The sequence below is a fragment of the Streptomyces rapamycinicus NRRL 5491 genome (assembly GCF_024298965.1).
Lineage (GTDB): Bacteria > Actinomycetota > Actinomycetes > Streptomycetales > Streptomycetaceae > Streptomyces > Streptomyces rapamycinicus.
The window spans coordinates 5,772,908-5,830,433 of sequence record NZ_CP085193.1; the positions used below are offsets into that span (position 1 = coordinate 5,772,908).

Below are 57,526 nucleotides of genomic sequence, written 5' to 3' on the forward strand. Positions count from 1 at the left end.
AAATGAAAAAGCATTGTTGGACACAACTGGACAGCTGACATCTTTGCACGTCAACGCAACGATGCAGCCCGAAAGGACCGATATCCGTGGCGCAGCGCGTAGTAGTCACGCTCTCCGACGACCTCGAAGGAGGCGAAGCGGAAGAGACGGTCACGTTCGGACTCGACGGCAGGTTGTACGAGATCGACCTCAACTCTGCCAATGCGTCGAAACTGCGCGACGCCCTCGCGCCGTACGTGGAGGCCGGCCGCAAGCGGGCCCGCTCGGGCAAGACGTACCGCCGCACCGCCGTCGCCCCGGACCCGGCCGCGGTGCGCGCCTGGGCCCGGTCCAACGGCATGGAGGTGCCTCCGCGCGGCCGGATCCCCAAGAAGGTCTACGAAGCCTTCGACGAGTCGGCCTGAGGCACCCGCGTTCGCCTGAGGCACCCCCGTTCAGCCGAGTTGCACACCACCCCGGGTGATCCGCTAAAGTCTGGAGCACGCCGAGGGGCGAGGCCGAAAGGCCGAAACCCCGAGGAAGACACCATGCGGGTGTAGCTCAGTAGTAGAGCGCCCCCTTTCCAAGGGGGAGGCGCAGTGTGCGATCCCTGTCACCCGCTCTCATCGCCTATCGGCCCCGTGTTGACGAGGATCAGGTAGAGTGATGCGCGCGCCGATCGGTGAAGGCCGGTCGGAGGCATGCGGACGTGGCTCAGTTGGTAGAGCATCACCTTGCCAAGGTGAGGGTCGCGAGTTCGAATCTCGTCGTCCGCTCCAGATCTGAGGCGCCGGTCGAATCGACCGGCGCCTCAGTCGTTTTGGTGCGCTTGCCGTCGCAACGGGCCCAGGCTGCTGGGATGTGACGGTGCGTCGGGTCGCCGCCGGACGAGGATCGTGGTGCCCCGGGGGATCTTCCCCTCCCCGCCCCTTCCCGTAACCAGGGGCTCCACCCCTGGACCCCGGGGGCCGAGGAGCCGACCGTCGCCACGATCAGCTCACCGGGCAGGACGCCCATCGCGTCACCGGCGACATGGTGGTCGAGCGGCCGACCGGCGAGCAGGGGTCAACGCGTCTGCTCCGGCGGGCGGCGAGGGCGTGAACACTCGCACCGGCGGGCCGAGCGCGGTCGGATGTCGGCGCGGCGGAAGCCGAGCGGAGGCCCGCGTGCGTTCGTGGCGGTCGGCCGCCCGCGTGCGTTCGTGGCGGCCGGTCGCCCGCGTGCGTTCGTGGCGGTCGGCCGGGGGCCGGGGTCCCGGGGCGGAGTACCGGTTGTGCGAAGGGGCAAGGAGGGGAACAGCCCGCCGTAGGCGGCACGCGGCTCGGGGTGGGGCACGGCTCGGGGTGGGGCGCGACCCCGGGCGGCACGCGGCTCCGGGTGAGGCGCGGCCCCGGGCGGCACGCGGCTCCCGGGGGCGCGGCCCCGGGTGGGGCACGGCTCGGGGTGGGGCACGGCTCCGGGTGGGGCACGGCTCCGGGTGAGGCGCGGCTCCGGGTGAGGCGCGCCCCCGGGCGGCACGCGGCCCCGGGCGGCACGCGGCTCCCGGGGGCGCGGCCCCGGGTGGGGCACGGCTCGGGGTGGGGCACGGCCCCGGGCGGCACGCGGCTCCGGGTGAGGCGCGGCTCGGGGGGGGCGCCGCCGTGCGGAGGGGTGTCGGGGCGGGCTCGACGCTCGGGTGGTAGTTCACCGGTCGAGGGTTTGGTTATAGTAGAGGCGCGTCGAACTGGAAAAGTCCGGCGCAGGCGGACGTAGCTCAGTTGGTAGAGCGCAACCTTGCCAAGGTTGAGGTCGCGAGTTCGAGCCTCGTCGTCCGCTCAGTGAACGCAAGGGCCCCGGCCGATCGGCCGGGGCCCTTGGTCGTTCTCCCATCCCTTCGCGGGCCCCGGGCTACTTCCAGCTGGTGCCGGTCAGCAGCTCGTAGGCCTCCGCGTACTTCCGTTGCGTCCGCTCGACGACCTCCGCCGGGAGCGGGGGCGGCGGCTGCTCGCTGTCACGGTCCCAGCCGGAGGCGGGGGAGGTCAGCCAGTCGCGGACGTACTGCTTGTCGAAGGACGGCTGCGCGTGGCCGGGCTCCCACTGGTCGGCGGGCCAGAAGCGGGAGGAGTCCGGGGTCAGTACCTCGTCGGCGAGCACCGGCTCGGCGCTCTCCACGCCCAGGGTCGCCTCCGCGTAGCCGAACTCGAACTTGGTGTCGGCGAGGATGATCCCCCGGGCGCGGGAGATCTCCCGGGCCCGGTTGTAGACGGCGAGGGTGGCCTGGCGCAGCTGGGCGGCGGGCTCGGCGCCGATGCGGTGGGCCACCTCCTCGTACGCCACGTTCTCGTCGTGCTCGCCGACCGCGGCCTTGGTGGCCGGGGTGAAGATCGGCGAGGGCAGCTCGGAGCCGTCGGTCAGCCCCTCGGGGAGGGCGATGCCGCACACCGTACGGGTCTCGCGGTACTCGGCCAGGCCGGAGCCGGTCAGATAGCCGCGCGCCACGCATTCGACCGGGACCATCCGCAGCGACCGGCACACCAGGGTCCGGCCCTCCCAGTCGGCGGGGGCGCCGGCAGGCAGCTCGGTGGACAGGACGTGGTTGGGGACGAGGTCGGCGAGCAGATCGAACCACCAGAGGGAGAGCTGGGTGAGGATCTTGCCCTTGTCGGGGATCTCGGTCGGCAGGACCCAGTCGTAGGCGGACATCCGGTCGCTGGCGACCATGACGAGCTCACCGCGCTCGTTCCGGTAGAGGTCGCGCACCTTGCCGGTGTGCAGGTGCTGAAGGCCCGGAACCTCGACCGGCTCGGGCTTCTCAACGAATCCGGACACGCTTCCTCCTGGTGTTTTTGTCCAAGCCCCCTCGATTCTGCCGCACTGAACGGCGGCGGCCTGCGGCGGGGCGCGGGGCCGCGGGGGTGCGGCGTTCCGGGTTCCGCTTCCGGCCGGTTCGAACACGTCATACGAGGAACTCGTGCGGCAGAACACAGATCAGGACGCAGACGGAGGCCGGCGGGGAGGTGCCGGATGGCCGACGCGGCGATCGTGGGCAGCGGGCCCAACGGGCTCGCGGCCGCCGTCACCCTGGCCCGCGCCGGGCTGCGGGTCACGGTGTACGAGGCCGCCGCCGACATCGGCGGCGGGCTGCGCACCCAGCCGCTCTTCGATCCGGAGATCGCCCACGACATCTGCTCGGCGGTCCATCCCATGGCGCCCGCCTCCCGCTTCTTCCGCGAGTTCGGCCTGGCCGCGCGCGGGGTGGAACTGCTGACGCCCGAGGTCTCCTACGCCCATCCGCTGGACGGCGGCCGCGCCGCGCTCGCCCACCACGATCTGGAGACCACCTGCGCCGGGCTCGGCCCCGACGGGGAGCGCTGGCGGCGGCTGATGGCGCCGCTGGTACGGCACAGCGAAGGCGTGGTCGACTTCATCCTCTCCGGGCAGCGCGCCCTCCCCCACGATCCGGTGGCACCGCTGCTGCTGGCCCCCCGGATCCTCGTCCACGGCACCCGGCTCGGTGCCGCCCGCTTCACCGGTGAGGCGGCGCCCGCCCTGCTCACCGGGGTCGCCGCGCATGCCGTGGGCGAACTGCCCAGCCTGGCCGGCGGCGCGGTGGCGGCCCTGCTCGGGCATCTGGCCCACGGCCCCGGCTGGCCGCTGCCGCGCGGCGGCAGCGCCCGGATCGCCGACGCCATGGTGGACGACATCACCGCACACGGCGGCACCTTCCACACCGGGCGCGCGATCACCGACCTCCGCGAGCTGGACGGGTATCGCGCGGTGCTGCTCGACACCGGTGTTCCGGGGCTGCTGGACATCGCCGGACGCGCCCTGCCCGACCGCTACGCCCGGGCGCTGCGGCGGTTCCGTTACGGCCCGGCCGCCGCCAAGGCCGACTTCCTGGTGAGCGAGCCGATCCCGTGGGCCGACCCCGCCGTGGGCCGCGCCGGGACCGTACACCTGGGCGGCACCCATGCCGAGCTGGCCCGGGAGGAGAACCGGACCGTACGCGGAATCCGCAGCCCGGCGCCCTTCGTGCTGCTCGTCGACCCGGCCGTCACCGACCCCGGCCGCGCCCGGCCCGGCAGGCGCCCGGTGTGGGCCTACGCCCATATGCCGAACGGCGACGACACCGACCCGGTGGAGCTCATCCGCTCCCGGATCGAGACGTACGCGCCCGGCTTCGGCGACACGGTGCTCGCGGCGCGCGGGATGTCGGGGCGGGACCTGGAGGCGTACGACCCCAACGACGTGGGCGGGGACATCGGCTCGGGCGCGATGACGATCCGGCAGAGCCTCGCCCGTCCGGTGCCCCGCCTCGACCCGTACCGCACCCCGCTGCCCGGCCTCTTCCTCTGCTCATCGGCGACCCCGCCGGGGCCGGGGGTCCATGGGATGTGCGGCTACCTGGCGGCCCTGTCGGCGCTACGGCATCGCTTCGGAATCCGGAAGCCCCCGCCCTTGGGCCCGGCGGCGTAGGGGTGCCCGACGGGCCTTGCCGCCTGCGGCGGGCTGTTCCCCTCCCCGCCCCTTCCCGAAGCATCGATATGCGGCTCCGCCGCGTGGTGAGGCTCCGCCCCAGACCCCGAGGTCTGGGGCGGAGAGCGCCTGGTAGCAGGGCGGAAAAAGGGCCCCGCACCGGCCACGGGCCAGGCGGCGCCCGACGGATCCTGACGCCCGCAACGGGCCAAGCACCGATATGCGGCTCCGCCGCGCGGTGGGGCTCCGCCCCGGACCCCGGCCAGGCGACCCGGATGCGTGCGGGCATCCGCCGCGTCGGTGTGCCGACCGCGATCAGCCCGCCAGCGCGGGCGCTCACACCCTCGCCGCCCGTCCCGCGGAGCCCCACCGGCTCGCAGCGCGACCACCGCGTCGCAAACGGCGCAGCCGGTGCCTGACCGGTGAGCTGATCGCGGCGACGGCCGACTCGTCGGCCCCCGGGGTCCAGGGGCGGAGTCCATGGTTCGGGAAGGGGCGGGGAGGGGAACAGCCCGCCGCAGGCGGCGAGATCCGTCACCCCCGCTTGCAGATCCGGTCCAGCAGATTCGCCGTCGCCCGCTGAACCCGCTCATCCGTATGCCCCGGGCGATCCAGCGCGGGCGACCACGCGAACGTCCCCGACGCGAAGACCAGCGCGCCGCTCGGGGCCCGGTACAGCGATGTTTCCTGGTGGCGGATCACCCCCTCCGTGTCCTCGTACGGGGAGTGGGCCAGGAGGATGCGCCGGAGGTGGTCGGGGAGGGCGGTGCGGGGGAAGTAGCGGTCGGCCTCGCCGGCGACCAGGCCGGGCAGTTCGTGGCCCTCCTCCGCGCCCGTGGCCTCCCACAGCCAGTGGCCGGCGTTGCGCACGATCAGGGAGCTCGGCTCGGGCACCCGGCCCGCGTACTGGATGCCGATGAGCTGCTGCTCGGGCGCGGTCTCCCGCCAGAGTGCCGAGCGGCCGGGGCCGCGGCGCTTGCGGCAGGTGAGCAGGCGGGCCGGGCCGGAGGGCGAGGGGGCGAGTTCGACCTGCCAGTACATGGTGTTCGCGGAGAGGAAGACCAGCGAGGTGCCGCTGTCGCGGGCCGCCTCCACGGCTTGGCGCATCGGCGCCGACCAGTATTCGTCATGGCCGGGGAAGACCAGGCCCCGGTAGCGGGTGGGGTCGACGCTGCCCGCGTGGAGGTCGCGCATCTCGGCGTAGGCCAGGTCGTAGCCGTAGCGCTCGGCCCAGCGGATGAAGTCGTAGGCGTGCCCCACGTGGAGGGGCAGCCCCGCGCCCGCGTACGGCCGGTCGAAGGAGACCGTGGTGGCCGCCTCCGACTCGCCCAGCAGCTTTCCCCGCTCGTCCCAGGCGTGGTAGAGGCTGGCGCCGGTCCGGCCGTCCTCCGGGTAGAGGTTGTACGCCTGCCAGGTGAGGTCGGGCAGGACGAGGAGGAGGTCGGCGGGGCGGCTGTCGCGGACGGTGAAGGGGATGTGGCTGCGGTAGCCGTCCACGGTGGTCAGCACCGCGACATAGGCGCCGAGCTTCCAGTACGAGGGGATCTGCATCCGCCAGGACAGCCACCAGTGGTGGCAGGAGACGGTGCGGTCGGCGGTGAGCGGGGGCGGCTGGACGATCCCGGACAGCCGGGGGCTGGTGGTGATCTTCAGCGCGCCGGTGCCGTCGTAGTAGCCGATGCGGTAGATGTCCACGCTGAACTGCTGGGGCGGGTCCACCGTGATCCGGAAGTCGATGGCCTCGCCGGGGGCCGCCGCGGAGGTGGAGGGGAAGCCCTTGATCTGCCGGTGGACATCGTCGGCGGTGCGGGGGCCGGGGATCCTGGCGGAACCCCTCTCGCCGATCCGCTCGGCCGCCGGGGCGTCGGTCCCGGAGAGATGGACGTCGTCGACGTACCACGGGACCACCCGGCCGGTGTCGTCGAAGTAGTTCTCACTGTCGCGCAGCCAGGGCAGCGGGCCCTGGCCGAAAGGATCCGTCACCGCGTGAGCGAGCGCTCCCGATTCCCAGCGCCGGATCTGGTCCGTCCCCACAACTGTTCCCCTCCCCTGCGTACCCGGCGGCGCCACGCCTCGCTGTCCTCGCACACCGCACCGCCGCGGGTCCGGCCTTGTGGGCCGGGCTGCGGGGCCGGGCTCGCGGTTCGGGCCGGTTGGGCCGGAACTCCTGGGCCGGGCGACAGCGACCGGTCCAAGCACATCACATTACGCACCTACTCCGTCACCGATAGTCGCTAAATTGCCGGAAGAGGCACCGAACGCGCGACAGGGGTGGACATAGGAGCGGTATTGGGCGGACCCCGCGCCGCTACACCAGCCGGACGGGCTTCTCCGGACGGACCCCCACCTCGCCGAGCCAGGCGCGCAGCGGCCCGTCGTCGCCGTCCTCCACCAGGCTCAGCACCGGACGGGCCAGATCGGCCCGCCGCCGCCCGCCGACGAGCAGCGCGGGTCCGTCCAGCCAGTCGAGGCCGGGGGCCGCGCCCGCGGTGTCCACGGCGGCGCAGCAGACCATGGCGGTGACATGGTCGGCGAGCAGCTCCCGGCCGGTGCGGGGCGGCTGGAGCGGGAACGCCGGGGCGAAGCCGTCGATCCACGGATCGCCGCCGGAACCGCCGGCGGGTCCCTCGGCCCCCGCCGCGGGGCCCTGGCCGTGCGCCCGGGAGGCGGCGGCCTCCTCCCGGGCCACCTCGACGCTGAGCCGGGCGGCGAGGCGGGGTGCGTCGCCGCCGGCCCCGCCGTCGGAGCCGTCGGAGCGGTTGGTGCCGTCGGCGGGGCCGGTCGGGGCGGCGGTGAGCCGGTCGATGACCCGGGCCAGGGTGGCCGGGGCGGGCCCGCTCGCGCCGGCCGGTGCGGGGGCGGCGCCGACGGGCTCGTGGGCGTCGTCCCGCTCGTCCAGGAGCCGGTTCAGCCGGGCGGCCTCCTGCCGCCACTTGCGGTCCACGACCTCATCCGGATACGCGCCCCAGTCGACCGGGGACCAGTCGGGGCCCGGCTCCGGCGGGCCGCCGTGGAAGAGGCGGGCGGCGAGCAGCGAGGTGGCCTCGTCCATCACCCCGGGCTCCTCCAGCAGGTCGCAGGCCGGGCGCTCGCTCAGCCGGGAGGTGAACCCCTCGGCGAGCCGGTCGCGGCGGGAGAGCTCGGTGAGCGCCGAGACGACGCCCGCGTCCAGCCGGGAGGGCCAGCGGCCCATCCGCCAGGCGGGCAGCGCGACCCGGGTCAGCAGCCGGTCCCAGCCCGCGTAGGCGAGGCCGACCTGCTCCTGGGCGACGATCCGCAGCCCGTAGTCGACCGTCTGGGCCCGCTCGGAGGCGGCCGCGGCGACCGCGCGCTCCATCTCGGCCGCGTGGTCACGGCAGCCGCGCAGCAGCAGCCGGGCCACCCAGCCGACGAAGCCGAAGGCTGGCCGGCGCACCGCCGCCACCAGGGCGGGCACGGGCCCGGACGACGGTTCGCCGCCGCGGGCCGCGACGGCCACGGCGGCGTCAAGACCGCGCACGAAGCGGCGGGCGGAGGCTATGTCGGGGTGGACGGACGGGCCGGTGCCCGCGACCACCGGGGCGAGCAGCGCGCGCAACTCGGCGACCCGCATCCACCACAGGAACGGCGAGCCGATCACCAGCACCGGCGCCCGCGGGGCGCGCCGCTCGGGGCGGTCCACGACCCGGTCGGCACCGGCCGCCGCGCCGGGCCCCCTGGTGCCGCGTACCGGGCGGGGCTCCTCGACCGCGAGGGCGCCGCGGTCCCGGCGCTCCCGGCGCTGGGCGTGCGCCGGATGCGTACGGTCCTCCAGCCAGCTGTCGCAGTCGGGGGTCAGCGCTATGGCGGAGGGCGCGGGGACCTCCAGGCGCTCGGCCAGATCGCGGACCAGCTGATAGAGGTCGGGCGCGGTCTCCTCGGCGATGGGCACCGTCGGGGTGACCGCGGGCCTGGCCCGGACGACCACGGCGGCCACGGCCGCCGCCAGCAGCAGCACCACCAGGGCGCCCCCGGTCACCACCCAGCGCAGGGCCGTCCAGCCCTCGTCCTGGGAGCCGCCGATGCTGCCGGTGGCGCTTCCGGCCAGCAGCACGACGGCGGCGGCGGCCGGGAGGAGTGCGACGGCGAGCGCGGTGCTCCGGATGCGCAGTACCGCGAGGGCGCGGGCACGCGCCGCCAGGGCACCTGCTTCGGGACCTGCCACGGTTCTCATCACCCCCTACTGTCCGGCCGGTGTTTGAACAGCGGACGACGGCGGCGTTGTTTTCTCCCCACCCACTGTCGCACCGGCCGCCGACTCCGCAATGCCGGTGGGCCAGTTGCCGCACCTCGCCTGAGCGGCACACTAGTTGGGGGCCGGGCGTGCGTCAGCAGGATGCGGAACCGCTCACCCGATGGAATGGCCTTGGGCAAAACCGGGAACTTCGCGATGGCGACGCCGGGCCCCGTGTGAACAGGCGGAAGCGGCCTTCCGGACCGTTCACCGGCCCGTTCGAGCCCCTGGTTGAGACACTTCTTACAGCCGTCCCCGGCTCTGCTTGCGAACCCGCTGCACGAACCCGCTCTACGAACCCGCTTCGGCCGCCGCCTTCGCCGCGATGTCGGAGCGGTGGTGGGAGCCCTCCAGGCCGATCCGGCCCACCGCGCGGTACGCCCGCTCGCGCGCCTTCGCCAGGTCGGAGCCGGTCGCGGTGACGGAGAGCACCCGGCCGCCCGCGCTCACCACCTCACCGGACGCGCCGTCCCGCTTGGTGCCCGCGTGCAGGACGTACGCCTTGGGGCCGTCCTTCTCGGCCACCTCGTCCAGCCCGGTGATCGGGTCGCCGGTGCGGGGGGTGCCCGGGTAGTTGTGCGAGGCGAGGACGACGGTCACGGCGGCGCCGTCGCTCCAGCGCAGCGGCGGCTCGTCCGCCAGCCGGCCGGTGGCGGCGGCGAGCAGCACCGCGGCCAGCGGGGTCTTCAGCCGGGCCAGCACCACCTGGGTCTCCGGGTCGCCGAAGCGCGCGTTGAACTCGATCACGCGCACGCCGCGCGAGGTGATCGCCAGGCCCGCGTACAGCAGCCCGGAGAAGGGCGTGCCGCGGCGGCGCAGCTCGTCGACCGTGGGCCGGCAGACCGTGGCCACGACCTCGTCCACCAGGGCGGGGTCCGCCCAGGGCAGCGGGGAGTACGCGCCCATGCCGCCGGTGTTCGGGCCCTCGTCGCCGTCGTGGGCGCGCTTGAAGTCCTGGGCGGGCTGGAGCGGGACCACGGTCTCGCCGTCGGTGATCGCGAAGAGGGAGACCTCCGGGCCGTCCAGGAACTCCTCGATCACCACCCGGCCGCAGGCCAGCGCGTGTGCGCGGGCGGCCTCGACGTCCTCGGTCACCACGACGCCCTTGCCCGCGGCGAGGCCGTCGTCCTTGACGACGTACGGGGGGCCGAAGGCGTCCAGCGCCTCGTCGACCTCGGCGGGGCTGGTGCACACATAGGCGCGTGCGGTGGGCACGCCAGCCGCCGCCATCACGTCCTTGGCGAACGCCTTGGAGCCCTCGAGCCGCGCGGCCTCCGCGGACGGCCCGAAGGCCGGGATCCCGCGCTCGCGCACGGCGTCGGCCACCCCCGCCACGAGGGGGGCCTCCGGCCCCACGACCACCAGGCCCGCCCCCAGGGAGGCGGCGAGGTCGGCGACGGCGGCACCGTCGAGCGCGTCGACCGCGTGCAGTTCGGCCACCTCGGCGATGCCGGCGTTGCCGGGGGCGCAGTGCAGTGCGGTGACGTCGGGGTCGAGGGAGAGAGCGCGGCACAGGGCATGTTCGCGGGCGCCGCCGCCGATGACGAGGACCTTCACGGTAGGCAGCCTATTGCCTGGGGCTGCGGGCGCTGTGCGGCGGGGGCCGCGGCGCGGTCCGAGGGCGGTCAGGTTGCGGTCAGGGGGCGGTTCGAACGCGCTCCGAGGGCGGTCGAGGGCGGCTCGGCGTCGCGGCTCGGCGTCGCGGCTCGGCGTCGCGGCTCGGCGTCGCGGCTGGGCACGGTTCGGCGCGGTTCGGCCGGGAGTCCCGTGCGGGCCCCTGCGCCGTGAGCGGGGCCACTCTTTTGGGTGAGGAGTGGGTGGTCCTATACCCGATGGGACAGCCCCTACGGGCTGAAATCCGGTGATCGAGTCCTCGTGGCCAGCCGTTCGGCGGTAGGAATGGTGGTCGCGCATCAGCCGCGCGCAGGAGAAACGCCGCCGCAGAGGGAGTCGCACGGTGAGTCAGCCGGAGATGCAGCCCGAGGGGCTCCCTCGGCAGGAGGGTGCGAGGATCCAGGGTGACCTGCTCGGCCGGCCCTTCCCGCACGGCGACTGGGGGGAGCCCGCGGAGCGGCTCGACGAGTTGTACCAGTGGGTGGAGGAGGGCGCGCTGGAGGTCGCCGGGTGGTACCTCGCCGACCGGGTGTGGAAGCGGCGGGCCGCCCGGGTGCTGCGGGTGGGGGCCGCGGTGGCGGGGGTCGTGGGGGCCGTACTGCCGTTGCTGGATCTGAACGGAACGCTGGACGGCGGCGCTGGATGGGGCGCGCTGGCGCTGCTGCTGGCGGTCGCGTGCGTCGGCGGCGACCGGTTCTTCGGGCTGACGTCCGGCTGGATGCGGGACATGGCCACGGCGCAGGCGGTGCAGCGGCGGCTGGAGGTGCTGCAGTTCGAGTGGGCGTCGGAGAGCGTGCGGGAGGTGCTGGGCCCGACCGAGGGCACCGCGAGCGAGGCCGTGGAGCGGTGTCTGTCGGTGCTGCGGCGGTTCTGCGAGGACGTGTCGGAGCTGGTGCGGGCCGAGACGGCGGGCTGGATGGTGGACTTCGGATCCGGTGCCGCGCCGCTGGTCACGCAGTCGCTGATGGCCCAGGGCTCCCGTCCGGACAGCGGGAGCCCCGCGAGCCGCTTTCCGCTGCCGCCGGGCCCGGCCCGGCCCAATATGCCGCGGCAGCGTCCTCCCGAGCCGCCCCGCTGATGACGGCCGCGGGGCGGTCGGAGACCTCGCTGATGACGGCCGCGGGGCCTCCCGGGGACGGCGGTCGGCCCGGCGGACGGCCCGGCGGTCAGCTGAAGACGATCATCGAGCCCTGGCCGAGGCTGCGCGTCGCCGCCGCGTGCAGGCCCAGCCACACATGGCGCTCCCGCGCGAAGGGGCTGTCCTCGTACGGGACCGATGCCGCCGGCTCCTCCAGGCTCGTGGGGCGGGCCGGGGGCGCGGGGGCGGCCGGGGGGTTGGACGGGTCGATGCCGAGCGCCGGGGCGACCGCCTCCAGTTCGCGCAGCAGTCCGTGGCTGGAGCCCAACGGGCCGCCGCCCTCGAGGAGTTCGTCGTTGGACAGCGGGCTCTGGAAGTCGACGGGGACGTACGCGCCCGCGTGGTCGTAGTGCCACACCAGATGCGACTGCTGGGCCGTGGGCTCGAACATCTCCAGCAACTGCTCGTAGTCCCCGCCGAGTTCGTCCACCGGCGTCACCGCGAGTCCGCACAGCTGGAGCAGATAGGCACGGCGGAGGAAGTGCAGCGCGTCGTAGTCGAATCCGGCCACCGGTGCGACATCCCCGGAGAGACCCGGCATATAGCTGAAGACGGGCACGGGCGGCAGTCCGGCGTCACTGAGCGCCTTGTCGTACGCGGCGATCTCTTCGGCGAAGGGGTTGTCGGGGCTGTGGCACAGCACATCGACGAGGGGGACCAGCCAGAGGTCACATGCCACGCGATCTCACTCTCGTATCCGTACGGTCGATGGTCGGCCCAGCGTAATGCCCCACGTACGCGGCGCGAAGAGTGCAGGACGCCGGCCCTGGGGGGCCGGGGCCCACGGACCAGGTGGAGTTCGCGAAGAGTTCAGGGGGAGATCAGGGAGAGTTGACTTCCGGCTCTGTCGCCGTCCGGTTCCGCGAGCGCGTCTCCTCCCCCGTCACCAACCGCTCGATCAGCGCACGGAAATGCGTGTTGTACGCCGCTATGAGCCGCTCCGAGTCATGCGGATCCCCACGGGTGACCGCCGCCGTGAGCTCGCAGTGCCCCGTCCACAGCAGACCCCGCAGATCGGGTACGCGGCGCAGGTACGGCACCGTGAACACCCAGGTCTGCACCCGCAGCCGCTGCAGGAAGTCCAACACGTACGGATTGCCGACCAGCCCGCAGATCTCCCGCCAGAAGCGCAGGTCGTAGCCGATGAGGATGTCCAGGTCACCGGAGCGGGCGGCCCGCTCGGCCTCCTCGGCCCGGCGCCGCACCGAGGCCATCACCTGCGGGGTCATGCTGTTCAGCGTCTGCTCGACGTAGTGCCGGAAGACGCCCTCCACCACCATCGTGCGGGCGTCCACCATGTGCCGGAAGTCCTCGATGGTGAACTCGTGGACCTTGAAGCCCCGGTGCTCCTCGACATCGAGCAGCCCCTGCGAGCACAGGTCCAGCAGGGCCTCCCGGACGGGGGTCGCGGAGACGCCGTACTGCTGGGCGATCTCCTTGACGGTGAACTGGCGCCCCGCAGGGAGCCTGCCCGCGAGCACCTCGTCACAGAGCGCGTCGGCGATCTGCTGCCGCAGGGTGTTCCGCTTGACCGGGCTGGTGCCGGGCACGGGCATCGAGGACCGTCTCCTTCCACGGCCGTCGGTGTAAGAAAGCGGACGGCCCTCGCATCACGATATGCGAGGGCCGTTGCGCGGAACACGCAGAGTGCGTCGGTGGTCTACACCGGGCAGCCGTCGGGCGGCGGTCGGGCCGTGTCCAGGGGCAAACGGGCAGCGCCCGGAAGCCGGTACCGGAGGCCGCTACGAGGTGTGCGCGTCGGCCGCGTTCAGCGCCTCGTCCAGGATCGCCAGACCCTCCTTGGCCTCGGCCTCGGTGACGGTGCACGGCGGCACGACATGGGTGCGGTTCATGTTCACGAAGGGCCACAGACCGCCGCGCTTGCAGGCCGCCGCGAAGTCGGCCATCGGCTGGTTGTCCGCTCCGCCCGCGTTGTACGGCACGAGCGGTTCGCGGGTCTCCTTGTCCTTGACCAGGTCCAGCGCCCAGAAGACGCCGAGGCCGCGCACCTCGCCGACCGAGGGGTGGCGCTCGGCGATCTCCCGCAGCGCGGGGCCGATCACGTTCTCGCCGATCGCGGCGGCGTTCTCCACGATCCCCTCCTCCGCCATCGCGTTGATCGTGGCGACGGCCGAGGCGCAGGCCAGCGGGTGGCCGGAGTAGGTGAGCCCGCCCGGGTAGGGGCGCTGGTCGAAGGTCGCGGCGATCTCGGCGGAGATCGCGACACCGCCGAGCGGCACATAGCCGGAGTTGACGCCCTTGGCGAAGGTCAGCAGGTCCGGGGTGACGCCGAAGTGGTCGGCCGCGAACCAGTGGCCGGTGCGGCCGAAGCCCGCCATGACCTCGTCCAGGATGAACACGATGCCGTAGCGGTCGCAGATCTCCCGGACCCCGGCCAGATAACCGGGCGGCGGAACCATGATCCCGGCGGTGCCGGGGATGGTCTCCAGGATGATCGCGGCGATGGTCTGCGGGCCCTCGAAGGCGATGGTGTCCTCGAGGTGGCGCAGCGCGCGCTCGCACTCCTGCTGCTCGCTGTCGGCGTGGAACGGCGAGCGGTAGCGGAACGGCGCCCAGAAGTGCACCACACCCGCCGAGGCGGTGTCGGAGGGCCAGCGGCGGGGGTCGCCTGTGAGGTTGATCGCGGCGGCGGTGGCGCCGTGGTACGAGCGGTAGGCGGAGAGCACCTTGGCGCGGCCGGTGTGCAGCCGGGCCATGCGGACCGCGTTCTCCACCGCCTCGGCGCCGCCGTTGGTGAAGAAGATCTTGTCGAGGTCGCCGGGGGTGCGCTCGGCCACCAGCCGCGCCGCCTCGGACCGCACGTCCACGGCGAACCCCGGCGCGATGGTGCACAGCTTCGCGGCCTGCTCCTGGATCGCGGCGACGACCTTGGGGTGCTGGTGGCCGATGTTGGTGTTCACCAGCTGGCAGGAGAAGTCGAGGTAGCGGTTGCCGTCGTAGTCCCAGAAGTAGGAGCCTTCGGCGCCCGCGATGGCGAGGGGGTCGATCAGGCCCTGCGCGGACCAGGAGTGGAAGACATGCGCACGGTCGGCGGCCTTGACGGCGGCGCCGGCCGCGTGGTCGGGGCTGGGCTGCACGGACACGTTCGTACCTCGGATCGCTCGCGGGTCGGGGCGGCACCAGCGTACGGACCCCGGCCCCGCGCCCGGCACCGACAGCCTGTCCGGGTTTCGGGTCGTACGCCGACATCCTGCCGGGCGGCGGGGGACCTGTGGCCGTCGCCGGTGGCCGGGGCGGGGCTGTCCGGATTTCGCTCCCGGCGGTCCGCTCCGGAGCTCCGGGATCCGGTTCTCCGGCTCGGGAGTGACACAGGACGGATACGGAACCGATAACGGATCGTCCGCGTCGTCCACTTCGCTCTCAGCCGCCCTTATTCTCTCCGGGGGGCTGATCAGGGGGATTCACGGGGAAGGGACGATCGACGCATGGAAGACCTGGGGGCCGAGGACCCTCGCTGGATCGGTGAGTACCGGCTGCTCCGGCGTCTTGGCGCGGGTGGCATGGGCCGGGTGTTCCTGGCTCATTCAGCACGCGGACGCACGGTGGCGGTGAAGCTCGTCCAGACCGAGCTCGCCCAACAGGCCGAATTCCGGCGGCGGTTCAAACAGGAGGTGCGGGCCGCACAGCGGGTCGGGGGCGCGTGGACCGCGCCGGTGCTGGACGCCGACACCGAGGCCGCCACCCCATGGGTCGCCACCGGCTACATCGCCGGTCCCTCCCTGCACGCGATCGTCGCCGAGTCGGGCCGGCTGCCCGAGCGGACCGTCCGCATCATGGCCCACGGCCTGACGCAGGCGCTCCGCGACATCCACGACGCCGGTCTGGTCCACCGTGACCTCAAACCGTCCAACGTCCTGGTCACCATCGACGGCCCGCGCGTCATCGACTTCGGCATCGCACGGGCGCTGGAGACCGTCACCGACGGCATCCTCACGCGCAGCGGCGCCGTCGTCGGCTCGCCCGGCTTCATGTCGCCCGAGCAGGTGCGCGGCGAACGGGTCACCCCCGCCAGCGACGTCTTCTGCCTCGGCTCGGTGCTCGCCTACGCGGCGACCGGCCGTCAGCCCTTCGGCACGGCCGACAGCGGGGTGCACGCGGTGATGTACCGCATCGCCCAGGAGGAGCCGGACCTGGAGGGGCTGCCGGAGGGCCTGCGGGACCTCGTCACCGACTGCCTGAAGAAGGCCCCGGACGACCGGCCCTCGCTGGATGCGCTGCTGGAGCGCACGGCCGGGGCGGACGACGACGGCGAGCCGTGGCTGCCGGGCACGCTCGTCGCCCAGCTCGGGCGGCACGCGGTGCAGTTGCTGGAGGTGGAGACGCCCGCCGGGCCGGGGGTGCCCGCGCGCCCGGCCGTACCGCCCATGGCAGGGGCGGCGGGCCCCGCCGTCCCGCCGCCGCCCGCCGCACCGCCGTCGGCCACCTCGTACCCCCTGGCCCCGGCGGAACCCCCCACACCCCCGCCACCGACCACCCCACCCCGCCCCTCGGCGGCCCCACTCCCCCCGGCTCCGTCCACCCCGCCCTCGACGGGCACGGCGCAGGGCGGCCCGGCCCGGCCCGGCGGGCACCCGGCCGCGCCGCAGGCGGGCGAGGACCAGGGCAGCCCCGACCCGGCCGCCGGACCACCGGCAGGCGGCCCGCCGTCGGCCGACCCGCGCCGGCCCGCCGACCCGTCCGGCGCCCCGCAGGCCGCCGCGCCAGACCCCGGTGGGGCGGCCGCGGGCCCGCAGAACGCCACGCCATCGGCGGGTACGCCGCAGACCGGAGCGGGCCACGGCGCACCCGGAAGCGCCACCCCGCCACAGGCCGGGGGAGCCGCCGCCCCGCCCAACGCGCCCGGTGGCGACGCACCCGGCCAGGGCACCCCGCCCGCGGCACCCGGCGAGCCTGCCGCCGCACCTCAGGCAGGCGCCGGGCAGGCGCCCGGGGGCGCCGCGCCGAGCCACGGCACCCCGCACGCGGCCCCACCCGCGACACCCGGCGGACCGCCGGCCGCGTCCCAGGCAGGCCCGGGACAGGGCACGCCGGGCCACGCCACCCCGCACGCCGCCACACCCGCGACACCCGGCGGGCCCTCCGCCGCACCGCACGCGGGCGCCGGGCAGGCCGGGCCGCCGGATCACGGCACCCCACACGCGGGCGCACCGGGCCATGGCGCGCCCGGGAACGCCACCCCGCCGCAGGCCGGAGGAGCCGCCGCCGCTCCCCACGCACCCGGTGGCGCCGGAACGAGCCACGGCGCTCCGCACACCGCCGCGCCCGGAACGCCCGGCGGACCCTCCGCCGGGCCGCACACGGGCACCCCGCACGCGGGCACGCCCGGCCACGGCGCGCCCGGAAACGCCACCCCGCCACAGGCGGCAGCCCCGGGTGCCGCCGCCCCCAACTCGCCCGGTTCCGGCGGGCCCTACGCCCCCGGGGCGTACGGCTACCCGTCGCACGCCACGCCGCCGCAGGCGCCGCAGGCGGGCGCGGAGGGTGAGCCGCCGACGCCATCGCATGGCTTTGGGCCGCCCGCGGTCACCTCGTTCGGGGCGGCCGCCGGGTCGCCTTCCGCCGGATTCGGCGGACCGGGTGGACCAAGCGGACCGGGTGGACCCGGTGGACCAAGCGGACCGAGCGGACCGAGCGGACCGAGCGGACCGAGCGGACCCGGTGGACAGAGCGGGCCCGGGGGCAGCTCGTCGCAGCCGCCCCCGAAGCCGAACCGGCGGCGCCGTAAGACACTCATCGTCATCTCCGCCGCCGTCGCCACCGCCCTCATAGCCGGGGTCGCCGCGCTCGTCATCGTCAAGGGGAACGACGACAAGGGCGACCGGGCCAAGACCGACTACGACAAGGCGACGCACACCGCGCCCAACCCGGGCGGATCGGGCGGATCAGGCGGCGGCAACTCAAAGGGCCCCTCCGGGGGTTCGGACGGCCCCGATCCGTCCGCGACCAAGCTGGAGACGTCGGGCGACGTGCCCACCGAGTATCTGGGCGCCTGGGAGGGCGAGATCAAGGAGAGCGGCGACTCGACCGGCAAGATCCGCCGGGTCGTGCTCTCGCAGGGGCCGGTCGGCGGGGTCGTCGCCGAGACCCTGACCTCCGACTCGGACTCGTTCTGCCAGGACTCCGCCAAGCTCAAGTCGGTGGACAGCCTGCTCCTCATCGAGGACGAGGAGGTGTCCACCAGCATCCCCGAGGACAGTTGCAGCGCGGTCGGCGAGCAGACGCTGCGGCTGGGCAACGACGGCACCCTCGCCTGGAGCACCACGGACGGCTCCTCCGAGGCGACGCTGCGCCCCTCCAAGAGCGGCGGCAAGCCCATCCCCTCCGGTTATGTGGGCACTTGGCTGGCCAAGGACGCGTTCGGGAAGCCCGACGCCACGTTGAAGATCACCATCAAGCAGGGCGCGATCGGCTCCGTGGTGGGCCAGGAGGTCGCGGACAGCAAGAAGTACCACTGCGAGGGTGACCGGATGCTGGCCTCGGTGGAGAAGGGACTGGTCCTCAGCCCTTCGAAGTTCACCGGGGGCACTCCCAAGAATCTCTGCGGACCCGGCACGTCACTCACGTTCACATCTTCCGGACATGACAAGCTGCGTGTCGAATATGACGACCCGGACGATTACAGCGATGAGACGATGACACAGACGTTCACCCGCCTCGACTGATCGGCCGATCGGCAGAGGGACTATCGGCACAGGGACAGGAGCCACACCGCGATGGAGAACCTCGGGGCCCAGGACCCGCGGTGGATCGGCGAGTACCGGCTGCTCGGCAAGCTGGGCGAGGGCGGAATGGGCCGGGTCTACCTCGCCCGCTCCGCCCGCGGCCGCACCGTAGCGGTGAAGCTCGTACAGGCCGAACTCGCACGCCAGGCCGACTTCCGCGGCCGCTTCAAGCGGGAGGTGGAGGCGGCGAGACGGGTCGGCGGGCAGTGGACCGCGCCCGTGCTCGACGCCGACACGGAGGCCGAGGTGCCGTGGGTGGCCACCGGCTACATCGGCGGTCCGTCCCTGCACAGCGTCGTCGCCGAGGACTTCGGGGCACTGCCCGAGCGCTCGCTGCGGATCCTGACGAACGGGCTGGCCCTCGCGCTGCGCGACATCCACGGCGCCGGGCTGGTCCACCGCGACCTCAAGCCGTCCAACATCCTCGTCACCATCGACGGTCCGCGCGTCATCGACTTCGGCATCGCGCGCGCCCTGGACGCCGTGGGCACCACCACGGGCGGCAATCTGACGATGACCGGCGCGGTCGTCGGCTCGCCCGGGTTCATGTCGCCCGAGCAGGTGCGGGGCGAGCCGGTCACGGCCGCGAGCGATGTCTTCTGCCTCGGCTCGGTGCTCGCCTTCGCCGCCACCGGACGTCAGCCCTTCGGCAACCTGGACAGCGGCATCCACGCCCTGATGTACCGAATAGCCCAGGAGGAGCCCGATCTGGTGGGGCTCCCCGACGGCGCGCGCGGGCTGGTCACCGCGTGCCTGCACAAGGACCCGGCCAAGCGTCCCTCGGTGGACGAACTGGTGGCCGCCACCCAGCCGGTGACCGATGACGGCGAGCCCTGGCTGCCGGGCGGACTGCTCGCCCGGCTGGGGCGGGACGCGCTCCAACTGCTGGAGGTGGAGGCCGAGAACGCGCAGCCGGACGCCGCGGCGCCGCAGCAGGGCCCGTCGGCGTACGGCCACCCCCAGACCGCCGCGCACACCCCGCCCGGGCCCTCCGGATACGGCACGCCGCCGCCGTCCGCGTACGCGACCCCCCACGCCCACGCGGCCGGGGGTTCCCCGTACCAGATGTCCCAGCCCGCCACCCAGCCCTGGCAGGGCGGCTATCAGACGCCGATGGGCTTCCCCGCCCCGGGCACCCGGCTGAGGCCGATCCGGGGTCTGGCCACCGCGTTGATGAGCATGTTCGGCATCTGGCTGGTGCTGACGCTCCTCGACATGGCGCTGAACATCTCGCTGCTGGACACCTACTTCGCCCTCGACTCCGGCGTGGTCTCCAATGACCTGCTCTACAGCAAGCGGAGCGACGTCGAGGCGATGGACAGCGGCACCGGCGTCGCCGCGCTCGTGCTCGTCGTGCTGTGGCTGGTCTGGTTCCGGACCGCCTACATCAACTCCACGGTGCTCAACCCGGGGCGGCAGCGGTTCGGCAGCGGCTACTCCGTGGGCGCCTGGTTCATCCCGATCGCCCAGCTGTGGCTGCCCAAGCAGATCGCCAACGACGTCTGGACCTCCAGCACTCCGCCGGGGCCCGGACGCGGCGGCCGCGCGGTGCTGCACTGGTGGTGGACGCTCTTCGTGATCATGTTCCTGATGTTCCCGGTGAACGGGATCAGCGAGATCGTCGGCGACAACGTCCGGGAACAGCGGCCCAGCATCATCATCAGCATCGTCGACGACTCGATCGGCATCCTGACGGCGCTGCTGGCCATCGCCGTGGTGCGGCGGATCACCAAGATGCAGGAGCAGCGGGCCGCGCGGCCCGCCGGTCAGCCGCAGCAGCCCGCCGGGGTGTTCGGCCCGCCCGCGGCGTAGTGGTGCCGGCGCGCGGGCCGCGCTCCCGGGAGCCCAACTCCCGAGAGCCCAGCTCCCGGGAGCCGCCCTCCCGCCGAGTGGTCAGAGGAACGAGTTGATCTGGATGGTCTCGTCACGGCCCGGCCCGACGCCGATGGCCGAGATCGGGGCGCCCGACATCTCCTCGAGCGCCTGGACGTACTTCTGCGCGTTCTTCGGCAGCTCGTCGAAGGTCTTGGCCTTGGTGATGTCCTCCGACCAGCCCGGCAGCGTCTCGTAGATCGGCTTGGCGTGGTGGAAGTCGGTCTGGCTGTACGGCAGCTCCTCGACGCGCTTGCCGTCGATCTCGTACGCCACGCACACCGGGATCCGCTCCCAGCCGGTGAGCACGTCCAGCTTGGTGAGGAAGAAGTCGGTCAGGCCGTTGACCCGGGTCGCGTAGCGCGCGATGACCGCGTCGAACCAGCCGCAGCGCCGGTCGCGCCCGGTGGTCACACCGCGTTCGCCGCCGATCGTGCGCAGCTTCTCGCCGTCCTCGTCGAGGAGCTCGGTGGGGAACGGGCCCGCGCCGACGCGGGTGGTGTACGCCTTCAGGATCCCGATCACGCGGCTGATCTTCGTCGGGCCCACTCCGGTGCCGGTGCAGGCGCCGCCCGCGGTCGGGTTGGAGGAGGTGACGAAGGGATACGTGCCGTGGTCGACGTCGAGCAGGGTGCCCTGTCCGCCCTCGAACAGCACGACCTGGCCCTGGTCGATGGCGTTGTTGAGCAGCAGGGTGGTGTCGGCGACATAGCCGCTGAGCGGGTCCGCGTAGCCCAGCAGCTCCTCGACGACCTGGTCGACCGCGATGGCGCGGCGATTGTAGAGCTTGGCCAGCACCTGGTTCTTGTTGTCCAGGGCCGCCTCGACCTTCTGCCGCAGGATCGACTCGTCGAAGAGGTCCTGGACCCGGATGCCCACCCGGTTGATCTTGTCCGCGTAGGCCGGGCCGATGCCGCGGCCCGTGGTGCCGATCTTCCGCTTGCCGAGGAATCGTTCCGACACCTTGTCGAGGGTCGTGTGATACGGCGTGATCAGATGGGCGTTACCGCTGATCAGCAGCTTGGACGTGTCGACGCCGCGGTCGGCGAGACCGCTCAGCTCGGAGAGCAGGACCGCGGGGTCCACGACGACGCCATTGCCGATGACCGGGGTACACCCGGGCGAGAGGATTCCGGACGGGAGGAGGTGCAGCGCGTACTTCTGGTCGCCGACCACCACCGTGTGGCCCGCGTTGTTACCGCCCTGGTAGCGCACTACGTAGTCCACGGAACCACCGAGCAGATCGGTGGCCTTTCCCTTGCCCTCGTCACCCCACTGAGCACCGAGCAGCACAAGTGCGGGCACAGGCGTACACCCCTTCCGGGCGGGGCATGTCCAACGTGCGATGGTGACGTGCGCCACCACAAGAGCCGTCGAACCGGTGCCCCGGATAGACGAAGCCCCTGGCGCAACAGCGACAGGGGCTCTTGCACCGAGAGATTACCTGAGGAAGGACCGAGGTGTCGGCTCCAGATCCCCGGCCCCCTGCGCCGGACACCGCCCGGGGGCGCCCGCTGCTCATGGTCATCGACCCCAACGCCCGCCGGACGGACGGGGAGTCGGTGCGGATCGCGAAGGATGTGCTGTGCGCGGGCGCGCAGACGAAAATCTGCCTGCCGGACGGCCCGGAGGAGGTCGAGCGGGCGCTGGCCCGCCGGGGCGCCCGCCGGCCGGTGCTGGTGGGCGACGACCGCGCCCTGCTGCGGATGGTGGAGCTGCTGCACCGGCGGCGGGAGCTGGCCGACGCCGCGCTGTCGGTGGTCCCGATCGGCGGCTCCGCCACGGTCGCCCTGGCCCATTCGCTCGGGGTGCCGACGGACGCGGTCGCCGCCGCCCGTACGGTCCTCGACGGGACCGCGCGCCCGCGTGACCTGCTGGTGGACGAGAGCGGCGGAGTGGTCCTCGGCGGTCTGCGGATCCCCTCCGGGCTCGCTCCTCACGGTGCGCACGACGGGCTGCCGGGCGTCGGCTGCGGCGCGGCGGCCGGGCCGGACGGAATGGACGGGACGGAAGGGACGGACGGGCACGGCCCGGGGCCGCACGGCGACGGGGCCAGGGGCCGGGACTGCGGCTGCGACCCCTGCGTCCACGACCGCCGCCGGGCCGGGGACGGCGAGGACGGCCGGGGCGGCGCGGGCCCGCCCGGCCACGACCGGGAGGGCCCCGGCCAGGAGGGCGATGGCCACCGGCCGTGGTGGAGCCCGGCGGCCCGAACCGCCCGCACCGCGCTGACGCTGCTCTCGCTGCCGGTGATCGGCCTGTCGGGCGGCGCCCGGCGCCCGGCGCATCCGCCGCCGCAGCGGCTGCGGATCGAGGCGGACGGGGTGCTGTTGACCGATCTGGACCGGCCGGTGGAGCGGGTCTCGGTCTCGACGGCCGCGCCGGGCGGCGGGCTGGCCGAGATCGTGGTCCACCCCCATGCGGCGGGCGGCCCGCTGCGCACCCGGGCACGGGCCGTCACGGTCTCCGGCCCGGACTTCCGCTACCACGCGGACGCGCTGATCCGCGGCCCGGTCCGCAGCCGCACCTGGACGGTCCTGGCCGAGGCCTGGAGCCTGATGCTCCCCCACCGCCCTTGAGCCCCACTCGCGCCGCCCGGGGCCCGGTGGGCCCGGGTGGGGCGGGCGGGGCGTCAGCCCGCTTCGGCCTCGCGGGCCTCGGCGGCGCGGCGCTCGGCCTGCTGGGCGCGCCAGCGCTCCAGCATCTTGGGCAGCTCCCGCTGGACGAACTCGAAGAAGTCGGCGGTCTCGGTGATCCGCAGCCCCGCCGGGGTGTCGGGGCCGAGCACCTTCGCACCGTCCCGCATGGTGCTCTCCCAGCGGGCGACGATCTGGTCGCGGCGGGTCAGGGTCTCGTACCAGACCCCGTTGTTGTAGAGCCGGTAGCGATCGCGGCGGGAGCCCGGCTCGCGCTCCCGCACCACCATGTCCACCTGCGACAGATAGCGGATCGCGCCCGAGACCGCGGCCGGGCTGATCCGCAGCCGCTCGGCGAGCTCCGCCGAGGTGAGTGCCCCGGAGTCGGAGACGAGGAGCGCCGCGAGGACCCGCGCCGCCATGCGCTGCATCCCGGCCTCGGTCAGATCGGCCGCGAACCGCTCGACGAACCTGGACACCGCCGCCTCGTCACGCGCCGCTTCACCGCGCGCGTCACCGGGCGCGCCCCCCGGTTCGATCGTCTCCCTCACCGCTTCATCATCTCCCCTCTTCGTCACATCATCATAAGTTTATACGGTTCCTTAACTTCACAAATTTGTGAAACTAGCGTAGTTTCGAAATCATGAAAACGGCAATCTCCGTGTCCGGCCTCCACAAGTCCTTCGGCCGGACCCACGCGTTGGACGGCCTCGACCTCGAAGTCGAGGCAGGTGAGGTCCATGGCTTCCTCGGGCCCAACGGCGCCGGGAAGTCCACGACCATCCGGGTCCTCCTCGGGCTGCTCCGCGCCGACTCCGGCGCGGTGCAGATGCTCGGCAAGGACCCCTGGCACGACGCGGTCGACCTCCACCGCCACATCGCGTACGTCCCCGGAGACGTCACCCTGTGGCGCAACCTGAGCGGTGGAGAGGTCATCGACCTGTACGGGCGGCTGCGCGGTGGTCTGGACACCGCACGCCGCGCCGAGCTGCTGGAGCGGTTCGAGCTCGACCCCACCAAGAAGGGCCGTACGTACTCCAAGGGCAATCGCCAGAAAGTCGCCCTGGTCGCCGCGTTCGCATCCGAAGTGGAGCTGCTGATCCTCGACGAGCCGACCTCCGGGCTCGACCCGCTCATGGAGGAGGTCTTCCGCGAGTGCGTCGCCGAGGAGCGCGACCGCGGTCGTACGGTGCTGCTCTCCAGCCACATCCTCAGCGAGGTCGAGGCGCTCTGCCGGCGGGTGAGCATCATCCGCAAGGGCCGCCGGGTGGAGTCCGGCACCCTCACCGAGCTGCGCCATCTGACCCGTACGTCGGTGACCGCCGAGCTCGCCGGCGAGCCCAACGGCCTGTCCGGCCTCCCCGGCGTGCACAACGTGGACATCCAGGGCGGCCAGGTCAAGCTCCAGGTCGACTCCGACAAGATGGACGCCGTGCTGCGGCAGCTCACCCAGGTCGGGGTGCGCAGCCTCATCTCCACCCCGCCCACCCTGGAAGAGCTCTTCCTGCGCCACTACCAGGACGACATCACGGGCACGGAAGCCGAGGCGATCGCCCGATGACCGCCGTAGCCGACGCCCGGGTCTCCCCCCGCACCCGCGGATCGGCCCACGACCTGGCGGGCACGGGCACGCTGCTGCGGCTCGCCCTGCGCCGCGACCGGATCATGATGCCGGTGTGGGTGCTGTGCCTGGGGCTCACGGCCAGCAGCACCGTCGGCCGCCTGAAGAGCGCGTACGACACCCCCGCCCGGCGCGCCAGCCTCGTCGAGGACATGAACGGGAACGGCTCGACCCGGGCCCTGTTCGGCGCCGCCTTCGACGACACGCTCGGCGCGCTGACCGTCTGGCGCGTGGGCGCCTTCCTTACGGTGTTCGCCGCGATCATGAGCCTGCTCATCGTGATCCGGCACACCCGTGAGGAGGAGGAGACCGGCCGCCAGGAGGCGCTCTCCGCGGGCATGGTCGGCCGCCGCGCGGGGCTCACCTCGGCCCTGCTCGCCGTGGCCATCGCCAACGGCGCGGTGACCCTGCTCATCGCGGGCAGCCTCGCGGGCCAGGGCGGCACCGGCGCGCTGGCCCTCGGCCTCGCCGTCGGCCTGTCCGGTATGGCCTTCGGCGGTCTGGCCGCCGTCGCCGCCCAGCTCACGGAGAACGCACGGCTGGCCCGGGGCCTGAGCTCCGCCGTGGTCGGCGTCGCCTTCGTGCTGCGCATGGCGGGTGACGCCGCCGAGGACGGCAGCAAGGGCTCCGGCCATGTCCTGGTCTGGCTCTCGCCGCTGGGCTGGGCCGAGTACGCCCGGCCGTACGCGGACGAGCGCTGGTGGCCGCTGCTGCTGATCGCCGTGCTCGCCGCGGCCTCGATCGCCCTCGCGTACTCCCTCGCCGGGCGGCGCGACGTGGGCGCCAGCTTCTACGCCACCCGTCCCGGCCCACCGGCCGCCGGCCCGCTGCTGAGCGGGGTCTACGGCCTGGGCTGGCGGCTGCAGCGCGGTGCCCTGCTCGGCTGGGCCGCGGGATTCGTCTTCGCGGGCGCCATCTTCGGATCCATCTCCGACGGCGCGAACGACTTCCTCGGCGACAGCGACAAGACCCGCGACATCATCCAGCGCATGGGCGGCGCCCAGGGGCTCAACGACGCGTTCCTGGCCGCCATGGTCGGCGTCCTCGGCACCATCCTCACCGTCTACACCACCACCTCCGTGCTGCGGCTGCGCGGCGAGGAGACCGACCAGCGTGCCGAGCCCCTGCTGGCCAACGCCGTCGGCCGGCTGCGCTGGGCCGGGAGCCACCTGGTCATCGCGTACCTCGGCCCGGTGGTCATCCTCGCCATCGGTGGTCTGGCGCTGGGGCTGGGCTACGGCGTCGCGGCGGGCGATCTGACCGACCAGCTCCCCCGCTGCCTGGGCGCCGCCCTCGCCCAGCTCCCGGCGCTGTGGGTGCTCACCAGCGTGACGCTCTTCCTGGTGGGCATGGTGCCGAAGTACTCGGCCGCGGCCTGGGCCTTCGTCGGCTGGGTGGTCGCCCTGGGCTGGATGGGGCCGGCGCTGGAGCTGTCCGACTCCGTCATGGACACCTCACCCTTCAGCCATCTGCCGAAGCTGCCGGGCGACGAGGTGACGGCAGCGCCGTTCCTGTGGCTGCTGCTCCTCTCGGTCGTCCTCGCCGCCGGAGGACTGGTGGGTATGCGCCGCCGTGACATCGGCGGCTGACCCCCGTCGGCCCACCACGTCCCGGCAACCGCCCCCTGTTGTCCACAGCCTGTGGACAACAGGGGGCTCGTTTGTCCGGCGCGCTCAGAGCTCCGCGCTCAGGTCTCCGCACTCAGGTCTCCGCGCTCAGAGCTCGACCCGCAGCTCCCGCAGACCGCGGATGACGAAGTTCGCCCCCCGCTCCGGCTCCTTGACCAGCCGCAGTCCGGGCGCCTTGCGGAGCAGGGCGCCGAAGGAGGCGATCAGCTCCAGACGGGCCAGCGGGGCGCCCAGACAGTAGTGGATACCGGCGCCGAAGCTGATGTGGGGGTTGTCGGTGCGGGAGAGATCGAGGGTGTCGGGGCGGTCGAAGCGGGCCGGGTCGCGGTTGGCCGAGCCGAAGAGCAGCGCGACCTCGCTGCCACGCGGGATGACCGTGCCGCCGACCTCGATGTCCTCCAGCACCCACCGCTCGAAGAGCTGCAGCGGGGTGTCATAGCGCAGCAGCTCGTCCACGGCGGTGGGCAGCAGCGCGTCGGGGTCGGCGCGGAGCAGGGCGAGCTGCTCGGGATGGCGGAAGAGCGCCCACCAGCCGTTCCCGGTGGTGTTGACCGTGGCCTCATGGCCCGCGTTGAGCAGCAGCACACAGGTGGAGATCATCTCCTGCTCGGTGAGCCGGTCGCCCTCGTCGTACGCGGCGATGAGCCCGCTGATCAGATCGTCCCCCGGGGCCTTGCGGCGCGCCCCGATCAACTCGCGCAGATACGCGGAGAATTCGACGGACGCGCGCACGGCCCGGCGCGCCGTGTCCTCGCCCGGGCTCAGCTCGTACATCCCGCAGATATCCGCCGACCAGGGCCGCAGGGCGGGCCGGTCGGCGGGCGGAATGCCCAGCATCTCGGCGATCACGGCGACCGGCAGCGGTTCGGCGACCGTCTCGATGAGGTCGCCGCCGCCCGAGGCGACGAGGGAGTCGACGAGTTCCTCCGCGAGCCGCTGGATCGTCGGCACCAGCGCCTCGACCGTCCGCGGGGTGAACGCCTTGGAGACGAGCCGCCGCAGCCGGGTGTGATCCGGCGGCTCCAGGTCGAGCATGCCGTGGTCGTTGAGGGTGTGGAACGGCTCGTGCTCTGGCGGCGGCGCGGTGCGGCCGAACTCCTCATGGCCGAAGCGGTGGAGATAGGTGCGGCCGAGCCTGCGGTCCCGCAGCAGGGCGCCGACATCCGCGTGCCGCGGGATCAGCCACTGGCGGGAGGGCTCGAACCAATGCGCGCGGCCGCGCTCGCGCAGCTCGGCGTAGGCCGGATACGGGTCCGCGACGAACGACGGCCGCCAGGGGTCGAAGGCGGGGGCTTCCGCGCTGCTGCTCATCCCCGGACGGTACCGCCGGTCCGGCCCGCCCTCCAGAGGTCGCCGGATGCCTCCGGAGCCCGCCGGATTGCCCCCAGGGGCAGTCCCGGGGGCCCACAGGGGCTCACCGGGCCTCACCGGGGCTCACCGGGCCTCTCGCCGGGCCGGGTCAGCCTCCGGGCGTCACCAGGCGGACCTCGTAGGCGAACACCGCCGCCTGGGTGCGGTCGCGCAGCCCCAGCTTCACCAGGATCCGGCTGACATGCGTCTTCACCGTCGACTCGGCGACGATCAGCCGCTCGGCGATCTCGGCGTTGGAGCAGCCCTGGGCAACCAGCACCAGCACCTCGTTCTCCCGCTCGGTCAGCTCGGCCAGCCGCCCCTGCGGGGAGGGAAGCGGACCACCGAACCCGGCGGCCTCGCCGATCCGCGAGAACGTGCTGATCAGGCGCTTGGTGACGGCCGGGGCCAGCAGCGCCTCACCCGCCGCTACGACGCGTACCGCGTCGCCGAGCTGCCGGGCGGAGGCGTCCTTGAGCAGAAAGCCGCTCGCTCCGGAGCGCAGCGCCTGGTAGACGTACTCGTCCAGATCGAAGGTGGTCAGGACGAGCACCTTGGCGTCCGCGTCCGCCGCGACGATCTCGCGGGTGGCCTCGAGGCCGTTGACCTCCGGCATCCGGATGTCCATCAGGACGACATCGGGGCGCAGCGCGGCCACCTGGGCGATGGCCTGGCGCCCGTCGACCGCCTCGCCGACGACCTCGATATCGGGCTGGGCGTTCAGCAGCACGGAGAAGCCCTCGCGGACCATCACCTGGTCGTCGGCGATCAGCACGCGGATGGGAGAGGGGAGGGAGGGGGCGTCGGTGGTCATGGCTTCATCGTCTCCCCCTCCGGGGCGGGCCCCTTCGTCAGCCCCGGCGCCTGGCCCGGCGCCTGGCCCGACGCCTCCGGTCCGGACGCCTCCGCTTCGGGGACCGCGGCGGCCGGGATGAAGACCGCGACCTCGTAACCGCCGCCCTCCTCCACCGCGCCCGCCGTCATCTCCCCGTTCAGCATCGCCACGCGCTCCCGCATCCCGAGCAGCCCATGGCCCATGCCCGGCGAGGGCCGTACGGCCTGGGTGGGCGGGCCGTTGACGATCCGCAGGCCCAGACCGCCGAGGACGTACGCGACTTCGACGCGGGCGGTGCTGCCGGGCGCGTGCCGCAGCGCGTTGGACAGCGCCTCCTGGACGATCCGGTACGCCGACAGCTCCACCCCGGAGGGCAGCGGCCGTACGGCGCCGGTGGTGATGTGCTCGACGGTCAGCCCCGCCGCCCGGACCCCCGCGAAGAGCGTGTCGAGGGTGGCGAGGGTCGGCTGGGGCGCCTCGGGGTCGGCGTCGGCGTAGGCATCGGGGTCGTCGGCGCGGACGACGCCGAGGACGCGGCGGAGTTCGGTGAGCGCGGCGACCGCGTTCTCACGGATGGTCGCGAAGCTGGTGGCCAGCTCCTCGGGCGGGTTCGCCACCCGGTAGGGCGCCGCCTCCGCCTGGATGGCGATCACCGACATGTGGTGCGCGACGACGTCGTGCAGCTCACGGGCGATGGTCGCGCGCTCCTCCAGCAGGGTACGGCGGGAGCGCTCCTCGTGGGTGGCCGACTGCTGCACGGCGACCTGCTGCCTGGTCTCGCGCAGACTGCGCCGGGCGACGACGGCGCCCACGATGCCGCAGGAGGCGACCACCATGGGGAAGGCGTTCGTGTGCTGCCCATCGGCGCTGAAATCGCAGGCGACCCCGAACACCGCCGTGAGCAGCAGCATCTGCCCGGCCACCCGCGGGCGGTTCTGGCTCGCGACAATCACCATCACCGCGATGTGCGAGGCGAAGAGGGTCACCGGCCAGGGCCACATGCTGCTCCAGACCGGTTGGGGGACCCCCAGGCTCCAGAAGACGCTCGCCGCGAAGGACAGCCACCAGGCGCCGATCGGCCGGTAGAGCGCCACCAGCAGGGGTACGGCACTGAGCAGGGCCAGTCCCATGCCCTCGGTTTCACTCGCCACGGCCATGAGATAGAAGGTCCCGGCCACGAGCGCGGCATGCGGCAACCACGGCGCGTGCGGCCGCACCGCCCGGGGCATGTGGCGCACCAGCCGATGGGTGGCGGCCAGCGGCGCCACCGGGCGGAGGGCGAAGGCGTCGGTGATCAAGTCCTTCCGCAGATCGGAGAACGCCCGGCGGATGGTGCGGAGTTCGGTCCGCGGAATCGTCTCAGTCACGCCATACACGGTAGGGAGCGGGCGCCACGGCGTCGTCCCCGGGAATGCGGATTGTGCGGCATCCGCCTCAAGTACTACGTGGCCGCGTCTGTCCCGCCAGCCGGGCGATCTCGTCGGAGACGGTGTGCGCCGCGGGCGTCGTGGGGTCGATGGGCGGGAAGTGTCCGCCCTCGGTCCTGACCAGCCGTACGTCCTGTCCGGCGCGGGTCGCGGCCGCCGCGAAGGCGTCCGCGACCGCCGGTGGCACGTCGATGTCGGTGCCGCCCTGCATGATGGTGGTGGGGATCGCGGTGGGCAGCAGCGCGGCGGGGTCGGCGAGGGCGAGCCGGGCCGTCAGTTCATCGTCGTCGCCGCCTCGTTCGCCGAGGAGTTCGTCGACGGCGCCGGAGCAGACGTCCAGCGCACGGGCGGTGGCGAGGTCCGCGATGGGGGCCAGGGCGACGACGCCGCGGAGCGGGGAGGGGGAGGGCAGATGCCAGGGAGTGCCGGACGGCAGCCGGTGCCGGGCCGCCGCCCACAGCACGGCGTGCCCGCCCGCGGAATGCCCGGTGAGCACCACGCGGTCCGGGTCGGCCCCGGGGAACCCGAGCTCCCGCACGAGGCCCGGCACGGTGTCCACGGCGGCCGCGATGTCGTCGAACGTCTCCGGCCACCGCCCGGCCCGCGCGGGGTCCGTCCCACCGCGCCGGTACTCGACGGACGCCACCGCCAGGCCCCGCCCCGCCAGGAAGGCGGCGAACGGCGAGACATGGCGGCGGTCGTACGGGGCGCGCCAGGCGCCGCCGTGGAAGAGGAGGACCAGCGGGGCGGGGCGGGCGGCCCCGTCCGTGCCGGGTGGCGGAAGGTAGAAGTCCACCACCTGGTCCGGGTGTTCGCCGTACGCGGCGGTCCGGACCGGTTCCACGGGCGCGTGCCCGAAGATCGACGTCTCCTCGGCCGCCGCCCCCGCCGTCGCCCCGCCCACCGGTCAGCCCTCCTTCAGCACATCGGCCAGCACCCGCGCCGCCCGCGCCACCTCGGCGAAGCCCGTATAGAGCGGGGTGAAGCCGAAGCGCAGCACATCGGGGCGGCGGAAGTCGCCCACGACACCGCGCCGCACCAGCTCCGCCATCACCTCCCCGGCCTCCCCCGCCGCCGCGCACCGCAGCGCCACCTGGCTGCCGCGCTCGGCGTGCGCGGCGGGGGTGATCGACCGGACGCGGCCCGCCGGGACGTAAGTCTCGACGCAGCGGAGGAAGAAGTCCGTCAGGGCCAGGCTCTTGGCCCTGACGTCCTCGATCGACACGTCGTCCCACACCTCGATCGCGGCCTCCAGCGCCAGCATCGAGAGGATGTCCGGGGTGCCGACGCGGCCGCGGACCGCGCCGTCGGCCGGGGTGTAGACGGAGGCCATGCCGAAGGGGTCGGCATGCGAGTTCCAGCCGGGCAGCGGCGAGTCGAAGCGGGGCTGATGGGCCTGGGCGACATACAGATACGCGGGCGCGCCGGGCCCGCCGTTGAGGTACTTGTACGTGCAGCCCACCGCGAGGTCCACCCCATGGGCGTCCAGCCCGACCGGCAGGGCGCCCGCGCTGTGGCACAGGTCCCACACCACGAGCGCGCCCGCCGCGTGCACGGCGGCCGTGGTCCCGGGCAGGTCGTGGAGGCGGCCGGTCCGGTAGTCCACGTGGTTCACGAGCGCGACGGCGGTGCGCGCGCCGACGGCGGTCGGGACGTCGCCCGCGGCCACCGGCCACACGGTGCAGCCGGTCATCCGGGCGGCGGACTCGGCGATATAGCCGTCGGTGGGGAAGGTGGCCTCGTCCACCAGGATCTGATCCCGGTGGGCGCCGCGCTCCTGGGCGATCCGTACGGCCGCGACGACCGCCTTGAAGACGTTCACGCTCGTCGAGTCGCCCACCACCACCTGGCCGGGGGCGGCGCCGACGAGCCGGGCGACGCGGTCGCCGATCCGCTCCGGCGCGGTCCACCAGCCGCTCTCCTCCCAGGAGCGGATGCGCAGCTCACCCCATTCGCGGGCGACCACATCGGCCAGCCGGGGCGGGACGGCGCGGGGCAGCGCGCCCAGCGAGTTGCCGTCGAGGTAGATCGTGTCGTCGAGGGTGAAGGCGTCGCGCTTGGCGCGCAGCGGGTCGGCCGCGTCGAGCCTGACGGCCTCGTCGGCCACAGCGGTCGCGGGGAGGCCGTTCATGGGCCGACCGGGCCCGATCGGCCCGGTACCGGTCGGCCCGGTACCGGTCGGCTCAGCCGGAATCGTCGCGTCAGACATGGCTGCGCGCCGTCCACAGCTCGGGGAAGACGTTCTTGGCCGCGCGCTTCTCCAGCCAGGCGACCCCGGCCGAGCCACCCGTGCCGGTCTTGGAGCCCATCGCCCGCCGGGTCGCCACCAGGTGGTCATTGCGCCAGCGCCACACCAGCTCGGCGACCTCGGTGAGCGCCTCGCCGAGCCGGATCAGCTCACCGTCGCGCGGGCCGGAGTAGATCTCCTCCCAGACCCGCTCCACGCCGGGATCCGGTTCATGGCGCAGGGCGGGATCGCGGTCCAGCACCGCGGCCGGGACGGCGAGGCCGCGGCGGGCGAGATGGCGCAGCACCTCGTCGTAGAGGCTGGGCTCGGTCAGCGCCTTCTCCAGTTCGGCGTGGACCCGCGGCGCGCCCCGGTGCGGGACGAGCATGGACGCGGACTTCTCGCCGAGCAGGAACTCCAGCCGCCGGTACATCGCCGACTGGAAGCCGGAGCCCTCGCCGAGCGCGGAGCGGTACGCGTTGAACTGGCCGGGGGTGAGGTGGGCCAGCGGTGTCCACGAGGCATTGAGCGACTCCAGCTCGTAGGCCGAGCGCTGGAGCGCGGCCATCGCGGTGGGCAGATCGTCCTCGCGCAGCGCCCGCGCGGCGGTCTGCCACTCATGGACGATCACGGTGAACCACAACTCCATGACCTGGGTGGTGACCAGGAACACCATCTCGCCGGGGTCGTCGGAGAGGGGGTGCTGGAGGTGGGTGAGCACGGACGCCTGGACGTAGTCCTCGTACGGCGTGGTGCCGTCGAAGTCCAGATTCGGGGCGTCGGACTCGGCTTGGTGAGGGACAGGCTGCTGCGACATCGCAATCTCCTGAGTACTGCTCGCTACCGGGTAGCGGTCCGCCCCTTCCCTTCGGTCTCGGAGCCCCGGTCCCCTCGGGGCCCACAGCCGAAGGGGCCCCGCACCGCATCATCCGCGCAGCGCGGACGATCGGCAAGTACGGAAGGGGCCCGTGGGGCATAGGACACCCCACAGGCCCGGTGCGCCGCGCCCTGTCCCAGCGGATCAGGAGAGGCGAGATCAGGAGACGTGAATCAGGAGAGCGTGTCCGCCGCGGTCGGGGAGCTCTCGCGCAGGAAGGTCGAGCAGCGCTCGTACTCCTCCTGCTCGCCGATGGACTGCGCGGCGCGCGCGAGCGCGTGCAGGGCGCGCAGGAAGCCCCGGTTGGGCTCGTGCTCGAAGGGCACCGGACCGTGGCCCTTCCAGCCACTGCGGCGCAGGGCGTCGAGCCCGCGGTGGTAGCCGGTGCGGGCGTACGCGTAGGACTCGACGACCCGGCCGGCCTCGAACGCCTCGTCGGCGAGCTGCGCCCAGGCGAGCGAGGAGGCCGGGTACTTCGCGGCGACCTCGGCCGGGGCCGCGCCGGAGGCGAGCAGCTCGCGCGGCTCCGGGTCGTCGGGCAGATGGGTCGGGGGCGGTCCCCCGAGCAGGTTCTCGTGAATGGCCATGGGTTCCAGTCTGCCTGGTCCGGGGCCCCACCCGACACGCTCAAGCCATGAGGAGGACGCGGGTCAGGTACGGGGGCTTCGCTCGCCCGGGTCCAGGGGCGGCGCGGACACCCCGCAGTGGTAGGCGCACTCGGGGCGGCACGGCGGCCCCGCCGCCCGCGCGACGCCCTCCGCCGACACCGCGGCCCCGGCCCTCTCCGGCTCCGCGCCCACCTCCGCGCCCGCCTGCTCCAGCGCGTCCGAGCGCACCGTGCACCAGGCGAGGACCGCCCCCAGCACCAGCACCCCGGCGCAGATCGGCATCGCCCGCCGGAAGGTGCTCGAAAAGGCGTCCGCCGACCGGTACGCCTCCGGTCCCATCCCCGCGAGCAGCGGCAGCGCCGCCACCGCGACCAGCCCGGCCGCCCGCGCCGCCGCGTTGTTCACCCCGCTGGCCAGGCCCGCTCGGGCGACGTCCACCGAGGCCAGGACGGTCGCGGTGAGCGGGGCGACCACCACGACCATGCCCAGGCCCAGCACCAGCAGCGCGGGCAGGATGTCCCGCCAGTACACCGCCCCCACTCCGGCCCGGGTCATCAGCAGCATTCCCGCCGCGCACAGCAGCGGGCCGACGGTCAGCGGGATCCGCGGGCCGATGCGCTTGCCCAGCTCCCCCGAACGGGCCGACAGCAGCAGCATCAGCGTGGTCGTGGGCAGCAGCGCGGTACCGGCGGCGAGCGCGGAGTAGCCCACCACCACCTGGAGGTCGAGCACCGAGAGGAAGAAAAAGCCGCCGAACGCCGCGTAGACGCACAGGGTCACCACATTGACGGCGCTGAACTGGCGGGAGGCGAAGATGGAGAGCGGCAGCATGGGCTCGCGCAGCCTCCGCTCCACGACGATGAAGACCGCCCCCAGCGCCAGCCCGGCGACGCCCGGAACCACCACGGCGGGCGAGGCGCCCTTCTGCGGCGCGGCGATCAGCGCATAGGTGACCAGGGCGAGCGCCGCCGCCCCCAGCACGGCGCCGAGGACGTCGAACCGGCCGCGCGGCCGCGGATCACGGGTCTCCGGTACGTGGCGCAAAGCCACCGGCACACACACCGCCGCCAGCGGCACATTGATGAAGAACACCCAGCGCCAGCCGGGCCCGTCCACCAGCCAGCCGCCGAGGAACGGCCCGATCGCCGCCCCGATGCCGCCGAAGCCGGACCACAGCCCGATCGCCCGCGCCCGGTCATCGGCGTGGATCACCGACTGGATCAGCGCAAGCGAGCCGGGGGTGAGCAGCGCCCCGCCGATGCCCTGGAACGCACGCGCGGCGATGAGCACCCCGGCGTTCGGTGCCAGCCCGCACGCCAGCGAGGCCAGCGCGAACCACACCACCCCGATGACGAACACCCGCCGCCGCCCGAACCGGTCCCCGAGCGCCCCGCCGAGCAGGATCAGCCCGGCGAGGGTGAGCATGTAGGCGTTGACGGTCCACTGCAGTACGGGGAGATCGGCGCCCAGGTCGAGGCCGATGCGCGGCAGGGCGACATTGACGACGGTGCTGTCGAGCAGGGCCATCGCGGAGCCCAGCACGGTGGTGAACACCAGCCACCGCCCAGCCGGCACGGACAGTCGCACACCTGCCATACCTGGATCATGCCCCGGGCGGCGCCCCCGGGGCCAGCCCAGAACGCAATCGGGCCCGGCGGCTCGCCGCAAGGGCGAGCGCCGGGCCCGAGAGGGCGAGCCGGAGAGCTACTTCAGCTTCGTCCCGGTGGACCGAAGATCCGCACAAGCCTTGGTGACCCGCTCAGCCATCCCCGTCTCGGCCAGCTTCCCCCAGCTCCGCGGGTCGTACGTCTTCTTGTTGCCGACCTCGCCATCCACCTTCAGCACCCCGTCGTAGTTGCGGAACATGTGGTCCGCGATCGGACGGGTGAAGGCGTACTGGGTGTCCGTGTCGAGGTTCATCTTCACCACGCCGTTCTCCAGCGCGGTGCGGATCTCCTGCTCCGTGGAGCCGGAGCCGCCGTGGAAGACGAAGAAGAACGGGTCCTGCTTGCCGTACTTCGCGCCGACACCGTCCTGGAGGTCACGCAGCAGCTCCGGGCGGAGGACGACATTGCCCGGCTTGTAGACGCCGTGGACGTTGCCGAAGGAGGCGGCCAGCAGGTAGCGGCCCTTGTCGCCCAGGCCCAGGGCCTCGGCGGTGCGCAGGGCGTCGTCCACCGTCGTGTACAGCTTGTCGTTGATCTCGTGCGTGACGCCGTCCTCCTCGCCACCGGTCGGGGTGATCTCGACCTCGAGGATGATCTTCGCCTTGACCGCCTCGGCCAGCAGCTCCTGCGCGATGTCGAGGTTGTCGGCGAGGGTCTCGGCGGAACCGTCCCACATATGGGACTGGAACAGCGGGTTCTGGCCCTTGGCGACGCGCTCCTGCGAGATCTTGAGCAGCGGACGGACATAGCCGTCCAGCTTGTCCTTCGGGCAGTGGTCGGTGTGCAGGGCGATGTTGACCGGGTACTTCTCGGCCACGACATGCGCGAGCTCGGCGAGCCCGACCGCACCGGTCACCATGTCCTTCTTGTACTGGCCACCCAGGAACTCGGCACCACCGGTGGAGATCTGGACGATGCCGTCGCTCTCCGCCTCGGCGAAGCCGCGCAGGGCGGCGTGCAGAGTCTGCGTCGAGGTCACGTTGATCGCCGGGTAGGCGAACTTGCCCGCCTTCGCCCGGTCGAGCATCTCGTTGTAGATCTCAGGGGATGCGATGGGCATCTGACCGCTCCTTGTATGTGCGGGTTAGTCGTACTTGGCCCTGACCTAGGGGCGACGTCATCGTCGGGGCCATAATCCCAGACTCCGCCGATTGCTCTACACGGCGCACGCCGAGACCACACGGACGGGGGTGGGTGGTTTCACGTGAAACCTCCCGCCTCTCCAGCCTGCATGATTCAGCTCCTGATTCAGCTGGCTCCTGATTCAGCTCAGCCCGAGGTCGGTGAGCGAGTACGCCGGGAGGTACGGCAGCCCGGCGTCCGCGATCGCGGGCGCGGCGCCGCGCTCGACGATCGTCGCGACCGCGACGACCTTCGCGCCCGCCTCCCGCGCCGCCTCCACCGCGGTCAGCGGCGAACCGCCGGTGGTGGAGGTGTCCTCGACCACCAGCACCCGGCGGCCCGCGATGTCCGGGCCCTCGATCCGCCGCTGCATTCCGTGCGTCTTCTGGGCCTTGCGGACCACGAAGGCGTCGAGCCGGCGCCCGCGCGCGGCGGCGGCGTGCAGCATGGACGTGGCCACCGGGTCGGCGCCCAGCGTCAGCCCGCCCACCGCGTCGTACTCCAGATGGGCCGTGGTCTCGAGCATGACCTGCCCGACCAGCGGCGCGGCCTCGGCGTCCAGGGTGATCCGGCGCAGGTCGATGTAGTAGTCGGCCTCACGCCCGGAGGAGAGGGTCACCTTGCCGTGGACCACGGCCTTGTCCTTGATCTGCTGCAGCAGGGCGTCACGCGCATCGCTCATGCGCACGAGCTTATGCGGTGGCCCTCGGAACCCCCCAAGCCGCTCCGTACCGTGAGACCGACCACGTCAGACCAACCGTGCCAGACCGACCACGTCAGGCCGACCGCGTCAGGCCAGTGTGCGCCAGCTCCAGGTCATGGCGATCTCCAGCGGCTCGATGGGGGTGACCAGGCGCGGCATGAGGTTGAGGCCGTTGGGCGGGCCGGACTGCGGTTCGACGCACACCGCCTCCGCCTGCTCGTCGTAGACGACCACCCACTCCGTCCGGCTGGTGACCTTCAGCTCGAGCCGGCCGGGCCAGGTGAGCGTGACGTCCGCCCCCTGCGGCATCCCGAAGCAGTCGTCCCAGGGGCCGGGCTTCGGCGCGATCCGGCGGCCGGTGGGGAGGTGGTCCTCGCCGCGCTCCTCCTGCCATGCGGCGTCGAAGGCGATCTCGGCATCGGCGCCGCCGTCGCCCAGGTTCCGCAGGAACCACGGATGCCAGCCCGCCTGTGCCGGGAAGGAGTCGCCCCCGGTCTCCACGCTCATGGTGACGGTCAGGCTGTCCGGGGAGAGCTCGAAGGTCTGGGTGACCCGGCCCTCGTACGGCCAGGGGTCGGCGAGGTCGTAGGTGAAGGCCGCGCTGGACCGGCCCGTGCCGGCGGGGGCCCATTCGACGTTCCGGCCGGTCCCGTGGATCGCGTGCGGCGGGGAGTTGATGGGCAGTTGGTGGGTCCGCCCGCCGTTGCGGAACCGGCCAAGACCGGTCCGGCCGCACCACGGCACCATCGGGAACGACCCGAACCGCGGGCCCTGCCGCAGCAGCTCCGTACCGCCGATGCGCAGTGAACCGATACGGCAGCCGTTCTCGGGTGAGACGGTCAGCTCGGCGTCCCCGGCGGTCAGCCGTACGCCCTTGGTCTCCGTTGTGTCTTCGGTGGTCACAACACCGAGCCTATGCGCCCGGGCTCATCGGCGGCGGCGAAGTACGCGACGGCCCACGACGACGACGGAGGCGAGCACGACGGCCGCGGCGGGCGCGGCCCAGCGCAGGGTGGCGCTGGTGGAGACGGTCTCGGGTGCGGGCACCGGGGCGTAGCGGCCGCGCGGCGGGGCGTGGTCGACCTCCTCGGTGGAGCGGCCGATCATCGTGCGGCGGGCGTGGGCGGCCTCGGCCGGGGGCTCCTCGTCCAGGTCGTCGAGCTCGCCGAAGCCGACGGGCTCCTCGACACCGTCCACCTCGTCTAGGTCCTCGAGGTCGCCGACGTCTTCGATGTCCATGTCGTCGGCCGACAGCGGAAGCTCGGCCTCGGTCGGCAGGCCGGTCTCATCCGCGGCGGCGGCCGCCGCACCCGCGTCAGCGGCCGCATCGGTGGACTCGTCGGCGGTCGCTTCGGTGGCCTGGCCGGGGGCCTCGTCCTCCGTGGGCGCGCTGATCGGGGATGTCTCCAGCCCGGCCGTGAGCGCCGCGGCGAACCGGTCCAGCATGCGCCGCGCCACGGTGATGGCCGCCTCGTCGTCGAACTCGGCCAGCCGCCCCTCGCTGTGCACCGTCCCGGAGCAGTTCAGCTCCGTACCGCCCTCGACGGGCTTCGGCGTGATGGTCAGCGCGAGCTTCACCGAGCCGCTGCCGCGCGCCTCGCCGCCCTCGCCCTCGACCTCGAAGGCATCGGCGCGCCGGACGACGCGCAGCGCGCCGCGATAGGTGATGGTGGACCCGCCGATGCGCAGCCGCAGCCGGCCGGCGAGCGGACCGGCGGCCTCATCGGCGTCCTGCTGGAGCCCGGGAACGCAACGAGCGACGCGGGCGGGCTCCGCGAGCGCCAGCCGTACGGTGTCGACGGGAAACGGAACGAACACCTCATGCTCCATAGGTCAAAACAGTACCCATCGCGCGTTCACTGAGACCCGTTCCCGCACAACTTTCCGCGCGCCGCTGGCGTACGCCGCCGACGCGAGCCCCCGGCGCGCGGACCCGCCCCGCACGCGGGTGGGCACCCGCCGCCGGACCCGCCGCCGGACCCGCCGCCCACCGCCGGGCCCGCCGTGGCGTCACACAGGGGGTGTCCGGCGGACCACGCGGCGGAGCCGCATAGCTTCCCCCTACCCGCCCCTCCCCGAAACTGGGGCTCTGCCCCAGACCCCGGGGGCCGGGGTCCAGGGGCGAAGCCCCTGGTAGCGGGGAGGGGCGGGTAGGGGAAAGATCCGCCACAGACGTCAAGATCCGTCGACACCCCACAGGCCGGGGCGTCACTCCCCACAGCGCGGGCGTCACTCCCCACAGCGCGGGCGTCACTCCCCACAGCGCGGGCGTCACTCCCCACAGCGCGGGCGTCACTCCCCACAGCGCGGGCGTCACTCCCCACAGCGCGGGCGTCACTCCCCACAGCGCGGGCGTCACTCCCCACAGCGCGGGCGTCACTCCCCACAGCGCGGACGTCACTCCCCATAGCGCGGACGCATGAGCGTCGACGGGGGCAGACCCGCCTCCCGAGCGCGCTCGGCCGTGCGCCGGGCCGCCCGCAGCCCCTCCTCCGTCAGCGAGCGCGGCCGCGGCCGGTGCGGGGCCAGCCGCAGCCCGACCGGGGAGCGCGCCGCCAGGACGAAGCCCCAGTCGGGCGGGCTGCCGCGCCCGGGGCGCGGGGCGCCGATCACATACGGAGTGGTCCGCAGCCCGACCGAGCGCATCGTCGCGTCCACCGTCCAGAACGCCCGCGGATCGGGCCGCAGCGGCCCGGCGTGGACCACCAGCCGGCCGCCGGGCGCCAGCACCCGCTCGGCCAGACCGTAGAACTCCTGGGAGTAGTACTTGGTGCTCGGGGTGAGCTCGGGGGCGGGCAGATCGCACACCACCACGTCGTACGCCATGGACCCGCGCAGCCAGTCGAAGGCGTCCGCCGTCACCGCCCGCACCCGCGGATCGCGGTAGGCGCCGCCGTTGAGCGCGGACAGCCCGGGATCGCGCCGGGCCAGCCGCACCACCTCCGCGTCGCGCTCCACGACGGTCACCGAGCGGACCCCCGCGTACCGCAGGATCTCGCGCACCGCGAGCCCGTCGCCCCCGCCCAGCACCAGCACCCGGGCATGCGGTCCGGCGGCCATCGCCGGGTGGATCAGCGCCTCGTGGTAGCGGACCTCGTCGCGCCCGCTGACCCGCAGCCGCCCGTTGAGGAACAGCGACAGCGGCCGCCCGCTCGTCCCCCCCGCCCACCAGCACGATCTCCTGCTCGCCGGTGCGCAGCGCGACCCGCACCCCCGGTCCGTAGACGGCCTGTCGGGCGGCCCGCTCGAAGGAGGGGGTCAGCACGGCACCGGCGGCCAGCGCGGCGAGCACCAGCCCATTGGCGACGATCAGCGTCCACCGCGCCCGCATGCTCAGATCGCGGCGGAACAGCCAGAGCACCAGCGCGCCGCCCGCGACCGCGTTGACCGCACCGGTGACCAGCGCGCCGGTCAGCTGGCCTAACGCGGGCAGCAGCAGAAACGGAAAGGCGAGCCCGCCGACCAGCGCGCCCACATAGTCCGCCGCGAACAGATCGGCCACCGCGCCGCCCGCGTCCTGCCGGCGCACCCGCTGGATGAGGGTCATCAGCAGCGGCACCTCGGCCCCGATGAGCACACCGATGGCGAACGAGAAGCCGACGAGCGCGGAGCGCGAGTGACCGCCCCACGCGAAGCACGCGTACAGCGCCATCGCCGAGCAGCCGCCGACGAGCGCGAGCACCGCCTCGACGGCGCCGAAGCCCACGGCGGCCCGGCAGCGCAGCCGCTTGGCCAGCAGCGAGCCGACGCCCATGGCGAAGACCATCACGGACAGCACCACGGATGCCTGGGTGACCGAGTCACCCGCCAAGTACGAGGCGAGGGCGACGAGTTCGAGCTCGTAGACGAGGCCGCAGGCGGCGCAGACGAAGACCGTGCCGAGCACGAGGAAGCGGCCGAGCCCCGCCCGCACGGGCAGCCGCGCCGGAGGGCCGGATTCCGGCGACGACGGCGCATCCGAGACGGCGGACATGGGCGAATCGATCACAAAGGGAACGCTACGTCACATATCGCTTACGTCTCGTCCCCCACACGAGTGCATTGCCGTTCGTACGTCTGGCATCGATGGCCTCTTGGCCATGCGCGATCCCCTTCAGACACAGGGGACTTGGGGCGACACCCCGCCCGACAGCCCGTCCGCGAGACCACCCATATCGAGCCCGCCCGCACCCGGCGGCCGGAGCGCGGCCGGCACCCGGGCCCCCACACAGGTGCGGGTGGTGACCAACCGCCCCTCCTGGGGGTAGGCATGCCAGGTACGCCAGCCCACCGTGCCCTCGTTCCACTGCGCGAGCAGCGCCGTGAACGCGTTCGGGCTGCCGGGGAACGTACCGGCCAGACCGTGCGGATGGTCGGCCACCAGCGCGAGCAGCTCCTGCGCGCGCCCGGCGAAGGCCCCTTGCGACAACTCCTCGACGCGCGCCGCGAATTCGTATTCGCGGCCGTCGACGAGGGTGGAAACCCCCAGCGGAAGCGGGGTGCTGTTGCCGGACATACAGGCCACGGTCTCCGAGCAACGGCTGCCCTCCCCTTCGAGGAGGACCTGGTGGGAGGCTCCCAGAAGCCTCAACTGGACGGCGAAGTCATGGAGTTGAAGATCGAGCACAGCGAGGGCGGGAAGCGGTTCCCGTCCCAGGCCCCAGGCGAGGTCAGCGGCGCGGGTATCGGTGTAGGCAGTCTTGAGGGTCGTGAGCATGGATCGGCTCCGCAAGCACGCAGTGGAAAAAGTTGGGCCAGCTCGCCCCGCGGGGGACCAGGGGCATGCGCATACGGCGGCTCGTGCCCACGTGGGGCCGTAAGGTCGATTGGTGGTATACGGAATCATGAAATGCTGGGCGCCACATCGTTTTTACCCACCTTCGCCGGGTTTCCACCCCCTAGGGCGCTCCCTAGGTCAAGTGTTCAACAAGCCAGCGCCCGGCGCACGTTGGCGCGCCGGGCGCTGGCTCATCGCTTCACGGCCGTAAGAACGGGCGTGGTAACCGTAAGAAGGACATGGCAACCGTAAGAACGGCGTGGCGACCGTAAGGCCGCGTGACGACCGTAGGAACGGTGCCGCAACCGTAAGAACGGTGCGGCGACCGTAAGGCCGTGGGAACCGCGGGTCAGCCACCCCCGCCGCAGCCACCGCCACCACCACCGCCGCCGCCACCGCAGCCACCCCCACCGCCGCAGCCGCTTCCGCCGCCGCAGCCACCGCCGCCGTGGTGACCACCCCCGTGATGGCCACCACCGCCGCCGCCGTCGCCACCGGCCCACCAGCCGCCACCGGCGGCCCCGCTGGAACCGGCGCCCCAGGACCGCTTGCGCCGCCCGCTGTACCCCTTCGACCGACCGGCGCCCAGCGCGGCGAGCGCCGCGAACGTGAACGCCAGCACGACAAAGATGACAACAGGACCCATGGTCCTCACTCTCCTTCCAACCCCCGTAGCGAGGTACCGCTTCGTACCTGCCGGGTCCCATGCCCGACCTCATGCGGGGTCAAAGCGAAGTTGAGGAAGTCCAGAGGTTCAGCGCACGGCCTACGCGCCGTCCGCGGCCTGAACGGTGACGCGCTCGATCGCCCGCACGGCGACATCCGGCTGGTCGACGTAGATGTAGTGCGCGCTGTTCTTGGCGGTGCTCAGCTTGGAGCGACTGGAGACCGCGAGCCACTTGCGCTGGCCGTTGGTCCACGCCCGCTCCAGACCCGGCCCGTAGTCGGGCACCTCCGCGAGGTACTGCTTCCCGTGGTGGATCACCTCCACCGGGATGTCCCCGGCGGAACGGACCTTCCCGTCAGGCACCGTGAGCATTTCCGGCTCCCCTCCGTGAAGGATCGCGAGGGTCTGATCACGCAATGCGACCGCCGGGCCGGTGGCGGACTCGGGGATCCCCTTGTTGAGATCGGCGGTCTGGGTCGGTGAGGTGGCGTCCATCAGGACCAGCCCCTTGACCCTGTCCTGGTGGTCGGGGGCGTACCGAGCGGCGATCAGCCCGCCCAGCGAATGCCCGGCCAGGACGACCGGGTTGTCACCGGCGACCCGGTCGAGCACCGCGGTCAGCACCTTCCCCGTGCTCTTGAGGGTCTGCGGCCCGTCGGGCTTGTCGCTGGCGCCTTCGCCGAGCCGGTCGTAGGAACAGACCCGGTTCTTCTTGCTCAGGGTCTTCTGGATCCCGGCCATCTTCTCCAGACCGTCGCCGCCCCCGGGCACCAGCATGACGACCGGCCTGCCGTCCGCCGAGGTCCCCGAACAGGACACGTTCACCAACCGTCCGCCGACCTCGATCTTCTTGGTGCCGGTGAGCAAGTCCTGATCGCCCGCCTTCTGGGAAGCGGCGGCGGACGTGGTGGCGGACTTGTCGGAATCCGCCTTGGTGGAGTCCTCACAGCCGACCAGCCCCACACCGGCCACGGCGCAGGACAGCGCGATCACGGCGGGCACCCTGGCACTGCGGATCATCGTTCTTCCCCCCTGAGAGAGTCTGGGTCACCCGCTCCACGCGGGCGTCTCAGACGCTATGGACCCGGAGCCCCGGAATCGTCACCACACGGAGGACACCTGCGCGTAGCTCGCCCGGGGGACAAGCCCCAAGCCCATGGGCCCCCTAGCGGTGCTCCCAGTGCACGGGGTCGGCTTCCAGGACCGCGCGGTCCCAGTCGGCCAGTTCGGCGGTCGCCTCGTAGGTGCTGTGCAGGAATTCGCTCAGCGTCCGGTCCGGATCAGGTGCGGTGGCGACCGCCTCGTAGGGCAGCACGAATTCGCCGACATCCCGCCGGTACGAGGCCGTCGCGGGCCGGACCGGCTGGTCGGCGAAGCCGGCGGGCTCGGGGTAGGCGTAGGAGTAGAAGCCGCCCTCCTCACCGCCGCCGGGCCAGAAGCCACAGCTGGACAGTTCGACGGAGTACGCCTCCTGCGTCACCCGGTCCGGCAGGTTCGGCACACCGCCGGGGGGATGCGGCGGCGCGGTACGGCCGGAGAAGCGGGTGACGGCCAGGTCCATCGCTCCCCAGAAGAAGTGCACGGGGCTGGCCTTGCCGACGAAATGGGACCGGAATTCCCCGAACACCCGGTGTGCGTTCAGCAATTGCCCCCAGAAGAGCCGGGCGGCGTACGGGTCGTACGCCGCGTGCCGGTGGTCCTCCGGGAACGGGATCGCCACCGGCACCTCGTTCGGCCGGGGGTACATCCGGGTCTGGATGCCCAGGTCTCCCAGCAGGCCCATGATCTCGGAGTAGAACTGGGACACCGGTTTGGACTCCAGCGCCAGCTCGCGCCTGCTTCCGTCGCTGACCCTGATCCCCAGCCGGTCGTCGATGAAGTCGAACTCGATATCGAACGCTCCGGTCCCGTACGGCACCGTGGACGTGCTCAGCCCGCGCGGGGTGACATACAAGGTCACCTGCCACCACTGATTGGCCGGTGGCGCGTGGTCCAGCCGGATCTTGCCGACGATCTGGGTCCACATGTGCAGGGTGTCCCGGGTCTCGGCCCAGTCCTCCAGCCGGAGCCGCGGCCAGGCGCCGGCCCGCTGTGTCTTCTGGTTGGCCATCTCGCCTCCCGCGGGACTCACCGCTCTGGCGACAACGCACGGTCGATGGATTCCGGCCCGGCCGAGTACCCGCCCGTCCCGCCACTCAAAACCAGCGCGGAAATCCGGGGAGTGCATGTGAGCAAGCGGAGGAACCGACCGCCTGCCGCACCACGACCACGGCGGTCGCATGCCTCGCCACTCGGTGTCGGCCAGGGCTTACGGGGCCGCCTCGGGAGGCGCGGCGATCTCCTGGATGACATTCCAGAAGGTATCGGTGCCCGGTGCGCGGGTGCGCTCGAACAGAGCGCTGCGGACTGCCCGCGCGTGTGCCGGGCGGGCGGCGGCAAGGGCGGTCCGGCCTTCGTCCGTCGCGACAATCAGCACGCGCCTGCCGTGTCCGTCTTCGCGTCGCAGGAGTCCGCGTTCGGCCATCCGGGAGAGCTGGCGCGACAGGCGGGCGCGTTTCCAGTCCAGCATGGCGCCAAGGTCCTGCTGGGGCATGCGGCCATCGCCGTTCTCGATCACGCGCGAGAGGACGGCGAAGTCGGCCGCGGACAGTCCGGCGGCACTGTGGATCTCTCGTGCGACCGCGGCGAGTACCGCGTCGTTTGCTCGTTTCCAGGCGATCCACCGCGCCATCTCGGAGTCGTCGAGGGGGTGCGTCATGGAGTCACCCTACTCTTGAGTTGCCATGTAAACACAAGCGGACCATGATGGTTTACATGGAAACTCATCTGAAGCGCGCAGTACTCATCACCGGCGGCGGCTCGGGCATTGGTCTCGGCCTGGCCGAACGGCATCTGGCCGCCGGACACCGCGTCACCATCACCGGCCGCAGCGCCGACCGACTCACGGCGGCGGCTGACCGCCTGCCCGGCATCGAAACCGTCACCAACGACATCGCCACCCCTGAAGGTCGGCAGCACCTGGCCGATCACGTCCGGCAGACCATGCCGGAGCTGGACGTGCTGATCAACAACGCCGGTATCCAGCGACGGGTGGGCATCGCCTCGGACCGATCCAGCTGGGCCGAAGCGCAGAACGAGATCGACATCCTGTTCGCCGCCCCGGTCCACCTCGGGCAGTTGCTCGTCCCGCACATGCTGACCCACGGCCGTCCCAGCGTGCTGGTCAACATCACCTCCGGCGGAGCCTTCTTCCCACAGCCGTTCGCCCCGCTCTACAGCGCGGCCAAAGCCGCACTGCACAGCTACACCGTCAACCTGCGCCACGCCCTGAAGGCCACCCCGGTCCGAGTGGTGGAACTGATCCCCCCGGCGGTGGCCACCGAGCTCACCGGCCCCGGCCAGGCACACGGCGCCGACCTGGCCGAATTCTGCGACACCGTCTTCCCCCTGCTGGACGGCTCCCGCATGGAAGTCGGATTCGGCCCGACCGCTACCCCCGGCTTCACCGAGCAACGTGCCGCCGAACAGCGCGCCTTTGACGCCATGTCCGACCGTTTCGACGTGCCCGTATACCGGCCCGACGGCCTCGTATCGGGCTGACCCTCCACTGCCCAAGAGGTGCGCGGCGAGCGTGCCGCGACTGGCAGTCGGCGCAGGCACTGCCGGGGCTGGTCACCGCCGTCCAGGCGGTCGACGACGCACCCCGTACCACCTGGACATCGAGACCGACGACGTCGAGGCGGAAACCACGCGCTTGCTCGCCCTGGGCGCCGAGCGCCCCGTTCACGGGCGTTCAGGCGTGACCGGCAGCCGTCCCCTAGCGGTGAACAGCCGCCCATGAGCACAGGTGAACGCCACCGAACGCCGCCCACCACCCCACCAACAGACTTGGAAAGCGTCTGGGTACGGAAGTTGCTCCCACGACGCACGAGGTTCGGCATGTGATCAGCTTTGGGCCGTGGAGACCATCATCGCCAGTGCCATAGCCGTCCTCGGAACGCTGCTGGGTTCGGCGATCACCCTGGCGTTCCAGCAGCGCACCACCGACAGGAGTCATCAGTTCAACCGTCGCGAGAGGCTCCGACAGGAGCGACTCGATGCCTACTCCGTCTATGCCGGCGCGTTGATCAACTACCGTCGCTGCCTCGTTCACCTCTGGTTCTGTGAGCACGAACATCCCCCGCCGGAGAGCCCGGACACCGTGCGCATCCGCGCCTACGACTTGCGCTCCAATGCTCAAGAAGCTCTCTTCCTGATGCAGATGCTCACGGACGACGAGACGCTGAGCCAGGCTGCGGAGGACGTGCTTGCGGACATCACGAGACTGGCCAAGGCTGACGACAGGGCCGAACTCGACGATCTCAGAGTGCGGACCCGTGACGACATCAGCCGACTTGTCAGCGCAGGCAAGAGGCATCTCTGAGACGCCTGCAATAGACGCCACGAGAGCATGAAGACCCCGGTGCCATCGGCACCGGGGTTCGTGATCGATTTCCTACCAGACCCTCCAAGAGCTGACCAGGCACGGGTGTGGTCCGGGTTGCTCTCGCATTCGTCGGACACCGGCAGACGCCCGCCGCGACTCTCCGCGATCCGGAGCGCGTCTCGCAGCGCCTCGATCAGGCGGTTGGAGAGGTAGCGGAGCTCTCCGGCTCCCGCTTTTCGGTCGCGGAGCAGTAAGCGGGCGTGGCCGATGAGTTCGGCGCCCATTCGGAGCTGGACCGCTTCCATCTCGTCAGCCAGGCGCGACATATACCCCGCGCCGTCCGCGTCCGACACCAGGTAGCACGGCTGCCCGGCTGGGCCGGACCATGGCAGCAATCGCGGTTGCGCAGTCACCTGACCACCACCATCCCGTGTGGAGCGCACAGCAGCTCCACACGAGGGACCGACTCCCGATGTGCCTGATGTACGCACGGAAGCCGCAGCGTCGGGGCGTCCGCACAGGTCACCGAAGCGCTTACGCCGGGCGCCGGCAGTCGCAGCAGCCACCGCACGAATCGGGGGATACGGTTTGGCACGTTGACGCTCCTTCGCAGCGTTGACCACGCCCCCGGGCCGCTCGCATCGGTCGCGGGGGTCTCTCCCCACAGCCCGACTGGGCAGCATGGGACGGGAACGGATTGCAGATCATGGCGGGCCGATGCTGGACCGAGCTGCGCCGCCCCATCCGCGCAGTTCCCGTACTGGAGGGCTTTCTCTCCCGCTACGACGACACCCACGCCCGCGACAAGAGCCTCTACCTGTCCTGGCTCGCCGACTCCTACCTCACCGCCGGAGAGATCGAGCAGGCCACAGCCTCCGTCAGCCGCGCCCTCGAACTCTCCGCCGGAGTGGCGTCCGTCCGGCCACGCCAGCGCCTTGCCCCGATCCTCCACCGGCTCAACGCCCACAAGGCGCTTCCGGCCGTGGCCGACGTCCTGACGAGGGCCAGGACGTGAGAGGTCAGTTCCCGGACTCCGGCTCAGTGGTCCGCTCCACCCACCGCAGATAGGCATCCGAGCCCGCGACGATCGGCACCGCCGACACCTCGGGGTTCTTCCACGGATGATGCTCCAAGAGGTGCTCTTCGAGCTCGGCATAGCGGTCGGCACGGGTCTTGAACAGCAGCTGCCACTCCTCCCCCGTCCCGAACTCCCCCTGATGCCAGAAGACGGAGACCACCGGCCCGACGATCTGTGCCCCGGCCGCGAGCCGAGCCGTCACCACCGACCCCGCAAGCTTCTCGGCTTCCTCACGGCTTTCCGTCGCCGTCGCCACCTGAAGGAAATCAGTCATGCCCGCGAGCGTGGCCCTGAAGCCGACGCGTCAGCCCTGGGCGAGGGTCTTGAGGCGGCCCACGGCGTCCGTAAGGACCTCTTCGCGCTTGCAGAAGGCGAACCGGACGAAGGGGGAGCCCTGGTCCTGGTGGTCGTAGAAGACCGCGTTCGGGACCGCGACCACACCGCAGCGCTCGGGGAGGGAGCGGCAGAAGGCGAAGCCGTCGGTCTCGCCGAGGGGGCGGATGTCGGTGGTGATGAAGTACGTGCCCGAGGGGCGGAAGACATGGAAGCCCGCGTCGGTCAGGCCGTCGGCCAGCAGATCGCGCTTGGCGCGCAGATCGTCCCGGATGCCATGGAAATAGGCGTCCGGGAGGGCCAGCGCCTCGGCCACCGCGTACTGGAAGGGGCCCGCCGAGACATAGGTGAGGTACTGCTTGGCCGAGCGCACCGCCGTGACCAGCTCGGGAGCGCCGGTCACCCAGCCGACCTTCCAGCCCGTGAACGAAAACGTCTTTCCGCTGCTGCTGATGGTGACGGTGCGCTCGCGCATCCCGGGGAAGGAGACGAGCGGGGTGTGCTCGGCGCCGAAGACGAGGTGCTCGTAGACCTCGTCGGTGACCACCAGGAGATCGCGCTCGACGGCGAGCTCGGCGACCGCGGCCAGCTCATCGTGGGTGAGCACGGTGCCGGTGGGGTTGTGCGGAGTGTTGAGCAGGATGAGCCGGGTGCGGTCGGTGACGGCGGCGCGCAGCTCGTCCAGGTCCAGCCGGAAGGCGTCACCGTCCGGGCGCAGGGTGACGGGCACGCGGACGCCGCCCGCCATGGCGACACAGGCGGCGTACGAGTCGTAGTACGGCTCCAGCGCGATCACCTCGTCGCCCGGCTCCACCAGCGCCAGCAGCGACGCCGCGATGGCCTCGGTGGCGCCCGCGGTGATCAGCACCTCGGTGTCGGGGTCGAAGGCCAGGCCGTACCAGCGCCGCTGGTGCTCGGTGACGGCGGTGCGCAGCTCCGGCACGCCGGGGCCGGGCGGATACTGATTCCCCCGGCCGTCCCGCAGCGCGCGGACGGCGGCCTCGCGCACCTCCTCGGGGCCGTCGGTGTCCGGAAAGCCCTGCCCGAGGTTGATGGCGCCGGTGCGCACGGCGAGGGCGGACATCTCTGCGAAGATCGTGGTGCCGAAGGCGGCCAGTCGGCGGTTGAGCGGCGGTCGTCCCATGGCGCCCATACTCCGCCGAACCATTGGCCTCCATCAACTCTCCCCCTGCCCGGCGCGGGGCGCGCCCGCCGGTCTGGGGGCTGTGTCGCCCTCGTAACGGGCGACGTCAGGCCCAGACGTTGGCCTGTGCCCGAAATACCTCGGGGTCGCTTTCCACGGGCAGCACGCACACCAGGTGGCCACCAGGAACCCGTAGCACTCGGCACTCCTGCCACCGCGAAATCTGCTCGGCACCCAGGGCGAGCAGGCGCGTGGTTTCCGCCTCGACGTCGTCGGACTCGATGTCCAGGTGGATACGGGGTGCGTCGTCGACCGCCTGGACGGCGGTGACCAGCCCCGGCAGTGCCTCATGATCCGTGGTGAACTGCGGCTCCGGCGCGAACGGCCGAGCGGTGACGCCAAGAGCCGCCGCCCAGAAGGCGGCCGCGCGGGCGGCCTCGGCTTCCGGCGCGTCGATCAGAACGGCGTACACACGGCTCCGATGTATGTACGGCAACTACCCCTTGCGCCAGCTGTCAGTCGCGGCACGCTCGCCGCGCACGCCGGTCACCGCCCCCGGTCGCCCCGCTCCCCCGGTTGGACTTCCCCCGGTCGCGGGCGTCCGCGGCCTGGCGGATGGTCGGTGTGTCCGCCGAGCCCCCTGGTCCGTCCCCTCCCCGGGGGCTCGGCGCAGGTCAGGTCCGTCGTGTGCCCGTAGTGTGCCCGTCGTGCGCCAGCACCGGAGGTCTCCGTGTCCGCCGACACCGCCGCGTCCACACGGGCCCCGGAGCCGCCCCGGCGGCAGACGGAACGGCGGCGGGCGCTGGGGCGGGTCGGGGCTTCGCTGGGGCGGGCGTGGCTCGCGCTCGCGGTGTACGCGACCGTGCGGGCCGCCGGAATCGTCTGCGTGGCGCTGGGCGCCCGGCACGCCGGGATGCATCCGCGGACGCGGCTCGGGCACTACTGGGACAGCCTCTGGTACGTGGGCATCGCCCAGCACGGCTACGGCACCAGCCGACCCTCCGCCACCCACCCCGGCCTGAGCTTCAGCGATCTCGCGTTCTTCCCGCTCTACCCGGCGCTGATCCGGGCCGTCGCCGGCATCGTCCCCGTGAGCGCGGTGACGGCCGGGCTGCTGATCGCCTGGGCCGCGGCCGGGCTGGCGGCCTGGGGGATCCACGCGGTCGGGGAGCGGCTGTACGGACGGCGGGTGGCCTTGGCGCTGGTCGCGCTGTGGGGGCTGCTGCCGCACGCGGTCGTCGAGTCCATGGGGTACACCGAGTCGCTGCTGACGGCGCTGGCGGCCTGGTCGCTGTACGCGCTGCTGACCGGGCGCTGGGTGTCGGCCGGGGCGCTCGCGCTGTGCGCGGGGGCCACCCGGCCCAACGGGCTCGCGGTCGCGGCGGCCGTGTGCGTCTGCGCGGCCGCCGAGATCCGGCGCCACCGCGGGCGGACGTCCTGGCGGGTGTGGGCGGGGGCCGCGCTGTCGCCGCTGGGCTGGCTCGGCTACGCCGCGTGGGTGGGGGTGCGGCGCGGCACCTGGCGCGGCTATCTGGACGTCCAGGACGGCTGGGGGACGTATCTCGACCTCGGTGCGAGCGGCTTCCGCTCCGCCCGCTCCCTGATCATGGGGAGCGGGTACCTGTCGCACTACATGGCGCTGATCGTCGTCGGCGCCTCGCTGATCTCCCTGGTCGGACTCGCGCTGCGGCCACCGCCGCTGCCGCTGGCCGTCTACACCCTGGCCCTGGTGTTCATCGCGCTCGCCGGCGCCAACTACTTCGCGTCCAAGCCGCGCTTCCTGCTGCCCGCCTTCCCGCTGCTGCTGCCGACGGCGCGGGCGATGGCAAGAGCCCGGCCGCGCACCGCCGTCCTGGTGGGCGGCGCGCTGGCCGGGCTCTCCTGTCTCTACGGGACGTATCTGCTGACCATGGCGACCAGCCCGGTCTGACCGGGACGCGCCCTCCCGTCCGGGACGCGGCGATTCCGGCCGGGACGCGGCCCTTCCGACCGGGATACGGCCCTGCTGACCGCGATACGGCTATACGGCTATGCGGCTCGGCCGCTCAGGCCTCGTCGTCGCCCGGCTTGTCGTCGCCGTCGGACTCGATGTCGGCCTCCAGACCGAGCTGTTCGACCAGCCAGCGGTCGAACTCGATCGAAGCCCGCACCCAGCTGACCGTGGAGGACACGAAGTGCTCAAGGCTGACGCCGGTGCCGATCAGCATCTGCGCCTCACCGATCAACCGGACCGTGCCGTCGTCATTGGTGTGGCTGTAGACCTTCGGCCACAGGGTACGGCGGTTCCAGTCGTCGATCGCCTCGAGCAGCCGCGGCTTCTCATCGATGCCGTGCGGGCGGTCGTAGAACGTGCGGACGGAGAAGACCTGCTGCTCCTCTTCCCCGCGGAACATGAAGTAGGTGCGGAACTGCTCCCACGGCGCGGCGAGGTCCCCCTCCTCGTCGACGACGTACTTCAGCTCCATCTGCTCCAGCAGCTGCTTGACCAGGTCCTGGTCTGGCAGCACGGGGCCGCTCGGACCCGTCGGTTCGGGCTCGGGCTGACCCCCGAAATTCGGAATCGAGGACGGGTCGATGCTCACCGTGGATTTCCCTTCGTATGGAATACCGCCATCCTCCCTCACACCCGCCCCCGCCGTGCAACCCCGGCCGTACATTGCCCGATCCGGCCGAAACGACAGCCGAAACGGCGGCCGAAAGGGCGGCCGAAACGACAGCCGAAACGGCGACCGCGAGGACCGGCCGGACCGGGGATGCCGAGCGGCCCCGGGCCCCTATTGCGCGGGGCCCACCAGCAGGTCGTCGCCGACCCGGTCCACCCGGACCTTGTCGCCGTCCCGGACCTCCCCGGCGAGGATCTCCTTGGCCAGCCGGTCGCCGATCGCGGTCTGGATCAGCCGGCGCAGCGGGCGCGCCCCGTACGCCGGGTCGTTGCCCTCCTCGGCGAGCCACTCCAGCGCGGCCGGGGTGACGTCGAGGGTCAGCCTGCGGTCGGCGAGGCGGCGGGCCAGCATGGCGATCTGGAGCTCGGCGATCCGGGCCAGCTCCGGGCCGCTGAGCGCGGAGAAGACCACCAGGTCGTCCAGCCGGTTGAGGAACTCCGGCTTGAAGGAGGTCCGCACGGTCTCCAGGACGCTCTGCTTCTTCTCCTCCTCGCCGAGCAGCGGATCCATCAGGTACTGGCTGCCCAGGTTGGAGGTGAGCACCAGGATGGTGTTGCGGAAGTCCACCGTCCGGCCCTGGCCGTCGGTGAGCCGCCCGTCGTCGAGGACCTGGAGCAGGATGTCGAAGACCTCGGGGTGGGCCTTCTCCACCTCGTCCAGCAGCACCACGCTGTACGGGCGGCGGCGCACCGCCTCGGTGAGCTGGCCGCCCTCCTCGTAGCCGACGTAGCCGGGCGGGGCGCCGACCAGCCGGGCCACGCTGTGCTTCTCGCCGTACTCGCTCATGTCGATGCGGACCATGGCCCGCTCGTCGTCGAAGAGGAAGTCGGCGAGCGCCTTGGCCAGCTCGGTCTTGCCGACGCCGGTGGGGCCGAGGAAGAGGAACGAACCGGTGGGCCGGTCCGGGTCGGCGATGCCCGCCCGGGTCCTGCGCACGGCGTCCGAGACGGCCCGTACGGCCTCGGTCTGGCCGATCAGGCGCTTGCCCAGCTCGTCCTCCATGCGCAGCAGCTTCTGGGTCTCGCCCTCCAGCAGGCGGCCCGCGGGGATGCCGGTCCAGGAGGCGACCACATCGGCCACGTCGTCCGGGCCGACCTCCTCCTTGACCATCGTCGGGCGGTCCCCCTGGACCTCGGCCTCGGCCTCCGACGCCTCGGCCAGCTCCCGCTCGACGGCCGGGATCTCCCCGTACAGCAGCTTGGAGGCGGTGTCGAAGTCGCCGTCGCGCTGGGCACGCTCGGCCTGGCCGCGCAGCTCGTCCAGCTTCTCCTTGAGCTCACCGACGCGGTTGAGGCCCTGCTTCTCCTTCTCCCAGCGGGCGGTGAGGCCGCGCAGTTCCTCCTCCTTGTCGGCGAGGTCGCGGCGCAGCTTCTCCAGCCGCTGCTTGCTGGCCTCGTCGGTCTCCCGGGCGAGGGCCATCTCCTCCATCCGCATCCGGTCCACCGACCGCTGGAGCTCGTCGATCTCCACGGGCGAGGAGTCGATCTCCATCCGGAGCCGGGAGGCCGCCTCGTCCACCAGGTCGATGGCCTTGTCGGGCAGGAAGCGGGAGGTGATGTACCGGTCGGAGAGGGCGGCGGCGGCCACCAGCGCGCCATCGGCGATCTGCACCTTGTGGTGGGCCTCGTAGCGGCCCTTGAGCCCGCGCAGGATGGCGACGGTGTCCTCGACGGTCGGCTCGGCCACCAGCACCTGCTGGAAGCGGCGCTCGAGCGCCGCGTCCTTCTCGATCCGCTCGCGGTACTCGTCGAGCGTGGTGGCGCCGACCATGCGCAGCTCACCGCGGGCCAGCATCGGCTTGAGCATGTTGCCCGCGTCCATCGCGGAGTCGCCGCCGGCGCCCGCGCCGACCACGGTGTGGAGCTCGTCGATGAAGGTGATGATCTGGCCGTCGCTGGACTTGATCTCGGCCAGGACGGTCTTCAGCCGCTCCTCGAACTCACCGCGGTACTTCGCTCCCGCGACCATCGCGCCGAGATCGAGGGCGACCAGGCGCTTGTCGCGCAGGCTCTCGGGCACATCGCCCTTGACGATCCGCTGGGCGAGCCCCTCGACGACGGCCGTCTTGCCGACGCCCGGGTCGCCGATCAGCACCGGGTTGTTCTTGGTGCGCCGGGAGAGCACCTGCACCACCCGGCGGATCTCCTGGTCCCGGCCGATGACCGGGTCCAGCTTGCCCTCGCGCGCGGCCGCGGTGAAGTCCGTGCCGAACTTCTCCAGGGCCTTGTACGTGCCCTCCGGATCGGGCGTCGTCACCCGCTGTCCACCCCTGACCTTCTCGAACGCGGCGAGCAGCTTCTTGGCGCCCGCCCCCTGCTGGTCGAGCAGCTCCCCGGCCTGGCCGCCCTTGGCGGCGATGCCGATGAGGAGGTGCTCGGTGGAGACGTAGTCGTCCCCGAGTTCCCTGGCCCGCTGGGTGGCGTCCGCGATGACGGCCAGCAGGTCGCGGCTGGCCTGCGGCGGGGCCACGGTGGAGCCCTGGACGCTGGGCAGCGCGGCGAGCAGCCGCTCGGCGCCGTCGCGCACCAGGGCCGCGTCGGCCTCGACGGCGGCCAGCAGATCCATCACGTTCTCGTTGTCCTGGCCCTGCAGCAGGGCGAGCAGAAGATGCGCGGGCGTCATGTCCGCATGCCCGGAGGACACCGCCCGGTCATTGGCGGCGCTCAGCGCCGCCCGGCTCTTGTTGGTCAGCTCGGCATCCACGTCCCTGTGCTCCTCCTCGCTCCGGTCTTCCCATCCCTGCCCTACCCAACCTCCGTAAAGTTGAGTCTATTCCACTCAACCTCGCGAACGCCACTCCTCTGGCCTTAGGTTCTGGACCATGCCTTAGGTTCTGGACCATGTCCGTCGATCCCCGCAACCCCGATCCCGAGTACCTCGCTTTCTGGCGCGAACGCCATGTGTGCACCCTGACCACCCCACGCCCGGACGGCACCCCGCATGTGGTCCCGGTCGGCGTCACCTACGACCCCGAGGCCGGGCTCGCCCGCGTCATCGCGAACCGTCACAGCCGTAAGGTCGCCCATGTCCGGGCGGCGGGCGAAGGCGGTGCGCGAGTCGCGGTCTGCCAACTGGCGGGCAGGCGGTGGGCCACGCTGGAGGGGCTCGCGGTGGTACGGGAGGAGCCCGAGCTGATCGCCGACGCCGAACGCCGCTACGCCGAGCGCTACCAGCGCACCCCCCGCCCCAACCCGGACCGCGTCGTCATCGAGATCGCCCTCACCCGGGCCATGGGCCGGGGCTGAGGCCCGTCACTCCTGCTGGCTTGAAGCCCTGGCCCGAGGCCCGTCACTCCCCTCGGCCCGGGGCCCGTCACTCCCCTCGGCCCGGGGCCCGTCACTCCTCGTCCTCCTCCCGATGTCCCGCCCCCGCCCAGGGGTGGCGCAGCCGGATCCAGACGTCGCGGGCGCGCCGCCCGGCCTCCGTGCGGCTCTCGGCCACCGCCGTACGCGCCTCCTCCTCGGTCTCCACCATGGGCCCCGAACCGCGCAGCGGCTTCCCCGCCGTCTCGTGCAGGAACACCGTGGCGATCAGCCCGATGACGCCCGCCACCATCAGGTAGAAGGCGGGCACCAGCGTGTTGTGCGTGGTGGCCACCAGCCACGAGGCGAGCAGCGGCGTGGTCCCGCCGAACAGCGACACCGAGAGGTTGTACGAGATCGACAGCGCCCCGTAGCGCAGCCGGGTCGGGAACAGCGCCGGGAGCGTCGCGGCGCTCGTCCCCGCGAAGGTGACCAGCATCGCGCCCAGGATCAGACAGCCGATCGCGGGCAGCAGGACGCCGCCCTCCCGGATCAGCAGCACCGCCGGAACGGCAAGTACGATCATGCCCACGCTGCCGAACAGGAACAGCGGCCGCCGCCCCCAGCGGTCGGATGTGCGCCCGACCACCGTGATCGCCAGCACCACGAACAGCATGGTGCCCAGCACCAGCACCTGGGCCTTGGTGGCGTCATCGCCGAGCGTGGAGGTCATGAACGTCGGCAGGTACGACGTCACCATGTAGTTGGTGACGTTGTACATCAGCACCAGCCCCATGCAGATCAGCACCGCCTGCCAGTGCCGGGTGAAGATCTCCTTCAGCCGACCCCGCCCGGACTGCCGTGCCGCCTCGATCGGCAGGGTGTCACCCTGCGCCTGGGCCGCCTCCGCCGCCTCGGCCGCCCGCTCGGCCTCCTGCTGGAACGCCGGGGTCTCCTCGAGGCGCAGCCGCATGTACAGGCCGATCAGCCCCAGCGGCCCCGCCACCAGGAACGGCACCCGCCAGCCCCAGTCCACCATCCCGGTCTCACCGATGGCCGCGGTGAGCACGGTGACCAGACCCGAGCCCAGCGAATAGCCGATGAAGGTGCCGAAGTCGAGCCAGCTGCCGAGGAAGCCACGGCGCTGATCGGGCGCGAACTCGGCGATGTACGTGGTCGCCCCCGCGTACTCACCGCCGGTCGAGAAGCCCTGCACCACCCGGCAGGCCAGCAGCAGCAGCGGGGCGGCGAAGCCGATCGCGTCGTAGCCGGGCAGCAGGCCCACCGCGAAGGTGCCGGTCGCCATCATGATCATGGTGGTGGACAGCACCAGCCGCCGCCCGATCCGGTCGCCCAGCGGCCCGAACACCAGCCCGCCCAGCGGCCGCACCAGGAACGCCACGGCGAAGGTGGCGAACGTGGAGACCACCTGGGTGGCGGGGTCGTCGGCGGGGAAGAAGACACGGCCGAGGGTGACGGCGACATACGCGTAGACGCCGAAGTCGAACCACTCCATGGTGTTGCCGATCGCGGTCGCCGCGACGGCGCGCCGCATCCCCGGTTTGTCGACGACGGTGACGTCCTCGATCGCCAGCGGCTCCTTGCGGCGGCGCAGCAGCGTCCGGAGCAGCTGGTCGGTACGGGCACTGCCGTGCGGCCATCCTCCGCGGCGGCGGCCGCGCGGTGGTCTCCGACCGGTAGTCATCTCGTCCCCTGCCGCCGGCTGAACCGCTACCCGACGCCGCTCCCGCCCGCGGGCTCACGCCCCGGCATCGCTGGACTTCGCGTAGGTCTCCGCCATCTGGCCGCCGACGTCGTACACCACGACCTGCTCATCGCCGATCACCCAGGCGTCATGGCCGGGCGGCACCACGTACACGTCCCCGGGCCCCACCTCGGCCTCCGCGCCATCGGCCCAACGCAGCCGCATCCGGCCCTGGACCACGATCCCCCTGTGGTGGACCTCGCACAGGTCGGTGCCCACGATCGGCCGTACCGACTCCCGCCAGCGCCATCCGGGCTCGAAGGTGCCCACGGCGAAATCCAGCCCGGTCAGATGCAGGGCCTCGATATGGCCTCCGGGAAAGTCACGCCGTTCGTCCGGCTTCTCGATCGTCTTGACTTCCACCATTGGGATACCTCCTCCCGTATCTCCATGGTGCGCCCGGGCCGCGCCATCGGCGCGCCCGGCCGAGGGGCCCCGGGCAGTCAGCGGGCCTGTCCCGGGCATGCGAAAGGCCCGGTGGCCGTGGGTACGGTCACCGGGCCCGCGATCAAGCCGCGCACAACCCACACACGAACCACGCGCAAGCCACGCGCAAGCCGTGCGCCGGGCGCTACTCCGGGCGCTTGGGGCGCCAGACCACCAGGGCGCTGCTCTGCTGGACGTCCTGGTAGCGGACCAGGTCGCGGCGGTAGGAGGCGTGGACCTGGGCCTCGCGCTGCTGCATGGCCGTCGCGGCG

Annotated in this window: 48 protein-coding genes, 3 tRNA genes and 1 pseudogene (1 of these 52 only partly in view); 17 read left to right on the forward strand and 35 right to left on the reverse strand. The window is 72.5% G+C overall.

Annotated elements, in window-relative coordinates; genetic code table 11:
* Positions 1–86: 86 nt before the first annotated feature.
* The 4 genes from LIV37_RS24010 (at position 87) to LIV37_RS24025 (ending at position 1,794) form a co-directional block, all read left to right on the forward strand.
* Positions 87–404, forward strand: coding sequence for a histone-like nucleoid-structuring protein Lsr2 (locus LIV37_RS24010; RefSeq protein WP_020869683.1), 318 nt, complete (start codon positions 87–89; stop codon positions 402–404).
* A 125-nt stretch (positions 405–529) separates the two neighbouring features.
* Positions 530–601, forward strand: a tRNA-Gly gene (locus LIV37_RS24015).
* 81 nt (positions 602–682) lie between these two features.
* Positions 683–758, forward strand: a tRNA-Gly gene (locus LIV37_RS24020).
* A gap of 963 nt (positions 759–1,721) precedes the next feature.
* A tRNA-Gly gene (locus tag LIV37_RS24025) sits at positions 1,722–1,794 on the forward strand.
* A 72-nt stretch (positions 1,795–1,866) separates the two neighbouring features.
* On the opposite strand, the gene LIV37_RS24030 is transcribed toward LIV37_RS24025, so the two are convergent.
* Positions 1,867–2,787: a phosphoribosylaminoimidazolesuccinocarboxamide synthase gene (locus LIV37_RS24030; RefSeq protein ID WP_020869684.1), complete on the reverse strand. Its 921-nt coding sequence runs from the start codon at positions 2,785–2,787 to the stop codon at positions 1,867–1,869.
* Between the two features lie 195 nt (positions 2,788–2,982).
* Between LIV37_RS24030 and LIV37_RS24035 the strand changes: the two genes are divergently transcribed.
* On the forward strand, positions 2,983–4,434 hold the full coding sequence (locus LIV37_RS24035) for a phytoene desaturase family protein (protein WP_020869685.1): 1,452 nt from the start codon (positions 2,983–2,985) through the stop codon (positions 4,432–4,434).
* 534 nt (positions 4,435–4,968) lie between these two features.
* Here LIV37_RS24035 and LIV37_RS24040 read toward each other — a convergent pair.
* The 3 genes from LIV37_RS24040 to purD all read right to left on the reverse strand — a co-directional run bounded on the left by LIV37_RS24040 (position 4,969) and on the right by purD (position 10,243).
* The gene (locus tag LIV37_RS24040) at positions 4,969–6,468 is read right to left on the reverse strand and encodes a N,N-dimethylformamidase beta subunit family domain-containing protein (RefSeq protein ID WP_020869686.1); all 1,500 of its coding nucleotides are present in this window, start codon (positions 6,466–6,468) and stop codon (positions 4,969–4,971) included.
* 274 nt (positions 6,469–6,742) lie between these two features.
* Positions 6,743–8,626, reverse strand: a complete 1,884-nt coding sequence (locus tag LIV37_RS24045; RefSeq protein ID WP_121824574.1) for a hypothetical protein — start codon at positions 8,624–8,626, stop codon at positions 6,743–6,745.
* 351 nt (positions 8,627–8,977) lie between these two features.
* Positions 8,978–10,243 (reverse strand): phosphoribosylamine--glycine ligase, encoded by a 1,266-nt coding sequence (purD, locus tag LIV37_RS24050; RefSeq protein WP_020869689.1) that lies wholly within the window; start codon positions 10,241–10,243, stop codon positions 8,978–8,980.
* A 400-nt stretch (positions 10,244–10,643) separates the two neighbouring features.
* Here purD and LIV37_RS24055 point away from each other — a divergent pair, with 400 nt between their 5' ends.
* Positions 10,644–11,378: an SLATT domain-containing protein gene (locus tag LIV37_RS24055; RefSeq protein ID WP_121824573.1), complete on the forward strand. Its 735-nt coding sequence runs from the start codon at positions 10,644–10,646 to the stop codon at positions 11,376–11,378.
* A gap of 88 nt (positions 11,379–11,466) precedes the next feature.
* Here the strand turns inward: LIV37_RS24055 and LIV37_RS24060 are convergent, their stop codons facing one another.
* The 3 genes from LIV37_RS24060 to LIV37_RS24070 all read right to left on the reverse strand — a co-directional run bounded on the left by LIV37_RS24060 (position 11,467) and on the right by LIV37_RS24070 (position 14,542).
* Positions 11,467–12,117 (reverse strand): hypothetical protein, encoded by a 651-nt coding sequence (locus tag LIV37_RS24060; RefSeq protein ID WP_014053817.1) that lies wholly within the window; start codon positions 12,115–12,117, stop codon positions 11,467–11,469.
* A 142-nt stretch (positions 12,118–12,259) separates the two neighbouring features.
* On the reverse strand, positions 12,260–12,994 hold the full coding sequence (locus LIV37_RS24065) for a GntR family transcriptional regulator (RefSeq protein WP_020869691.1): 735 nt from the start codon (positions 12,992–12,994) through the stop codon (positions 12,260–12,262).
* A gap of 186 nt (positions 12,995–13,180) precedes the next feature.
* On the reverse strand, positions 13,181–14,542 hold the full coding sequence (locus LIV37_RS24070; RefSeq protein ID WP_020869692.1) for an aspartate aminotransferase family protein: 1,362 nt from the start codon (positions 14,540–14,542) through the stop codon (positions 13,181–13,183).
* A 342-nt stretch (positions 14,543–14,884) separates the two neighbouring features.
* On the opposite strand from LIV37_RS24070, the gene LIV37_RS52125 reads away from it, so the two are divergent.
* Together LIV37_RS52125 and LIV37_RS24080 are read left to right on the forward strand one after the other, a co-directional pair.
* Positions 14,885–18,121, forward strand: a complete 3,237-nt coding sequence (locus LIV37_RS52125; protein ID WP_309471167.1) for a serine/threonine-protein kinase — start codon at positions 14,885–14,887, stop codon at positions 18,119–18,121.
* A gap of 51 nt (positions 18,122–18,172) precedes the next feature.
* Positions 18,173–19,993 carry a protein kinase domain-containing protein gene (locus LIV37_RS24080; protein WP_121824572.1) on the forward strand — a complete coding sequence of 607 codons (1,821 nt, stop codon included), beginning with the start codon at positions 18,173–18,175 and terminating at the stop codon, positions 19,991–19,993.
* A gap of 81 nt (positions 19,994–20,074) precedes the next feature.
* Here LIV37_RS24080 and LIV37_RS24085 read toward each other — a convergent pair whose 3' ends face one another.
* A complete protein-coding gene (locus tag LIV37_RS24085; protein ID WP_044572196.1) occupies positions 20,075–21,358 on the reverse strand; it encodes an adenylosuccinate synthase in 1,284 nt (427 codons plus the stop codon).
* Positions 21,359–21,573: 215 nt separating this feature from the next.
* On the opposite strand from LIV37_RS24085, the gene LIV37_RS24090 reads away from it, so the two are divergent.
* A complete protein-coding gene (locus LIV37_RS24090; RefSeq protein WP_020869696.1) occupies positions 21,574–22,632 on the forward strand; it encodes a hypothetical protein in 1,059 nt (352 codons plus the stop codon).
* Positions 22,633–22,685: 53 nt separating this feature from the next.
* Here the strand turns inward: LIV37_RS24090 and LIV37_RS24095 are convergent, their stop codons facing one another.
* Positions 22,686–23,240: a GbsR/MarR family transcriptional regulator gene (locus tag LIV37_RS24095; RefSeq protein WP_020869697.1), complete on the reverse strand. Its 555-nt coding sequence runs from the start codon at positions 23,238–23,240 to the stop codon at positions 22,686–22,688.
* Positions 23,241–23,332: 92 nt separating this feature from the next.
* On the opposite strand from LIV37_RS24095, the gene LIV37_RS24100 reads away from it, so the two are divergent.
* Entirely contained in the window at positions 23,333–24,250 is a 918-nt protein-coding gene (locus LIV37_RS24100; RefSeq protein ID WP_121824571.1) for an ABC transporter ATP-binding protein, read from the forward strand.
* A complete protein-coding gene (locus tag LIV37_RS24105; RefSeq protein ID WP_020869699.1) occupies positions 24,247–25,899 on the forward strand; it encodes an ABC transporter permease in 1,653 nt (550 codons plus the stop codon). Before LIV37_RS24100 ends, LIV37_RS24105 begins: the two co-directional genes overlap by 4 nt.
* A gap of 126 nt (positions 25,900–26,025) precedes the next feature.
* Here LIV37_RS24105 and LIV37_RS24110 read toward each other — a convergent pair whose 3' ends face one another.
* From LIV37_RS24110 to LIV37_RS24195, 18 genes and pseudogenes are all read right to left on the reverse strand, one after another.
* Positions 26,026–27,249: a cytochrome P450 gene (locus LIV37_RS24110; RefSeq protein WP_020869700.1), complete on the reverse strand. Its 1,224-nt coding sequence runs from the start codon at positions 27,247–27,249 to the stop codon at positions 26,026–26,028.
* 148 nt (positions 27,250–27,397) lie between these two features.
* Positions 27,398–28,102 carry a response regulator gene (locus LIV37_RS24115; protein ID WP_020869701.1) on the reverse strand — a complete coding sequence of 235 codons (705 nt, stop codon included), beginning with the start codon at positions 28,100–28,102 and terminating at the stop codon, positions 27,398–27,400.
* Complete coding sequence (locus tag LIV37_RS24120) at positions 28,099–29,499, reverse strand: sensor histidine kinase (RefSeq protein WP_121824570.1); 1,401 nt, start codon at positions 29,497–29,499, stop codon at positions 28,099–28,101. Before LIV37_RS24120 ends, LIV37_RS24115 begins: the two co-directional genes overlap by 4 nt.
* Before the next feature lie 58 nt (positions 29,500–29,557).
* Complete coding sequence (locus LIV37_RS24125) at positions 29,558–30,454, reverse strand: alpha/beta hydrolase (protein ID WP_020869703.1); 897 nt, start codon at positions 30,452–30,454, stop codon at positions 29,558–29,560.
* A gap of 3 nt (positions 30,455–30,457) precedes the next feature.
* Entirely contained in the window at positions 30,458–31,681 is a 1,224-nt protein-coding gene (kynU, locus tag LIV37_RS24130) for a kynureninase (protein WP_020869704.1), read from the reverse strand.
* A gap of 70 nt (positions 31,682–31,751) precedes the next feature.
* On the reverse strand, positions 31,752–32,594 hold the full coding sequence (locus LIV37_RS24135; protein WP_020869705.1) for a tryptophan 2,3-dioxygenase family protein: 843 nt from the start codon (positions 32,592–32,594) through the stop codon (positions 31,752–31,754).
* A gap of 233 nt (positions 32,595–32,827) precedes the next feature.
* Positions 32,828–33,241 (reverse strand): DUF3151 domain-containing protein, encoded by a 414-nt coding sequence (locus LIV37_RS24140; RefSeq protein WP_014178261.1) that lies wholly within the window; start codon positions 33,239–33,241, stop codon positions 32,828–32,830.
* Positions 33,242–33,304: 63 nt separating this feature from the next.
* Positions 33,305–34,858: an MFS transporter gene (locus LIV37_RS24145; RefSeq protein WP_020869706.1), complete on the reverse strand. Its 1,554-nt coding sequence runs from the start codon at positions 34,856–34,858 to the stop codon at positions 33,305–33,307.
* 108 nt (positions 34,859–34,966) lie between these two features.
* Positions 34,967–35,989, reverse strand: a complete 1,023-nt coding sequence (fbaA, locus tag LIV37_RS24150) for a class II fructose-bisphosphate aldolase (protein ID WP_020869708.1) — start codon at positions 35,987–35,989, stop codon at positions 34,967–34,969.
* A 204-nt stretch (positions 35,990–36,193) separates the two neighbouring features.
* Positions 36,194–36,733, reverse strand: a complete 540-nt coding sequence (gene pyrE / locus LIV37_RS24155) for an orotate phosphoribosyltransferase (protein ID WP_020869709.1) — start codon at positions 36,731–36,733, stop codon at positions 36,194–36,196.
* A gap of 108 nt (positions 36,734–36,841) precedes the next feature.
* Complete coding sequence (locus tag LIV37_RS24160; RefSeq protein WP_020869710.1) at positions 36,842–37,657, reverse strand: aldose epimerase family protein; 816 nt, start codon at positions 37,655–37,657, stop codon at positions 36,842–36,844.
* Positions 37,658–37,681: 24 nt separating this feature from the next.
* Positions 37,682–38,584, reverse strand: a complete 903-nt coding sequence (locus LIV37_RS24165; RefSeq protein WP_020869711.1) for an SRPBCC domain-containing protein — start codon at positions 38,582–38,584, stop codon at positions 37,682–37,684.
* A 567-nt stretch (positions 38,585–39,151) separates the two neighbouring features.
* A pseudogene (locus tag LIV37_RS24170) lies at positions 39,152–40,727 on the reverse strand (polyamine aminopropyltransferase).
* 120 nt (positions 40,728–40,847) lie between these two features.
* Positions 40,848–41,450, reverse strand: a complete 603-nt coding sequence (locus tag LIV37_RS24175; protein ID WP_020869713.1) for a DUF2617 family protein — start codon at positions 41,448–41,450, stop codon at positions 40,848–40,850.
* A gap of 409 nt (positions 41,451–41,859) precedes the next feature.
* Positions 41,860–42,156: a hypothetical protein gene (locus tag LIV37_RS24180; RefSeq protein WP_020869714.1), complete on the reverse strand. Its 297-nt coding sequence runs from the start codon at positions 42,154–42,156 to the stop codon at positions 41,860–41,862.
* Positions 42,157–42,276: 120 nt separating this feature from the next.
* The gene (locus tag LIV37_RS24185; protein ID WP_020869715.1) at positions 42,277–43,197 is read right to left on the reverse strand and encodes an alpha/beta fold hydrolase; all 921 of its coding nucleotides are present in this window, start codon (positions 43,195–43,197) and stop codon (positions 42,277–42,279) included.
* A 145-nt stretch (positions 43,198–43,342) separates the two neighbouring features.
* On the reverse strand, positions 43,343–44,287 hold the full coding sequence (locus LIV37_RS24190) for a DUF5996 family protein (RefSeq protein WP_020869716.1): 945 nt from the start codon (positions 44,285–44,287) through the stop codon (positions 43,343–43,345).
* 198 nt (positions 44,288–44,485) lie between these two features.
* Positions 44,486–44,935, reverse strand: coding sequence for a MarR family winged helix-turn-helix transcriptional regulator (locus LIV37_RS24195; RefSeq protein ID WP_020869717.1), 450 nt, complete (start codon positions 44,933–44,935; stop codon positions 44,486–44,488).
* Positions 44,936–44,991: 56 nt separating this feature from the next.
* Here LIV37_RS24195 and LIV37_RS24200 point away from each other — a divergent pair, with 56 nt between their 5' ends.
* The 4 genes from LIV37_RS24200 (at position 44,992) to LIV37_RS24215 (ending at position 47,618) form a co-directional block, all read left to right on the forward strand.
* On the forward strand, positions 44,992–45,777 hold the full coding sequence (locus tag LIV37_RS24200) for an SDR family NAD(P)-dependent oxidoreductase (RefSeq protein ID WP_020869718.1): 786 nt from the start codon (positions 44,992–44,994) through the stop codon (positions 45,775–45,777).
* 31 nt (positions 45,778–45,808) lie between these two features.
* Complete coding sequence (locus tag LIV37_RS52640; RefSeq protein ID WP_158634890.1) at positions 45,809–46,018, forward strand: VOC family protein; 210 nt, start codon at positions 45,809–45,811, stop codon at positions 46,016–46,018.
* A gap of 117 nt (positions 46,019–46,135) precedes the next feature.
* Positions 46,136–46,600: a hypothetical protein gene (locus LIV37_RS24205; protein ID WP_020869719.1), complete on the forward strand. Its 465-nt coding sequence runs from the start codon at positions 46,136–46,138 to the stop codon at positions 46,598–46,600.
* Between the two features lie 709 nt (positions 46,601–47,309).
* A complete protein-coding gene (locus tag LIV37_RS24215; RefSeq protein WP_020869721.1) occupies positions 47,310–47,618 on the forward strand; it encodes an NsdA family TPR-like regulatory protein in 309 nt (102 codons plus the stop codon).
* Between the two features lie 4 nt (positions 47,619–47,622).
* On the opposite strand, the gene cutA is transcribed toward LIV37_RS24215, so the two are convergent.
* From cutA to LIV37_RS24230, 3 genes are all read right to left on the reverse strand, one after another.
* Positions 47,623–47,955 (reverse strand): divalent-cation tolerance protein CutA, encoded by a 333-nt coding sequence (gene cutA / locus LIV37_RS24220; RefSeq protein ID WP_121824569.1) that lies wholly within the window; start codon positions 47,953–47,955, stop codon positions 47,623–47,625.
* A 30-nt stretch (positions 47,956–47,985) separates the two neighbouring features.
* The gene (locus LIV37_RS24225; RefSeq protein ID WP_020869723.1) at positions 47,986–49,167 is read right to left on the reverse strand and encodes a pyridoxal phosphate-dependent aminotransferase; all 1,182 of its coding nucleotides are present in this window, start codon (positions 49,165–49,167) and stop codon (positions 47,986–47,988) included.
* Positions 49,168–49,264: 97 nt separating this feature from the next.
* A complete protein-coding gene (locus LIV37_RS24230; protein ID WP_020869724.1) occupies positions 49,265–49,630 on the reverse strand; it encodes a VOC family protein in 366 nt (121 codons plus the stop codon).
* A 258-nt stretch (positions 49,631–49,888) separates the two neighbouring features.
* On the opposite strand from LIV37_RS24230, the gene LIV37_RS24235 reads away from it, so the two are divergent.
* Entirely contained in the window at positions 49,889–51,088 is a 1,200-nt protein-coding gene (locus LIV37_RS24235) for a membrane protein (RefSeq protein ID WP_020869725.1), read from the forward strand.
* A 115-nt stretch (positions 51,089–51,203) separates the two neighbouring features.
* Here the strand turns inward: LIV37_RS24235 and LIV37_RS24240 are convergent, their stop codons facing one another.
* Entirely contained in the window at positions 51,204–51,740 is a 537-nt protein-coding gene (locus LIV37_RS24240) for a YbjN domain-containing protein (protein ID WP_020869726.1), read from the reverse strand.
* A 192-nt stretch (positions 51,741–51,932) separates the two neighbouring features.
* Positions 51,933–54,524, reverse strand: coding sequence for an ATP-dependent chaperone ClpB (gene clpB / locus LIV37_RS24245; protein WP_020869727.1), 2,592 nt, complete (start codon positions 54,522–54,524; stop codon positions 51,933–51,935).
* Between the two features lie 137 nt (positions 54,525–54,661).
* Here clpB and LIV37_RS24250 point away from each other — a divergent pair, with 137 nt between their 5' ends.
* The gene (locus tag LIV37_RS24250) at positions 54,662–55,066 is read left to right on the forward strand and encodes a pyridoxamine 5'-phosphate oxidase family protein (RefSeq protein WP_020869728.1); all 405 of its coding nucleotides are present in this window, start codon (positions 54,662–54,664) and stop codon (positions 55,064–55,066) included.
* Between the two features lie 91 nt (positions 55,067–55,157).
* Here LIV37_RS24250 and proP read toward each other — a convergent pair whose 3' ends face one another.
* From proP to LIV37_RS24265, 3 genes are all read right to left on the reverse strand, one after another.
* Positions 55,158–56,693: a glycine betaine/L-proline transporter ProP gene (gene proP, locus LIV37_RS24255; RefSeq protein WP_202979631.1), complete on the reverse strand. Its 1,536-nt coding sequence runs from the start codon at positions 56,691–56,693 to the stop codon at positions 55,158–55,160.
* A gap of 129 nt (positions 56,694–56,822) precedes the next feature.
* Positions 56,823–57,194 (reverse strand): cupin domain-containing protein, encoded by a 372-nt coding sequence (locus LIV37_RS24260; protein ID WP_020869730.1) that lies wholly within the window; start codon positions 57,192–57,194, stop codon positions 56,823–56,825.
* 205 nt (positions 57,195–57,399) lie between these two features.
* Positions 57,400–57,526, reverse strand: partial view of a heat shock protein transcriptional repressor HspR gene (locus LIV37_RS24265; protein ID WP_020869731.1) — the 3' end only. The gene runs 347 nt beyond the window's last position; 127 of the gene's 474 nt are visible here — the last part of the coding sequence; its start codon lies beyond the right edge, outside the window; the stop codon is at positions 57,400–57,402.

What these genes read in the sequence shown, in the direction of transcription:
- LIV37_RS24035 (WP_020869685.1), top strand. Translation starts at nt 2,983, where the DNA reads ATGGCCGACGCGGCGATCGTGGGCAGCGGGCCCAACGGGCTCGCGGCC.
- LIV37_RS24045 (WP_121824574.1), bottom strand. Translation starts at nt 8,626, where the DNA reads ATGAGAACCGTGGCAGGTCCCGAAGCAGGTGCCCTGGCGGCGCGTGCC.
- LIV37_RS24065 (WP_020869691.1), bottom strand. Translation starts at nt 12,994, where the DNA reads ATGCCCGTGCCCGGCACCAGCCCGGTCAAGCGGAACACCCTGCGGCAG.
- LIV37_RS52125 (WP_309471167.1), top strand. Translation starts at nt 14,885, where the DNA reads ATGGAAGACCTGGGGGCCGAGGACCCTCGCTGGATCGGTGAGTACCGG.
- LIV37_RS24080 (WP_121824572.1), top strand. Translation starts at nt 18,173, where the DNA reads ATGGAGAACCTCGGGGCCCAGGACCCGCGGTGGATCGGCGAGTACCGG.
- LIV37_RS24090 (WP_020869696.1), top strand. Translation starts at nt 21,574, where the DNA reads ATGGTCATCGACCCCAACGCCCGCCGGACGGACGGGGAGTCGGTGCGG.
- LIV37_RS24100 (WP_121824571.1), top strand. Translation starts at nt 23,333, where the DNA reads ATGAAAACGGCAATCTCCGTGTCCGGCCTCCACAAGTCCTTCGGCCGG.
- LIV37_RS24105 (WP_020869699.1), top strand. Translation starts at nt 24,247, where the DNA reads ATGACCGCCGTAGCCGACGCCCGGGTCTCCCCCCGCACCCGCGGATCG.
- LIV37_RS24110 (WP_020869700.1), bottom strand. Translation starts at nt 27,249, where the DNA reads ATGAGCAGCAGCGCGGAAGCCCCCGCCTTCGACCCCTGGCGGCCGTCG.
- LIV37_RS24115 (WP_020869701.1), bottom strand. Translation starts at nt 28,102, where the DNA reads ATGACCACCGACGCCCCCTCCCTCCCCTCTCCCATCCGCGTGCTGATC.
- kynU (WP_020869704.1), bottom strand. Translation starts at nt 31,681, where the DNA reads ATGAACGGCCTCCCCGCGACCGCTGTGGCCGACGAGGCCGTCAGGCTC.
- LIV37_RS24135 (WP_020869705.1), bottom strand. Translation starts at nt 32,594, where the DNA reads ATGTCGCAGCAGCCTGTCCCTCACCAAGCCGAGTCCGACGCCCCGAAT.
- LIV37_RS24140 (WP_014178261.1), bottom strand. Translation starts at nt 33,241, where the DNA reads ATGGCCATTCACGAGAACCTGCTCGGGGGACCGCCCCCGACCCATCTG.
- LIV37_RS24145 (WP_020869706.1), bottom strand. Translation starts at nt 34,858, where the DNA reads ATGGCAGGTGTGCGACTGTCCGTGCCGGCTGGGCGGTGGCTGGTGTTC.
- fbaA (WP_020869708.1), bottom strand. Translation starts at nt 35,989, where the DNA reads ATGCCCATCGCATCCCCTGAGATCTACAACGAGATGCTCGACCGGGCG.
- pyrE (WP_020869709.1), bottom strand. Translation starts at nt 36,733, where the DNA reads ATGAGCGATGCGCGTGACGCCCTGCTGCAGCAGATCAAGGACAAGGCC.
- LIV37_RS24165 (WP_020869711.1), bottom strand. Translation starts at nt 38,584, where the DNA reads ATGGAGCATGAGGTGTTCGTTCCGTTTCCCGTCGACACCGTACGGCTG.
- LIV37_RS24175 (WP_020869713.1), bottom strand. Translation starts at nt 41,450, where the DNA reads ATGCTCACGACCCTCAAGACTGCCTACACCGATACCCGCGCCGCTGAC.
- LIV37_RS24180 (WP_020869714.1), bottom strand. Translation starts at nt 42,156, where the DNA reads ATGGGTCCTGTTGTCATCTTTGTCGTGCTGGCGTTCACGTTCGCGGCG.
- LIV37_RS24185 (WP_020869715.1), bottom strand. Translation starts at nt 43,197, where the DNA reads ATGATCCGCAGTGCCAGGGTGCCCGCCGTGATCGCGCTGTCCTGCGCC.
- LIV37_RS24190 (WP_020869716.1), bottom strand. Translation starts at nt 44,287, where the DNA reads ATGGCCAACCAGAAGACACAGCGGGCCGGCGCCTGGCCGCGGCTCCGG.
- LIV37_RS24195 (WP_020869717.1), bottom strand. Translation starts at nt 44,935, where the DNA reads ATGACGCACCCCCTCGACGACTCCGAGATGGCGCGGTGGATCGCCTGG.
- LIV37_RS24200 (WP_020869718.1), top strand. Translation starts at nt 44,992, where the DNA reads ATGGAAACTCATCTGAAGCGCGCAGTACTCATCACCGGCGGCGGCTCG.
- LIV37_RS24215 (WP_020869721.1), top strand. Translation starts at nt 47,310, where the DNA reads ATGGCGGGCCGATGCTGGACCGAGCTGCGCCGCCCCATCCGCGCAGTT.
- cutA (WP_121824569.1), bottom strand. Translation starts at nt 47,955, where the DNA reads ATGACTGATTTCCTTCAGGTGGCGACGGCGACGGAAAGCCGTGAGGAA.
- LIV37_RS24225 (WP_020869723.1), bottom strand. Translation starts at nt 49,167, where the DNA reads ATGGGCGCCATGGGACGACCGCCGCTCAACCGCCGACTGGCCGCCTTC.
- LIV37_RS24250 (WP_020869728.1), top strand. Translation starts at nt 54,662, where the DNA reads ATGTCCGTCGATCCCCGCAACCCCGATCCCGAGTACCTCGCTTTCTGG.
- LIV37_RS24260 (WP_020869730.1), bottom strand. Translation starts at nt 57,194, where the DNA reads ATGGTGGAAGTCAAGACGATCGAGAAGCCGGACGAACGGCGTGACTTT.